Source organism: Bradyrhizobium sacchari, assembly GCF_002068095.1.
In the GTDB taxonomy this organism is placed as follows: Bacteria; Pseudomonadota; Alphaproteobacteria; order Rhizobiales; family Xanthobacteraceae; genus Bradyrhizobium; species Bradyrhizobium sacchari.
Window position 1 is genome coordinate 778,724 of sequence record NZ_LWIG01000007.1, and the last position, 56,493, is coordinate 835,216.

The following is a 56,493-nucleotide window of genomic DNA, read 5'->3' on the forward strand; positions in this document are numbered from 1 at the left end:
CCAGAAGACGAATGCTCACTCGATGAAAGTGGTGGGCCTGGGAAGACTTGAACTTCCGACCTCACGCTTATCAAGCGCGCGCTCTAACCAACTGAGCTACAAGCCCCTAACGCATATCCCGTTAAGGACCCCGGATCCTGCCGTTGCAGGCCCAGCGCGTGTTCGTCCGCGAAGAAAGAGAAACGAAGACGGCGAAATCCCGCCAATGCAGCTCAACGATCTGGCGATCTGTTGGCCACTGATGTTTCTAAAACGATCCGATAGTGAGCGTGAGCTCGCTGAAGGATCATCCTTAGAAAGGAGGTGATCCAGCCGCAGGTTCCCCTACGGCTACCTTGTTACGACTTCACCCCAGTCGCTGACCCTACCGTGGCCGGCTGCCTCCCTTGCGGGTTAGCGCACCGTCTTCAGGTAAAACCAACTCCCATGGTGTGACGGGCGGTGTGTACAAGGCCCGGGAACGTATTCACCGTGGCGTGCTGATCCACGATTACTAGCGATTCCAACTTCATGGGCTCGAGTTGCAGAGCCCAATCCGAACTGAGACGGCTTTTTGAGATTTGCTAGGACTTGCGTCTTCGCATCCCATTGTCACCGCCATTGTAGCACGTGTGTAGCCCAGCCCGTAAGGGCCATGAGGACTTGACGTCATCCCCACCTTCCTCGCGGCTTATCACCGGCAGTCTCCTTAGAGTGCTCAACTAAATGGTAGCAACTAAGGACGGGGGTTGCGCTCGTTGCGGGACTTAACCCAACATCTCACGACACGAGCTGACGACAGCCATGCAGCACCTGTGTTCCAGGCTCCGAAGAGAAGGTCACGTCTCTGCGACCGGTCCTGGACATGTCAAGGGCTGGTAAGGTTCTGCGCGTTGCGTCGAATTAAACCACATGCTCCACCGCTTGTGCGGGCCCCCGTCAATTCCTTTGAGTTTTAATCTTGCGACCGTACTCCCCAGGCGGAATGCTTAAAGCGTTAGCTGCGCCACTAGTGAGTAAACCCACTAACGGCTGGCATTCATCGTTTACGGCGTGGACTACCAGGGTATCTAATCCTGTTTGCTCCCCACGCTTTCGTGCCTCAGCGTCAGTATCGGGCCAGTGAGCCGCCTTCGCCACTGGTGTTCTTGCGAATATCTACGAATTTCACCTCTACACTCGCAGTTCCACTCACCTCTCCCGAACTCAAGATCTTCAGTATCAAAGGCAGTTCTGGAGTTGAGCTCCAGGATTTCACCCCTGACTTAAAGACCCGCCTACGCACCCTTTACGCCCAGTGATTCCGAGCAACGCTAGCCCCCTTCGTATTACCGCGGCTGCTGGCACGAAGTTAGCCGGGGCTTATTCTTGCGGTACCGTCATTATCTTCCCGCACAAAAGAGCTTTACAACCCTAGGGCCTTCATCACTCACGCGGCATGGCTGGATCAGGGTTGCCCCCATTGTCCAATATTCCCCACTGCTGCCTCCCGTAGGAGTTTGGGCCGTGTCTCAGTCCCAATGTGGCTGATCATCCTCTCAGACCAGCTACTGATCGTCGCCTTGGTAGGCCATTACCCTACCAACTAGCTAATCAGACGCGGGCCGATCTTTCGGCGATAAATCTTTCCCCGTAAGGGCTTATCCGGTATTAGCACAAGTTTCCCTGTGTTGTTCCGAACCAAAAGGTACGTTCCCACGCGTTACTCACCCGTCTGCCGCTGACGTATTGCTACGCCCGCTCGACTTGCATGTGTTAAGCCTGCCGCCAGCGTTCGCTCTGAGCCAGGATCAAACTCTCAAGTTGGACTTGAACTTTGAACCGGCTGATCACAACGTTTGACGAGGTCCCACCATTATCGACCGAAGTCGATGTGCTGCCTGCGATTCACATCGCTGGCAACGATGGTGTTTCCTTTGAAACGTGTACCGCCGAAGTCTTTCGTCCGGTCTCGATCAGAAAAGCCGAAGCTTTTCAGAAGCGAGACCCGCAAGGACTCCGCCGTCCACGTTTCTCTTTCTTCATCTTCACTTGTCAAACAGCCCGGAGCCGGAGAGGCTCCAACCTTCCTGAGAGGAAGGGTTCCGACACCCTTACCGACGATGGATGAACTCCAACCGACTGGTGTCGGCTGTTGTGTCACTCAACAAGGTGAGGAGCATCAGTGGCGCGTTCGCTCGCCTTGGTCAGTGACCCGGCGGCGCCGCGCTCAGTGGTTGGGGTTATAGGCCCCACCTTCCGGGCTGTCAACGCCAATCGTCAACAAATCGTCGCACAGTGGATTGGCAAAAAAATTCAAGTGATTCCAAGCCATTAGGAGGCCGCAGAACGCGCGGGATGGAGCCGCGCCGCAAAAAATCTGAAAAAAAGTTTGGGTCCCAGGGGGCTCGGGAGGGGCTCCTGAGGGGGGCTGGAGGCGGCCCCAGGCGCCCCGCCCCAAAGCCCCGGCGCCCGGCCGTTCAGGAAACTTTTTCGATATTAGGCGCCGTACTTGAGCCACAATCCCGCGGCGTTCTGATAAGAGACAAGCTTGAATCGCAGGGATGCCAGTGGGGGCTGCCTGCGATTTGCGTGGGGTCAGAGGAAGGCGATCATACCGATGAAGCGGCCTTCTTCAGACATTCGAGAGACATCGAGAGATCTTTTTCCGCTTAGCTGTTCGTAATTTCGGCCGGCCCGTCATCGGGGCCTTCTGACCGCGGACGCCTGTGCGGCTTGCCCGTTTCTGCGATGCCCCTCGAAGAGGGTGACCAGGAAGGGGCTCGAAACCTGGCTGGCATGGGCCTGCTGGTATAGGCCTCTTGGGTCGTTGATTGGGGGACTTGGGTTGAACCACAGGACGTCACGCGGCGCTTATGGGCGTGAGACCGGGATCATCGATCTCGGCCACGAGCCGCCGTTGTCCGTCGATGGTTCCGAAGCTGCCGTCATCGATCGCCGTCGCGTCTCGGTACAATGGTTCAGCGGTACAATTCTGACCGGACTTTGCGGCGCAGCCCTGATCGGCGGCGCCGTTTTCGCGTCTCTGGACGGCGAGATGACCTTCGCCAAGGTTCCGGAACGGGTCGAAGGCGCGCTGCGGGGTGCGTTCGGCGCAGCTGATCGCGCCGCGACGCTGCACAAGAGCGATCGTCTCCCGCCGCCCAGCGAATCCACCGCCTCGCGCAACATCGTGCGCGTCTCGACGGTCGCCCGCGTCGGCAACCGCGACGTGATGCGGGTGCGCCCCTTCGTGCGGATTGCCGGCAATCTGTCGATGACGACGAGCGACCTGTCGGCGAAGATTCCGCCTTTCAACGCCCAGCGTCTTCTCACCGACGTCGGTTCCGATCCGAAGACGGCGTCGGACGATCCGAACAATCCCGAAGCCGTCGAGCCCGACGCCGAGGTCTCCTTCGTGACCAAGGACCTGTCGCCGGTGCTGCCGAAGGCCAAGATTTCCGCGCTGGTGGCGCTCGACGACATCCTGATGCGGGTGCGCGATGCCGCCAACTGGCGCGGCAATGGCGGGGTGCGCTACGCCTCGCTCGCCAATGCCGCCGCCGACGTGTCCGGCGCGACCGGCCCGTCCGACATCAAGATGGCCTACGCCACCGAGGTGTCACCATCTGATCCCTATGCCGGCTTCGAGACGCGTGTGGTGCCGGAAAACGTCACGCTGCTGCCGAAGACCAAGGAACAGATCACCGGCGGCAATCCCAACGGTGAACGCGTCCATCTGGTCAAGAAGGGCGACAGCGTCGGCTCCGTGCTGCGCGATCTCGGCGCCACGGCCGACGAGATCAAGGCGATCACCGCGACGCTCGGCCCCCGCGGCCGCGACGGCGGCCTGAAGGAAGGCGAGAAGCTCCGCATCCTGATGGCGCCCGCAAGCCCCGGCGCCCGGCTCCAGCCCTATCGCGTCGTGGTTGCAAACGACACCATGGTCGAGGCTATCGCGGCCTTGTCCGATCTCGGCAAATACGTCGCGGTCGACGTCTCCAGCATGAACACCGTCGCGGACGCCACGACCAACGCCAACAGCGACGACGATGACGACGATGACGGCACCGGCGTCCGGCTGTACCAGAGCATCTACGAGACCGCGATGCGCAACAAGGTCCCGATGCCGGTCATCGAGGACATGATCAAGATCTACTCCTACGACGTCGATTTCCAGCGCAAGGTGCAGCCGGGCGATTCCTTCGACGTCTTCTATGCCGGCGAAGACGAGGGCGTGACGTCGAGCGAAAAGAACGACGTGCTGTTCGCTTCCCTCACGGTCGGCGGCGAGACCAAGAAATACTACCGCTACCAGAGTCCCGACGACGGCGTCGTCGACTACTATGACGAGACCGGCAAGAGCGCGAAGAAGTTCCTGGTCAGAAAGCCCGTCAACAACGCCATCATGCGCTCCGGCTTCGGCGGCCGCCGCCATCCGATCCTCGGTTATGTGAAGATGCACACCGGCGTCGACTGGGCCACCGCCTACGGCACGCCGATCTTCGCCTCCGGCAACGGCGTGATCGAAAAGATCGGCACCGAGGGCGGCTACGGCAAATATGTCCGCATCAAGCACAATAACGGTTACGAGACGGCCTACGGCCACATGTCGGCCTACGCCAAGGGAATGGAAGCCGGCAAGAAGGTCCGCCAGGGCCAGGTCATCGGCTTCGTCGGCTCGACCGGCGCGTCGACCGGCCCGCACGTGCACTACGAAATCCTGGTCAACGGCCGCTTCGTCGATCCGCTGCGCGTGAAACTGCCGCGCGGACGGTCGCTGGAAGGTCCGATGCTCGCAGGCTTCGAGAAGGAACGCGACCGGCTCGATGGCATGATGAGCGGCCGTGGCGGCGCCATCGCGCGGATATCGGATGCAACGGGTGGACCGTTGCAGGTGACGAACCGCTAAGTCGGTAACCGCCCGACACCGTCCGGACATCTTCAAACACGATCGAATCGGACGCTGCGAAGCGTGGCCGCTTCACGGCGCCACAATTTCAAGTTTCGTTTGCCAAAGCCGCATGACGGGCGAATACTTTCCAAAAAACGGGAGGTCTCGCCATGAAGAACAGGCTCGCCTGCGCGGCCCTGATTGCTGCGGTTTTCTCGATTCCGAGCGCATCCGCGGAAAACTGGGAGGTGACTAGGCTCGTTCCGGGCTCGGCATTCCACGGCGTGCACGGGCTCGGGATCGACAAGGCCGGCCATTTGTTTGCCGGCAGCGTCGCGGGCGCAATGCTCTACGAGGTCGATATCGCCAGCGGTACCGCCAAGGTTGCAATCCCCTCGCCCATCGGGATGGCCGACGACATCGCGTTCGCGCCCGACGGCACGATGGCCTGGACCGGCTTCCTGACCGGCGATCTCTATTCGCGCAGGGCGGACGGCCCAATCAAGAAGCTCGCTTCCGGGCTCCCGGGCATCAACTCACTCGCGTTCCGCAAGGACGGCAGGCTCTATGCCACGACCGTCTTCCTCGGCGACACCCTCTACGAGATCGACGTCGAGGGCGTCAAGCCGCCGCGCCAGATCATGGAGAAGATGGGCGGTCTCAACGGTTTCGAGTTCGGTCCCGACGACAAGCTCTACGGTCCGCTCTGGTTCAAGGGACAGGTCGCCAGGGTCGACGTCGACAAGGCCGAGCTGACCGTCGTCGCCGACGGCTTCAAGGTGCCGGCCGCCGTGAATTTCGACTCCAAGGGCAACCTTTTTGTGGTCGACACCGCGCTCGGCCAGCTCGTGCGGGTCGATCCCAAATCGGGCGCCAAGACCATGGTCGCGCAGCTGAAGCCGTCGCTGGACAATCTCGCCATCGACGACAAGGACCAAATCTACGTCTCCAACATGGCCGACAACGGCATTCAGCAGGTCGATCCGGCGACCGGACAGGCCAGACAGATCATCATCGGCAGGCTCGCTTTGCCTGGCGGCATCAGCGTCACCTCGGAGAATGGCAGGGACACCATCCACGTCGCCGACGTGTTTGCCTATCGCACGGTGGACGGTGCAACCGGCGAGGTCAGCGAGAAGGCGCGCATGCACGCCGCCGGCGTCACACTCGAATATCCGATGAGCGCCACGGCGAAGGGAAACGACGTGGTCCTGTCGAGCTGGTTCACGGGCACGGTGCAGGTGATCGACGGCAAGACCAGCACGACGCGCGACATGCTGCACGGCTTCAAGGCGCCGCATGACGCCATCGTGCTCGCGGACGGCAGCATCCTGGTGGCCGAGCTCGGCACCAAGTCGCTGGTCCGCGTCAGCGGCGAGCACGGCAAGGATCGCACCACGCTGATTGGCGGCCTTGAGGGACCGGTCGGGCTCGTTGGTGGGAAAGCCGACGAGGTCTATGTCACCGAGGCCTTTGCGGGCGCCGTCTCCCGAATCGACAGCAACGGCGAGAAAACCGTGCTCGCCAGGGAGTTGAAGATGCCCGAGGGTATCGCACGCGGCAGCGACGGCAAGCTGATCGTGGCGGAGGTGGGCGCGAAGCGATTGATCGAGATCGCGCCAGACACCGGCAAGGTCACCGAGATCGCGGCCAATCTTCCGATCGGCCTGACAGGCGCGCCGGGCGGCCTGCCGACGCATATTCCGACTGGCGTGGCGATCGGCGCGACGGGGGTTATCTACTTCAGCTCGGACGTCGAGAACGCGATCTACAAGGTAGTGAAGAAATAAGTCGCGGGCGCGTTAAAGCCCTGTCCGTGTCTCTTTCAAACACCCCCTTTCACGTGCAGCGCGTCAAAATTGTAGTCACGCGATTGATTCCGGTAAGGATGCACCGCCGGGACTGCGCGGTCTCCCACCGGCATCTGCCCCCCAGCGCAGGCCGGTCTGCCAGTCGCGGAACCGACACGATGGCCATTTGGTTGAGATGCACGGTGCAGCGGCAAAGGGATGAAGCCATGCAGCCTTTGACACGAGAGGACGTCATCAAGGCCGTCAGCGGAGCTGACGACCTGACCATCGCCAGCATCATTGGCACCGGTGCCACCATCGACGAGCTCGCCGAAGCCCAGGCCTGGCTCGCCAATGACGAACCCATGATCAACGATTTGCGGCCACTGGCGCAGGGACGGGTACGCGAGCTTGTCGATATCCTGTCGGAGCTCGAAGAGGACGACGACGAGGTTGGACCGGCTGAGCCCGACTCCGCCTCTGCAACAGGCTAGGATCTGACTAAAATGATCCGCCCCGGAGAGGCAGGCCTCTCCGGGGCGGTAGTCGTTTTCACGTCGCGATGACGCTCAGTTCAGCTTGCGCTTCGAGACCGGCGCCTCGAACGGGGCGATCTCCGCGGTCTGCGGGGCCTTGCCGTTGAAGGTCAGCACGTTGCCTTCGGAGGAAATGGCCACCGTATCGCCGTCCCTGACGTCGCCGGCCAGGATCATTTCGGCGAGCGGATCCTGCAGGTAGCGCTGGATCACCCGCTTCAGCGGCCGTGCGCCGTAGGCGGGATCCCACCCCTTGGACGCGAGCCAGTCGCGGCCGGCGGCATCGAGGCTCAGCACGATCTTGCGATCGGTCAGCAGCTTCTGCAGCCGGGCGAACTGGATCTCGACGATCCGGCCCATCTCGCTCTTTTGCAAGCGGTGGAACAGGATGATCTCGTCGACGCGGTTGAGGAATTCGGGGCGGAAATGCGCCCGCACCGTTCCCATCACCTGCTCGCGCACGGCAGACGTATCCTCGCCCTCCGGCTGGTTCACCAGGAATTCCGAACCGAGGTTCGAGGTCATGATGATCAGCGTGTTGCGGAAGTCGACCGTGCGGCCTTGGCCGTCGGTCAGGCGGCCGTCGTCGAGCACTTGCAGCAGAACGTTGAAGACGTCCGGATGCGCCTTCTCGATCTCGTCGAACAGCACGACCTGATAGGGTCGGCGTCTCACCGCTTCGGTGAGCGCACCACCCTCATCGTAGCCGACATAGCCCGGAGGCGCGCCGATCAGCCGCGAGACCGAGTGCTTTTCCATGAACTCGGACATGTCGAGGCGGACCATCGCGGTCTCGTCGTTGAACAGGTACTCGGCCAAGGCTTTGGTCAGCTCGGTCTTGCCGACGCCGGTGGGGCCCAAGAACATGAACGAGCCTGTGGGGCGGTTCGGGTCCTGCAGGCCCGCGCGCGAGCGGCGCACGGCGGTTGCGACCGCGCGCACGGCCTCCGCCTGGCCGACGACGCGAGTGCCGAGCTGCTCCTCCATCTTCAGGAGCTTCTCCTTCTCGCCCTCCAGCATCTTGTCCACGGGCACGCCGGTCCAGCGCGAGACCACCTGTGCGATATGGTTGGCGGTGACCGCCTCCTCCATCATCTCACTGGTGCCTTCACGCGCCTCGATGTCGGCGAGCTTCTTCTCGAGCTCCGGAATGCGGCCATAGGCCAGCTCGCCGGCCTTCTGGAATTCGCCGCGCCGCTGCGCATTGGCGAGCTCGACGCGAAGTGCGTCGAGCTCGGCCTTCAGCTTCTGGGCGTTGGAGAGCTTGTTCTTCTCCGCGCTCCAGCGCGACGTCAGCGCCGCCGACTTCTCTTCCAGCTCAGCCAGCTCCTTCTCGAGCGATTCGAGACGGGTCTTGGAACCGAGATCGCTTTCCTTCTTGAGCGCCTCCTGCTCGATCTTGAGCCGGATGATCTCACGGTCGAGCGTATCCAGTTCCTCCGGCTTGGAATCGACCTGCATCTTCAGCCGCGCCGCGGCTTCGTCCATAAGATCGATCGCCTTGTCGGGCAGGAAGCGGTCGGTAATGTAGCGGTTGGACAGCGTCGCGGACGCCACCAGCGCGGAATCGGTGATGCGCACGCCATGATGCTGCTCGTACTTGTCCTTCAGGCCGCGCAGGATCGAGATGGTGTCCTCGACCGAGGGCTCGCTGACGAAGATCGGCTGGAAGCGCCGCGCCAGCGCCGCATCCTTCTCGACGTGCTTCTGATACTCGTCGAGCGTGGTCGCGCCGATGCAGTGCAGCTCGCCGCGGGCGAGCGCCGGCTTGAGCAGGTTGGAGGCGTCCATCGCGCCGTCGCCCTTGCCGGCGCCGATCAGCGTGTGCATCTCGTCGATGAACAGGATGAAATTGCCCTCGCTCGCGGTCACCTCCTGGAGGACGGACTTCAGCCGCTCCTCGAACTCGCCACGGTATTTGGCCCCCGCGATTAATGCGCCAAGGTCGAGCGACAGCAGCTTCTTGTCCTTGAGGCTCTCCGGCACATCGCCGTTGACGATGCGCAGCGCGAGGCCCTCCGCGATGGCGGTCTTGCCGACGCCGGGCTCACCGATCAGGACGGGATTGTTCTTGGTCCGGCGCGACAGCACCTGGATGGTGCGACGAATCTCCTCGTCGCGGCCAATGACCGGGTCGAGCTTGCCGTCGCGCGCCGCCTGGGTCAGGTCGCGGGCATATTTCTTCAGCGCGTCATAGGCGTTCTCGGCGGTCGCCGAGTCGGCCGTGCGCCCCTTGCGCAGCGCCTCGATCGCCGCGTTGAGGTTTTGCGGGGTGACGCCGCCCTTATTGAGGATCGCGCCGGCCTCGCTGGTCTTCTCCAGCGTGAGGCCGAGCAGCAGCCGCTCGACGGTCACAAAGCTGTCGCCGGCCTTCTCGCCGGCCTTCTCAGCGGCGTCGAAGGTGCGCGCGAGCTCGGGCGCCAGATAGATCTGGCCGGCACCGCCGCCACTGACCTTCGGCACCTTGTTCAGGGCGTCCTCGGTCGCCTTCAGGATCGCACGGGAATTGCCGCCGGCGCGGTCGATCAGACCCGAAGCGAGCCCCTCATTGTCGTCCAGGAGGACCTTCAGCACGTGCAGGGTGGAAAACTGCTGGTGCCCCTCACGCACCGCGAGCGACTGCGCGGACTGGATGAAGCCCCTGGAGCGTTCAGTATATTTGTCGATATTCATCTTTTCTTTCCCTCGGCCTGCCCCTGGGGCCCTCTAAGGCACCCCAATTGGCATCTTCATTGGGTTTCCGATTACCGCATTGACGTTTCTCAACCGGTAACGGTCATCGTGAACCGGCGTGGCCGCCAGCCTGAGGGAGATGTGGGAAGCGGGTTGCGGATGCGAAAGAGGCGACTTCACAATTTCGTGCGGTGATCCGCCGACTTGGCACCAGCAGATCGAATCCCCTAAGTAGCGGCATGACAACCAGCCAAACTGCCGAGATTACCGGGCTCTACCGCTATCCGATCAAGGGCCTGACACCGGAGCCCCTCTCCCGCGTCCACTTGCGGCGAGGGGAAACCCTGCCCGCCGACCGCCGCTACGCCATCGAGAACGGCCCGAGCGGCTTCGACCCCGAGGCGCCCGAATGGAAGCCGAAAATCCAGTTCCTGATGCTGGCGCGCAATGAGCGCCTAGCCTCCCTCGACAGCCGCTTCGAGGACGCAACCAACCGCCTGACCATCCGCAAGGACGGCCAGATCGTCGCCAGCGGTGATCTCGAGACGGCCGCCGGGCGCGCCGCCATCGAGAGCTATTTCACCGAAAATTTCCAGCCGGAGCTGAAGGGCCCGCCAAAGGTCCTGTCCGGCCGCGGCCACAGCTTTTCCGACGTCGCCCGCAAGGTCGTGTCCATCATCAATCTGAACAGCGTCCGCGCCATCGAGGCCATGCTCGGCGGCACTGCCGTGCATCCGCTGCGCTTCCGCGCCAATCTTTACGTGAAAGGCTGGCCGGCCTGGTCGGAGCTCGACCTCGTCGGCCAGACGCTCGCGATCGGCGAGGCCCGGCTGAAGGTGGTCAAGCGGATCGTTCGCTGCCCGGCCACCAATGTCGATCCCGTGACCGCCAGGCGCGATCTCGAGATCCCGCCGACGCTCTCGCGCCATCTCGGTCATATGGACTGCGGCATCTATGCCGAGGTGATCGAGGGTGGTGAGATCGGCGTCGGCGATGCGGTTGCGGTCGAAGAGCCGAGATTGGTGTGAGCTTGCGCGGGCTCCACGCACTCCGTCATTGCGAGGAGCGAAGCGACGAAGCAATCCAGAACGATTTCCGCGGAGGGATTCTGGATTGCTTCGCTTCGCTCGCAATGACGACGGCGACGATCAGTTCGGCATCACATACGCATAGATCCGGCCGCGCGAGACCGGCGCTTCGCGAACGCGGTTGCCATTGTTGCCGGAGATCATGATCGGATTGCCCTGCGCATCGATGCCCGTGATGATGCCGACATGGCCGCCGCGCCGACCGCGCGACATCACCGCGATGGCGCCGACCTGCGGGCCGGACACGCGCGTGCCGTAGCGCGCGAACGAGCTCGCCATGTCGGAGCCGGTGCCATGATGGCCGGTGTGCTCAAGCACCATGTTCATGAAACGCGCGCACCACAGGCTGCCGCGCCCGGTCGGATTGCCACCGAGATAGCGGCGCGCCTCGGACACGAGGCCTGATCCTCCAGCGAAGCCGCCGCCCATGCCCGCGCCGCCGGCACTGGCATTCGGATTGTAGCTGGCCTGGGTGTCCGCAAAGCCACTCGCCTGCAACTGCGCCCCGCTGCGCTCGAAGCGCGAGCTGCGCGCATGATGGCGGTAATGATGATGTCTGGCATGGTGCACGTAAGCGTGCCGCTCTGCGCTATGACGATGATGCGGCCGCGCCGAGGCCGGAGAAACGAATGCGGCAACCGCCGCGAAGAAAACCGCCAGCGCGACGACACAACGCGACAGGCGGAACGCAAACAACTCAAACATTCTTCATCCTTCGTTGACACCCCTCTTCCCGTCGGCCCGTGCGGTGGCCGACATCCGCCGGGGCGTAAAGCTTCCGGATGTGGCGAGAAAAAGACGCCACGCAGGTGAATAGCTGCGATGATCTTGCGTCAATGCTGGTGCGATGCTGCCGCATTGCGGACACCAACATTAACTGCGATCCTGCAAAGCGGCTTGAAGAGAGGGAAACGGTTAATGCCCCACGCCACGACCAGGGATGACGTCCGCATCTATTTCGAAGAGGCGGGCCAGGGAACGCCGATTATTTTTCTGCACGAGTTCGCGGCCGACTACACCAATTGGGAGCCGCAGATGCGCTACTTCTCGCGCGGCCACCGCTGCATCACCTATTCGGCGCGCGGCTACACGCCGTCGGACGTACCTGATGGCGCGGTCTACACCTACACGCATTTCTACACCGATGCGCTTGCCGTGCTCGACCATCTCCGAATCGAGCGCGCGCATCTCGTCGGACTGTCGATGGGCGCCTATTCCTCACTGCAGATCGGCTTGAACGCGCCGCAGCGCGCGCTGTCGATGACGCTGGCCGGCGTCGGCTCCGGCTCGGAGCTCGAGAACCTCGATGTCTGGCGCAAGCAGTGCCGTGCCAACGCGGAGCAGTTCGAGACGCTGGGCTCAGCCGAAGTCGCCAAGATCACGCGTGAGGCGCCGAGCCGAATTCCCTTCCTGGTGAAAGATCCGCGCGGCCACGCCGATTTCTACGCCGCGCTGGCGCGCCACGATGCGAAGGGTTCGGCCAACACGATGCGCGGCTTCCAGGGCGGCCGGCCCTCGATCTACACGATGACGGATTCGGTCAAGAAGGTAACAACGCCCGCGCTGATCATCTGCGGCGACGAGGACGATCCGTGCATTGGAGCGAGCCTGTTCCTGAAGAAGCATCTGCCGGCCGCAGGGCTCGCGATGTTTCCGAAGTCGGGCCATGTGCTCAATCTCGAGGAGCCGGCGTTGTTCAACGAGAGCGTGGAGCGGTTCGTGACGCTGGTAGAGGCTGGACGATGGCCGGCGCGTGATCCGCGGTCGCTCGCGTCGCATTAAGGCGACGCCGTCACCACACACTCCGTCATTGCGAGCGTCGCGAAGCAATCCAGAATCCCTCCGCGGAAAGCTGGATTGCTTCGCTATGCTCGCAATGACGCCGACGGCGTCACTTTCCCCCGCCACGCGTCAGCAGAAACACGCCCTGCTCGCCGAACATGTTCCACACCCACCAGGGCAGGTTCAGCGGCACCGGGCGGCCATAGAGATCGAGCGCCACCGAGCGCTCCATCTTAACGTTGATCGCATCGCAGAGCTCGACGAAATCCTTGATGGTGCAGAAATGGATATTGGCGGTGTCGTACCAGGNNTGTGACCGCCGATCAGCAGCTGCAGCCGCATCTTCCAGAAGCCGAAATTCGGGAACGACACGATGGCGCGGCGGCCGATGCGCAGCAGGTTCTCCAGCACGACCTTCGGCTGCCGCGTCGCCTGGAGCGTCTGCGACAGGATCACGTAGTCGAAGGCATCATCGGGATAGTTGACGAGGTCGGTATCGGCGTCGCCCTGCACCACCGCGAGGCCCTTGGCGACGCAGCGGTTGACGCCCTCGCGCGACAGCTCGATGCCGCGGCCGTCGATGCCGCGGGCCTCGAGCAGCTGAAGCAGGTCGCCGTCGCCGCAGCCGACGTCGAGCACTTTCGAGCCCGGCTTGACCATCTCGGCCACCAGCAGATGATCGGCGCGAACCTGGCCGGGCTGCCCGGCCGCAACGCCGCCCAGCGGCAGCACTTCCTGCACTGACATCCTAGCCACCATTGCCATTCAGTCCGCGCGCCTTGCCGGCCGATTGCAGGAAGGCGCGGGAGATGTCGAAGAACTCGGGCACGTCGAGCAGGAAGGCGTCATGGCCGCGATCGGTCTCGATCTCGGCAAACGACACCCGCGCGCTCGAGGCGTTCAGCGCATGCACCAGCGCGCGCGATTCCGAGGTCGGAAACAGCCAGTCGCTGGTGAAGGACACGACGCAGAAGCGGGTCTGGATGCCAGCGAACGCCGTCGCCAGCACGCCGCCATGGTCGGCGGCGATGTCGAAATAGTCCATCGCGCGCGTCAAATAGAGATAGGAGTTGGCGTCGAAGCGCTCGACGAAGGACGAACCCTGGTAGCGCAGATAGGATTCGACCTGGAAGTCGGCGTCGAACGAGAAGGTCGGCAGCTCGCGATCCTGCATGCGCCGGCCGAACTTCCGATGCAGCGCGGCGTCGGAGAGATAGGTGATGTGGGCCGCCATCCGTGCCACCGCGAGGCCGCGATGCGGATGAATGCCGCGATCGGCGTAGCCGCCATTGTGCCAGTCGGGATCGGCCATCACGGCCTGACGGCCGAGCTCGTGAAACGCGATGTTCTGTGCCGAGTGCCGTGTCGAGCAGGCGATCGCCAGCGCGGAGAACACGCGGGCAGGATAGGCCGCGGTCCATTGCAGCACCTGCATGCCGCCCATGGAGCCGCCGACCACCGCGAACAGCGTTTCGATGCCGAGCCGGTCGATCAGCATCGCCTGCGCGCGCACCATGTCGGGAATCGTGATCACGGGGAATTCCAGACCCCACACCTTGCCGGTGGCGGGATTGATCGACGCCGGCCCGGTCGAACCCATGCAGCCGCCGATCACGTTGGAGCAGATGATGAAGTACCTGTCGGGATCGAGCGGCCGGCCCGGCCCGACCAGGGTCTCCCACCAGCCGGGCTTGCCGGTGACGGGATGCACATTGGCGACGTGCTGGTCACCGGTCAGCGCATGACAGATCAGGATTGCATTGGAGCGGTCGGCATTGAGCTCGCCATAGGTCTGGTAGGCGATTTGGAACGGCGAAAGGTCGACGCCGCAATCGAGCGGCAACGGCTGGTCGGCGGCGAAATACGCGACCTGCGAGCTCGGATGATCCACCTCATGCGAGCGATCGTCGGCACTGATCGCGGGACTCGGAATCGACTTGACGCCAACCATCTGACCATCGACCTCGTTTGCGATCAAACCTCGGACCGCATTGACATCAGGCCATGAAAAACCCGGCCTGAACGATAGGTTCGGCCGGGATCGGAAGCGTCCCCGGCCTGTTTAGCGAGTTTTTTAACGTGGCTGCAAGCCGGCCGGCTCAAATGACCACGGAACAGGCAAAAACCTACCGGCTTGGGCGGTTTTCGTCAAGTCGCGGTCCGGATCAGCCAAATTCGTCCCTGCCTCGCCGGCCCAACAGGCCGTCATTTCTCTTTGCTTTCGTCGCCCTGACTGCCTAATCAGGACGTCGATCGCAGCGGATCGGACCTTACCAGTCTCTTTGGCCGGCCCGCATTGGAACGCCTCTCAACAGTCCTGTCAGATATGTCCCAACGTCCGCCCGCGCCACCATCATTGCAGGAATTGCGCAAGGAGATCGACGCGATCGACGAGGGCATGCATCGCCTGCTGATGCAGCGCGGCGACATCATCGACCGCCTGATCCAGGTGAAGCAGACCCAGGAGGTCGGCTCGGCGTTCCGCCCGGCGCGCGAGGCCTCCATGATGCGCGAGATCGTGCAGCGTCATCGCGGCATCCTGCCGCTCGACACCGTCGAGAGCATCTGGCGCGTCATCATCTCGACCTTCACCTACGTGCAGGCCCCGTTCTCCGTGCACGCCGACATCTCGGTGAGCGAGCCTGCGATGCGCGATTCCGTGCGTTTCCATTTTGGTTTCACGGTACCCTACGTCGCGCATTTCAGCGCGCAGGCCGCGGTCGAAGCGGTGGCGAAATCCAAGGGCGATCTGGCCCTGGTCTCGGCAACGTCCAGCCGCACGCCGTGGTGGCTGGAGCTGGAAGCAGCAGGCGCACCGAAGATCATCGCGCGACTGCCCTTCGTCGAGCGTGCCGACCACCCGGCCGCGCTGCCCGTGTTCGCGATCTCGCGCGTCGCCGACAGCGCCCTGGTGACGGAGGTCGAGACCTTCAGCGTGCGCGTGTCAGGGTGGAATGCCGAGATCGCGCGGGCGCTGTCGCCGCTCGCCGACATCGTGGCGGTGCCCGATACCGCCTTCGACGGAGCCGCGCTGCTGATCTCGGTCACCAGCGCAAGCAGCATCGACAAAATCAAGGCTGCCCTGATCGAGGCGGGAGCCTCGGTGCGCTCCACGGCCCTCGTCGGCAGCCACGCAACGCGCTATACGGTGGCCCCGACCGGGCCAAAATCGTAAATCGCGTACCGCCTAAAGCCTATCCGGAGTTGAAGATGTCCCGCCCCGTGCCGAACCCCGGCATTCTCGATATTGCGCCCTACACGCCCGGCAAGAGCCCGGTGCCGGAGCCGGGCCGCAAGGTGTTCAAGCTCTCGGCCAACGAGACGCCGTTCGGGCCCTCGCCCAAGGCGATCGAGGCCTTCAAGCGCGTGGCGGATCATCTGGAAGACTATCCGGAAGGCACCTCGCGCGTGCTGCGCGAGGCGATCGGCCGCTCTTTCGGTCTCGACCCCAACCGCATCATCTGCGGCGCCGGCTCGGACGAGATCCTCAACCTGCTCGCCCACACCTATCTCGGCCAGGGCGACGAGGCGATCTCGACCACTCACGGCTTCCTGGTCTACCCGATCGCGACCATGGCGGTCGGCGCCAGGAATGTGATTGCGGAGGAGACCAACCTCACGTGCAACGTCGACGCCATCCTGAAGGCGGTGACGCCGAAGACAAAGCTGGTCTGGCTCGCCAATCCGAACAACCCGACCGGCACCTATATCCCGTTCGACGAGGTCAAGCGTCTGCGCGCCGGCCTGCCCTCGCACGTTCTGCTGGTGCTGGACGCCGCCTATTGCGACTACGTCTCGCGCAACGATTACGAGATGGGCATCGAGCTCGTCGCCACCACCGAGAACACGGTGGTGACGCACACTTTCTCCAAGATCCATGGCCTTGCCGCGCTGCGCATCGGCTGGATGTTCGGGCCCGAGCACATCATCGACGCGGTCAACCGCATCCGCGGTCCCTTCAACGTGTCGACGCCGGCGATGTACGCCGCGGTCGCCGCGATCGAGGACACTGCGCATCAGGCGATGTCGAAACAGTTCACCGAGACCTGGCGCAACTGGCTGACGGAGGAAATCGGCAAGCTCGGCCTGAAGGTGACGCCGAGCGTCGCCAATTTCGTGCTGATCCACTTTCCGACCGACAAGGGCAGGAGCTCGGACGACGCCGACGCCTTCCTCACCAAGCGCGGCCTCGTGCTGCGCGCGCTGAAGAACTACGGGCTGCCGCATTCCCTGCGCATGACCATCGGTACCGAGGAGGCCAACCGCCTCGTCGTCGATGCCTTGCGCGACTTCATGGCCGGCAAATGAGCACGAACCCGCACTTCCAGCGCGTCGCGCTGATCGGCTTCGGCCTGATCGGCGGCTCGATCGCGCGCGCTGCGAAGCTTCAGGGCTTAGCCTCCGAGATCGTCACCACCGCGCGCTCGGAGAAGACGCGCGCGCGGGTCATCGAGCTCGGCATCGTCGATAAGGTCGTCGCGACCAATGCGGAGGCCGTAAAGGACGCCGATCTCGTCATCCTCTGCATTCCCGTCGGCGCCTGCGGGCCCGTCGCGCAGGAAATTGCTGCGCACCTCAAGCCCGGCGCAATCATCTCGGACGTCGGCTCGGTCAAGGGCGCGGTGGTGAAGGACATGGCGCCTCATCTGCCGCAAGGCGTTCATTTCGTGCCGGCTCATCCGGTGGCGGGCACCGAGCATTCGGGCCCGGATTCCGGCTTCGCCGAGCTCTTCATCAACCGCTGGTGCATTCTCACGCCACCGGATGGGACCGACGCCGGGGCCGTCGCTCACTTGCGCGCCTTCTGGGCGGCGATGGGCGCCAAGGTCGAGGTGATGACGCCGGATCATCATGATCTCGTGCTCGCGATCACCAGCCATTTGCCGCATCTCATCGCTTACACCATCGTCGGCACTGCCGACGAGCTGGCGCAGGTGACGGAATCGGAGGTCATCAAGTTCTCCGCCGGCGGTTTTCGCGATTTCACCCGCATCGCGGCGTCCGATCCGACCATGTGGCGCGACGTCTTCCTCGCCAACAAGGAGGCCGTGCTGGAGATGCTCGGCACCTTCACCGAGGATCTCGCCAAGCTCACCCGCGCCATCCGGCGCGGCGACGGCGACGCGCTGTTCGATCACTTCACCCGCACCCGCGCCATCCGCCGCGGCATCGTCGAGATCGGCCAGGATTCGGCGGCAGCCGATTTCGGCCGCCAGCACGGGCAGCTCGAGAAGAAGCCGTAGCTCCTGTCATTCCGTCGTCATTGCGAGGAGCTCCTGCGACGAAGCAATCCAGACTGTTTCCGAGGTGAAAGTCTGGATTGCTTCGCTTCGCTCGCAATGACGGCGGCATCAATACAGCGGCGGGATCTGGCCGACCTTGATCGGGCCGAGCAGCACCGCGCCGTCGACGAACTTCAGCGGGAAGCTGCGCGCCTTCTTGCCCTCGAGCGTGCTCTCGGTGCCGATCGAATTGATGCCGGCGGCAACGCCGGCATTGGCGTTCTGCTTGATGACCTTGCCGAGGCCGGGAACGGCGCGGTCGAGCGCGCCGAACAGATTGTTGAGATCCTGCGACTTCACGCCGGGCGCGACGCGATCGAGCGTTGCCTGCGGCACGCCCTCTTCCAGCATCTTCTCGATGCCGAGCGCCGGGATCACGCGCTCGAGGCCGGTCACCGTCATCTGTAGCTCGCCGTCGAGTCGGCCATTGGCCGAGAGGCCAAGCGTGCCGGCCGCGACCGCGATCATCTCGCCCTGCTGGATCCGCGACTGCACGATCTCGATATGGCCGCCGGCGGCCTGGATCTCGCGGAAGCGCTGCGGCCAGGGCTTCGGCGTGAGGTCGGAGAGGCCGGTGACCTTGGCGCGCGTGTCGGCCTCGAACGGCTCGGCGAGCAGGGGATGAACGCCCTGGACGCTGCCCTGCGCGACGTGGAGCACGGTCTCGATGACGGGATGATCGGCCGGCGAGCCGTCCGCGAGGCGGCCATGCAGTTCGACCTGCTTGGCGCGCGCGAGCGGCACCTGCACGCTGCCGTCCAGCCGGTTGATATTGGGATCGTCGAACACGAGGGAGGCGCGCTCCGGCACGGCCGGCAGGCCGAAGACGCTGCTGCGGCCCTTGCTCCAGTTCACCACGAAGGTGCTTTGCGTGACGCCGTCGGTCAGCGTCGCCGGCGCTGAGAATTCGGCGATGACGCGCTTGGGATCGTAGACCTGCGCGACCACCAGGATGTTGTCGAGCTTGGCCGTGAACGGCGTCTTGCTGGCGTTCTGCGAGACCAGGGCGACGCTGGCGCCTGAGCACTGGACCTCGAAGCGGAACGGGAAGCCTGCGATCGAGCGTTTGGCGCAATCATAAATGCGGCCGGACTTGGCCTCCTGCGCGCGCCAGGCGTCTGCGGCGACTTCTGCCTGCGACGCGGCATAGAACCAGAAGCCAGTCCACGCGAGGGCAAGGATCAGCAGGAGGACGGGTGCGATGAAAAGGCCCCAACGGGAGCGGCGGCCTGTGGCAACGGTCGTATCGGACATGCGGCGACCCTTTGGCCCCAGATTTTGTCAAATGTAAGCGAGGTTCGGCCGCCCCGAAAGGCTGAGAATCCGCTTCGCTTGGGGCCCTCATTCTGGTAGCCGTGCCCGAAATGTCGGAAATCACCCTCCCCTCCGTCACCACAGCCAAGGGCGACCTCTGGGTGTTCGGCTACGGCTCGCTGATGTGGCGACCGGGCTTCGAATTCGAGGAACGCGTCCCGGCGCGGCTGGTCGGCGAGCACCGCGCGCTCTGCGTCTATTCCTTCGTGCATCGCGGCACGCCGGAAAAGCCGGGCCTGGTGCTCGGGCTCGACCGCGGCGGCGCCTGCCGGGGCATTGCCTTCCGTGTCGCTGAAAAGAACCGCGCCGACGTCGTCGCCTATTTGCGCGAACGCGAGCAGGTGACGTCGGTCTATCGCGAGGTGATGCGCTCGGTGTGGCTGGAGAACGATGCGCGCCAGCGCGTCTCCGCGCTTGCCTATGTGGTCGACCGCGGCCATGTGCAATATGCCGGCCGGCTGTCGCTCGCCGACCAGCACCGCCATGTCGTCCAGGGCCACGGCCAGTCCGGCGCCAACCGCGACTACGTGACGGCAACGGTGAAGGCGATCGAGGCCGAAGGCTTTCGCGACACGCAATTGCATCAACTCGCGACCATGCTGCATGGTGATGCCCATCCCCTGCACGCGCCGGCGCCTGAGGATCGAGAGAGCCGCTAAAGCGCGATGAGATTTCGATGAATCGTCATCGCGCTTTAGGTCGTTGTTTGCGCATGATCTTTCCGGAAAACCGCTTCGCACTTTTCCGGATCATGCTTTAGCTCTCCGACGGCGCGTAGCTCGGCGCGCTGCCGATCAACCGCTCCTGCTCCCTGCGGCCCGCCTCGACGAGGCAACCTGTCGCCTCTTCGATGACCGTCTGCACGCGGGAGAGAAACTCGTCCTTAGGCAGGCCGGGCGGCAACGGATCGAGGAACTCGACCACCAGCGTGCCGGGATAGCGCATGAAGGTCCGGCGCGGCCAGAACAGGCCGGAATTGAGCGCGACCGGCAGGCATTGCACGCCGCAGGACGAATAGATCTGGGCGAAGCCGGTCTTGTAGTCGGGCGGAGCGCCCGGCGCACGGCGCGTGCCTTCCGGAAAGATCACGAGCTGCTTTCCGCTGCGGACCGCCTCGCGCGCGCGCCGCGTCATGTCGAGCAGCGCCTTCACGCCGGCATTGCGATCGATCGCGATCATCCCGGTCTTGACCAGGAACTGGCCGAACACCGGAATCTGCAGGAGCTGGCGCTTGAGGATGAAGATCGGGCGGTGGAAGAAACCCGGCAGCACGAACGTTTCCCAGAACGACTGGTGCTTGGCGGCGATCACCAGCGGTCCCTGCGGAATCTTCTCGACACCGCGGAATTCCACCTTGATGTTGCAGATCACGCGCATCAGGACCAGCGTCGCCTTCGCCCACCATCCGGCGACCGTGAGCATGGCACGCGGCGGCAACGCGAAGGTCGGCAGCGCCACAAGCGCAAGGCACACCAAGACGGTGTAGAACAGCACGTTGAACACGAGCGAGCGCAGGAAAATCAGAAGCATCGACGATCCGATTAATTTGCCGATCAATTCGCCTGGGCGGTGGCGGGCCGCCTCGGCTGCTGACCTGCAGGCTGCTCCGACATCTCGGGCGAAAGGTCAATCCCGAAATCCTCCAGCCGCACCCTGAGTTCGGCCGCGATGTACTTGACGTATTCGGACAGGAGCAGCCGCAGGGTCGACGCCGAGGTCCACCACGGCTCCTCGCGCCATTTGTCGCCGACCACCGCGAATGGGATCAGCGTCGTTTCCGGCATCGCATGCGAGAATTCCACCAGCGCGCGCGGCATGTGATAATTCGAGGTGACCACGATCAGCGACTTGAACCGTCTTCCCTCGGCCCAGCGCCGCGCTTCCGCGGCGTTGCCGCGGGTCGTCAGCGCGGAGCGGTCGAGGTCGACGCAGCAGGTCATGAAGGACTGGTTCTCCGGCAAGGTCCGCGAGATGTCGCTCGCTGTCGAGGTCGGATGCACGCCGGAGATCAGCAGCCGCTTGCCATAGCCGGCGGCCAACAGCTCCATCGCGTCCGACACCCGCGAGGAGCCGCCGGTCAGGACCACGATGCCGTCGGCCTTGCGATCCGGCGCGATCTCGGCGCCGCGCATCTGCGACAGGAACCCGACGAAGCCCGCCGCCGCGCCGACGAAGGCGAGCGCGATCATCGATACCACGGCCGCGCGCAGCCAGCCGCGCGGCAGTTTCGGCGATCGATCGTCGGTCAGCGAGGTCATGCGATGTCGGTGATCCCTTCCCTGGACGATTTTAGGACGTTTTGAGGCGAAGTGGAATCCGGTGGCGCGCTCCCTCGCCCCGCTTGCGGGGAGAGGGCTGGGGTGAGGGGGGCTCTCCGCGGGGACGGTGGCAGTTGGACTCGCGGAGAGTCCCCCTCGCCCGGAATCCCCGCTTGCAGCGCGCATTCCGGCCTCACCCCGCAAGCGGGGAGAGGCGAAGAAAGCGCGGGCGAGCTCATCCCCCACACTCAATCAATATCATTCAACGTCGCGAACAGTGTCTGACGCGATGCGACCGCCGTGATGGCGCCGATCAGGACCGCCTGCACCGCGAGCACGACATAGCCGGACGGCCGCAGCGAGAAGGTGCCGAGCAGCGCCGCGAACTGATCCCCGACCGGGGTGCCGGAGAACCAGCCGGCGATCGACTCGGAGAAGCCGAACACCAGCATGGCGGCGCCGCCGCCGATTACGCCGCCTTCGAGGCCGAGCCTGAGGAAATGGCGCAGGAAGCGGTTGGCGATGTAGCGGTCGCCGGCGCCGACAAAGTGCAGCACTTCGACGATCGGGCGGTTCGCCGCCATGGCGCCGCGGGTCGCGAACGACACCGAGATGATGGTCGCGATGATGACGAGCGCGAGGATGCCGAGGCCGGCGAGCACGGTGGCATTGGTCATCGAGCGCATGCGCTCGATCCAGGCTCGGTGATCGTCGACGCTGGCGCTTGGCGCCACTTGCGTCACGCGGGCACGCAAGGCACCGAGATCGAGCGGCGTGCCGGGCTGCACGCGCGCGATGATCATGCGCGGCACCGGCAGATCGTCCATCGACAGTCCCGTGCCGAGCCAGGGCTCGAGCAGCTTGCCGCTCTCGTCCCTGCTGAACGGCCTGACCTCGACGATGCCGGGCTGCGCGCGCATCGCCTCGGTCACGGCCGCGGTGTCGCGGTCGAGATCGCGTCCGGTTTGCGGGCGGACCTGGATGGTGATTTCGCTCGCGACCTCCGACTGCCACTCCGCGGCGGAGGCGCTGACCAGGAGCACCGTGCCCGTGGTCATCGACGCCAGGAAGGTCATGATGGCGACGACGGCGACCAGCGCGCGGCCGTGGATCGAGGCGCGCGGCACGATCGGCGACATGTTGCGCGCCTTGGCCGGAAGCTGCGGACGCTCCTGTCCGAGATCGACCAGCACGCCGCGCTCGTCGGTCCTATTCATAGACGTGCAGCCGTCCCTGATGCAGCACCAGCCGCCGCGCCTCGTACTGGTCCATCAGGCCGATATCGTGGGTGGCGATGATGACGGCGGTGCCTGATTTGTTGAGCTCGATGAAAAGCCGCAGCAGGCGGCGGCCGAGCGTCGGATCGACGCTGCCGGTCGGCTCGTCCGCGAGCAGCAGTTGCGGCCGCGAGATCACGGCGCGCGCGATCGCCGCGCGCTGCTTCTCGCCGCCAGAGAGGATCGGCGGCAAAGCATCCATGCGCTCGCCGAGCCCGACCCAGCGCAGAAGGTCGATGACCTCCTTGCGATAGCTCGACTCGCTGCGGCCCATGACACGGAACGGCAGCGCGACGTTCTCGTAGGTCGTCATGTGGTCGAGCAGGCGAAAGTCCTGCAGCACGATGCCGATGCGTTTGCGCAGGTCCGCGATCTCGTCCTTGCCGAGCTGCGAGATGTCGTGGCCGAACAGATTGACGAGGCCGCGCGTCGGCCGATGCGACAGGAACAACAAGCGCAGCAGCGAGGTCTTGCCGGCGCCGGATGGGCCGGTGAGGAACTGGAAGGAATGCGCCGGGATCTGGAAGCTGAGGTCGCGCAGGATCTCCGGCCCCAGACCGTAACGCAATCCGACATTTTCGAACCGAACCAAGCTCAGCTCCGTTCGAGAGGGGGCGACAGGCGCGCCGCGGCGCGCTGCCTCACGCGATCAACGGTTTTTGCGACCGTTATGGTTTCCGATTCGTTAACGGTCGCCTTGTAGCATCCAGGGCAACCGGCTCTCCAAGACCAGTCCATGCATCAAGGCTCGTCCATGCATATCGTCTGCCCTCATTGTACGACATCCTACGCGATCAAGCCCGCGAGCCTGGGGGCGAACGGACGGACGGTCCGCTGCTCCCGCTGCAAGGAGACCTGGGTCGCCTATGCCGAGGACGCCGTCGAGGAGGCGTCCGTCCCGGCCCTGGCGGCAGCCAGCCGGGCCGACGACCAGTCCGACCTCGCCGAGCAGTGGAACTCCTATGCCAAGGACGATAACGCCGCCGACCCCCCGGTGGTCGACAGCCCGTCGATCGCCAGCGACTGGCCGGCCGACAACGCCCAGGAGATCGAGGATGAGTGGTCAGCAGCGGCCCGGGCGGCCGAGGAAGACGCCGCCGGCGCGCAGCATCAATCCTGGTTCCGCAGCCTGTTCAGCCGGCGCGGCGCGCGGGTCAAGCGTCCGGTCCCCACTGTGGCGCCGCGAAAATCATATTTCGGCCTGCCGACCGCCTGCGCCGCTATGGCCGCCCTGGTGCTGGCCCTGATCATGTGGCGCGGCGACGTGGTGCGCCTGCTGCCGCAGACGGCGGCCTTCTACAAGATGGTCGGGCTCGAGGTGAACCTGCGCGGGCTGGCCTTCAAGGACGTCAAGCTCTCCAGCGAGACCGTTGACGGTAAGCAGGTGCTGGTGATCGAGGGCGTGATCGTCGGCCAGGGCAAGAAGCCGCTCGATATCCCGCGGCTGCGGTTTGCCGTGCGCGACGCTCAGGGCGCGGAGATCTACGCCTGGAATACTGTGCTGGAACAGACCGTGCTGCAGCCCGGCGAGCGCGCCTTCTTCCGCTCGCGCCTGGCTTCGCCCCCGCCGGAGGGCCGCAACATCGACGTCCGCTTCTTCAACCGGCGCGACATCGCCGGCGGCAGCGTATAATCGGCCGAGCGGGCGATTGATCCCAAGGTTGGTCTCATGTCGAAAATCCTGATCGCCGACGACGAGGATTCGATGCGCACGCTGGTGGCGCGCGCCATCGCCATGGACGGACACGTGACCGTGACGGCGCAGGACGGTGCCGAGGCGCTGGAGATCCTGACCCGCGAGGACGGCGCCTTCGACCTGCTGCTCACCGACATCCAGATGCCGGTGATGGACGGCATCGCGCTGGCCCTGTCCGCCGCGCGCGACTTCCCCGACCTGACGATTTTGCTGATGACGGGCTTTGCCGATCAGCGCGAGCGCGCGTCAAACTTGAATGCGCTGGTACATGACGTCGTGACAAAGCCGTTCTCGGTGGCGGATATCCGCACGGCGGTGGCGGATGCACTGGCGGCGAAGAAGGGGTAGCGGTATCGCCACATCGTCTTTGCGAGCATAGCGAAGAAATCCAGAGCCCCTCGGCGGAAGATTCTGGATTGCTTCGCTGCGCTCGCAATGACGGACAGTGTGGCGCGGTCGTAGCCCGCATGAGCGCAACGACATGCGGGACCCCTGGCCCCGGATATCGCTTCGCTCATCCGGGCTACGAGAGCTGAGACGACCCTAAAAATCCTTCAGCAGCCGCTCGATATAATCGAGCTCGATCTGCGGGCGGGAGGGATCGCCTAAGCGGCGGCGAAGCTCTTCGAGAATGCGGCGGACGCGCTGGGCGTCGATCTCGCCGGGAATCTTGACCGTGTAATCGTCGCCGAACTCACGGCCATGAAGCGGCCGGCCGAGCGGGTCGGTCTGATTGCCGCCGCTCTGCTGGCGGCCGGCGCGGTTACCGGGGCCATCGCCCTGCCCGTCGCCGTCGCCCTGCTGCATCGCCTCGGCCATCTTCTGCGCACCCTTGCGCAGGGCATCGAGCGCCTTGCCCTGCGAGTCCACGGCACCATCCGCGTTGCCCTCGCCGAGCTTCGAGCCGGCATCGCCCATGGCGCCGTCGGCAGCGTCCAGGCTGCCGTCGTCATCGCCCTGGTCGCCGTCCTGATCGCCATCCTGGCCGGACTGTCCCGGGTCGCCCTGCTGGCCCTTCTGACCCTGCTGCCCTTTCTGGCTCTTTTGCCCCTTTTGCGTGAGGCCGCGCTTGGCGAGCTCGTCCTGCAGCTTCTTCAGGCGGTCGCGCAGCGCCTGCTGGTCCTGCTGGAGGTCCGACATCGACTGGTCGCCCTGCTTGCCGCGCGAGCGGTCACGCCGGGAATCCTGGCCCTGCTTGAAGGTCTTGTCGCGCAATTGCTGCTGCTTGCGGATCATGTCGCTGAGCTCGTTCAGCGCCTGCTCCATGTCGCTGTCGCCGGACTGCCCGGGCTGCGCCATCTGGAGATTTTCCATGATCTGCGCGAGCTGCTCGAGCATGCGCTGGGCCGCCTCGCGATTACCCTCGCGCGCCGCCTTCTCGATCTGCTTCAGCAGTTCATCGAGGTCGCGCTGCGTGATGACGTTGCGATCGCGATTGGAGGACTGACTTCGTTCCGTCGCGCGCTTGTATTCCTCGAGCTTCTGGATGGCGTCGGACTGGTTGCTCAGGCTCTTGCCGGATTCCTTCTGCCTGAGGCTGTCGCCGGAATCCTGCATCGCCTTTTCTGCGCTGTCGAGCAGCGCGTCGGGATCCTGATCCAGCTGGGCAGCGGCCGGCGAGACGCCGCCCAACAGCAGGGCGAGGCAGGCGATCGAGATCGCCTTGAAGACTGGCACGCGTGCTAGCTTCCGCATTTCCGGTCCCGCGTAAACTGGTTGGCCCCGTCGTTGCCCGCCTTAGTCCGATTGCTCGCCGATTTCCGATAGGCCTGAAGCTGCTCCCGCAACGCGTCCTGCTGCCTCGACAGTTCTTCGAGCTGATCCGGCGTCGCTTTCTGGGTCTTCTGCTTCAGCTCGACGGCCTTGTCGAGGATGAGCTGGACCTCGGCGGGGAATGGCTGGCGAGGACCGAGCGGATTCTGCTCGGCCCGGCGGGCGAGATCGCGCACCTTGCCGGCCATCGCCTCGCGCAGCTTCTGCGTCAGCACCTTGAGCTCGTCCTCGCTGGCGCCGCGTTCCAGCGCCCGCTTCAGCGCGTCCTGCGCCGAGCGCAGCGCGGCGTTGACGCTGCCGGCGACACCGTCGTCCTCGATGGTGACGGCGAAGGCCCACATGCTCGCCACCACCTCGCGCAGCGCGTCGTCGGTGCGGGCCGCCTCGAGCTGGAGCGCGAGGCTGCGCAGGCCGAGATAGCAGCCTGCATCCGGCGTGAACAATTCGGGCGCGATCATCAGCGCGTCGAGCGCGGCGTAGACGTCGGAATTCTTGTTGGCGTCGAGCGCGAGGATGCGACGCTGCTCGATCAGCGCGCGCGCGAGCGAGTTGGTGAAGAGACGCTCGGGCAGGCGCATGTTGAACGGCTCGCTCTTCGCCTCGTTGCCGGCCTCGTCCTTGGCAGTGAGCGTCAGCGTGACGTCGGCGCCGGCATAGGGATCCTCGCTGAGATCCTTCACGGTCTGGCCGACGCCGTTGCGGGTGCGCGCATTCGGCAGCACCAGCGGAAATTGCGGCGGCTGGAACAGCGGCCGCGCGGCGGCCCTGGCGTCGTCCTTGCTACCGTCCTTGGCATCGGCCGCGCGCAAGCCGATTTGCGCTTGGGCGCCGGTGACGCCGTAATCGTCCTCGATCTTGTAGGAGAGCTGGAGTCCGCCCCGCGCCTGGCGCTCCGGATCCTTGGCGAGTGCAATCGTCGGTGCGCGATCGGGCGTCGCCGCAAAGGCCCATTGCGGCTGGCCGGAAGGCGCACGGACATGCGCGGTGCCGTCGCCGGTGATGGCGAAATGCTTCTCGTTGGTGCCCTTTGGCGTGGCCTCGGTGGGAGCGACCTCCTTGAGGCCGCCGGAGACGACGACATCGAGGTTGCCGCCGGAAGAGCGCACGATCAGGGTCGAGCCGGCAGGAACGGCGAGCGGGCCGCTCGCCGGCAGCGCCGCGGCTTCCCTATTGGCGGCCGACAAGATGATTGGCGGCTTGCCGGTGTAGAGCGGCGGCGTGACCCAGGCATCGACGCGAATATTGGCCGGCGCCAGCACGCCGTTCCAGTCGAAAGCGGCCCCGAGGCGCATCGCACGCTCGTCGCCGGCGGCAAAGAAGGTGGCAACCAGCATCACCATGACGAGGGCGCGCAATGCCCAAGGATCATGCAGTGCAAGCCGCGGGCGTGGCAGACCGGCGCGGATGCGCTTGAGCGAGGCCAGCGTGCGCTCACGCTGCGCCCGCCACAACGCCTTCGCAATCGGGTCCTGCGAGGTCAGCGTGTCCGTGAGCGTGGTCGCCGGGCGATGGCGGATGCCGGAGCCGCGGTCGAGCCGGCTCAGCGCTTCCTCTCGGCTCGGCCAGCGGAAGCGAATCAGGGGCAACAGCGCGGCAATCGCAATGCCGGCAAAGATGATGAGACCGATGGCGCGCGCCAGGAACGGCAGCGCCAGCCAGAGCCCGGCCCAGGACACCACCAGGAACAGGCCGATGACGGTCAGCAGCCGCGCGAAATTTGGCCAGGCACGCTCCCACGCGATGGCATAGACGGCCCTGTCGAGGGCCTGCGCCAGCTTCAGCCGCGACAGAGCGTCGCCATCGCGGATCGGGTCTGACGGGTCGGGGGTGACGCCGTTCAATCAGCTCTCCAGGTTGCCCGGTAGAGAGAAACGTACCACAACGGCAGCACTGAGGCATCCGTTCCTGTACGGGAGAGACCCCTTTTCCCGCATAACACGAGGACGTGACTGGCCCGCCGCAACCCCGTAATTTCCGCGCCGCCCCCCGAGGGAAATGAAGGGAACGCCATGGACAAGAAGATGCACGACAAGGGCCTCGAAGTCCGCAAAGCGGTACTGGGAGAAGCCTATGTCAACAACGCCCTGAAGAATGTCGACGATTTCAACCGTCCGTTCCAGGAGATGCTCAACGAATATTGCTGGGGCACGGTTTGGGGCCGCGAGGAGCTGCCGCGCAAGACCCGCAGCATGCTCAACATCGCGATGATCGCGATCCTCAACCGCCAGCATGAATTTCGCGCGCATCTGAAGGGCGCGCTGACCAATGGCGTGACGCGCGAGGAGATCCGCGAGATCCTGATGCAGGTCGCAATCTATGGCGGCATGCCGGCCGCCGTCGACAGTTTTCGCATCGCCCGCGAGGTGTTCGCGGAGATCGATGGGAAGGCGTGAGGCAGGCCTCTCTCCGCTGTCGTCCCGGGGCGCGCGAAGCGCGAGCCCGGGATCCATATCGACGAGCCGATGTGGTTACGAGGACTCGGGGTAATCAGCTTCGCGCCACACTCCTCCTGGGGTTATGGGTCCCGGCCTTCGGCGGGACGACACTGAATTTCAGGGCTAACCGCTGCAATCACAACAACGAAAACGAAAAAAAGGAAACACCATGGACATCGGATTCATCGGGCTCGGAAACATGGGTTTCCCGATGGCGCGGCGGCTGATCGAGGCGGGACACAGGCTTGTCGTGTTCGACACGCGCAAGGAGGTCGTCGATAGGCTCGTGGCGCGCGGCGCCATTGCTGCGTCGTCACCGAAGGACGTCGCCGATCAGGTCGAGACCGTGATGGCGAGCCTGCCCTCGCTGCAGGCTTCGCTCGATGTCGCCACGGGCGCAAACGGCGTGATCGAAGGCACGCGCGTCAAGCGCTTCATCGATCTCTCCACCGTCGGCTCGGCGATGGCCGCGAAGATTCACGGCCTGCTGGCCAAGCGCGACATCGTGCAGATCGACTGCCCCGTCTCCGGCGGCGTCGGCGGCGCCGAGAAGGGCACGCTGGCGGTGATGGTGTCGGGGCCAAAGGCGGAGTTCGAACTTCTGAAGCCCGCGCTCGCCGTGATCGGAAAAGTGTTCTTCATCGGCGAGAAGCCCGGCGCGGCGCAGACCATGAAGCTCGCCAACAATTTCCTGTCGGCGACCGCGATCGTGGCGACGTCGGAAGCCGTGGTGATGGGGGTCAAGGCCGGCCTCGATCCCGCCGTGATGATCGACGTCATCAACGCGGGCTCGGGGATGAACACCGCAAGCCGCGACAAGTTTCCGCGCTCGGTGCTGCCGCGTACGTTCGATTTCGGCTTCGCGACGGGACTGATGGTGAAGGACGTGCGGCTGGCGCTGGAGGAGATGAAGCAGCTCGGCCTGTCGATGGAGGTCGCCGACGCCGTGGGGCGGCTGTGGGAGATCGTGATCAGCGCCGAAGGCGCGGAGTCGGATTTCACGGCGGCGATCAAGCCGATCGAGCAGAAGGCGGGCGTGGTGGTTGGGGGGAAAGGCGGATCGGCGGGGAAGTAGTTTCCGTGGTGGTCCCGGCGAAGGCCGGGACCATAACCACCGAGTTGGATTTGGCGAAGGCTGGTCATGACCACTTCGCACTACGATTTGTTTGCGGAGTATGGGTCCCGGCCTCCGCCGGAACGACAACGAGTTTGAGGCGCGTTCATACCGCCCCTTATCCTCTCCTCACAGCCACGGCGCCGGCGTATCCATCGCGATCAGCTGCTCGACCTCCACGCGCGGGCGCACCACGGCGTATTGGTCACCCTTCACCAGCACCTCGGGCACCAGCGGCCGCGTGTTGTAGGTGCCGGCCTGCACGGCGCCATAGGCGCCGGCGGTCATGATGGCGAGGAGATCGCCCGCCTTCGGCGTCGGCAGCGTGCGGTCGAGCGCGAGATAGTCGCCGGTCTCGCAGACCGGACCGACGACGTCAGCCGTGATCGTCGCGGCATCCTTTGCCGGCAGCGTCACCGGCAGGATATCGTGATGGGCTTCATACAGCGTCGGCCGGATCAGATCGTTCATCGCGGCGTCGATGATGACGAAGTTCTTGCCGTCGCCGTGCTTCACATAGATCACCTTGGCGACCAGGATGCCGGCATTGCCGACGATCATGCGACCCGGCTCGAACATCAGCGTGCAGCCGAGATTGTGGCTGACGCGCTTGACCATGGCGGCATAGGCGGCGGGCGCCGGCGGCGCCTCGCGGTCCATGTAGTAGGGAATGCCGAGGCCGCCGCCGAAATCGACGTGGCTGATGTCGTGGCCGTCGCTGCGCAGCGTCTGCACGAATTCGGAGAGGATGCGGAACGCGGTCTCCATGCCGGAGAGATCAGTGATCTGGCTGCCGATATGCACGTCGGTCCCGGTCACCTGGATTCCGGGCAGCTTCGCTGCGCGCGCATAGACCTCGCGGGCATGCACGATCGGGATGCCGAACTTGTTCTCGGACTTGCCGGTGGAGATTTTTGCATGCGTGCCGGCATCGACGTCGGGATTGACGCGCAACGAGATCCGCGCGGTCTTGCCCGTCTCGGTCGCAAGACGCGACAGCAGTTCGAGCTCAGGCTCGGATTCGACGTTGAGACAGAGGATGTCGGCGGCCAGCGCGGCGCGCAGCTCGTCTTCCGTCTTGCCGACGCCGGAGAACACGATCTTGCTCGCCGGGATGCCGGCGGCCAGCGCGCGCTTCAGCTCGCCGCCCGAGACCACGTCGGCGCCGGCGCCCAGCCTGGCCATCGTGCGCAGCACCGACTGATTGGAGTTCGCCTTCATGGCGTAGCAGACCAGCACCTTCTCGCCGGCGAAAGCCTCGGTGAAGACGCGGTAGTGCCGCTCCAGCGTCGCGGTCGAATAGCAATAGAACGGCGTGCCGACGGTTGCGGCCAGCTCGGACAGGTTCACCGCCTCGGCGTGCAGCACGCCGTTGCGGTAGTCGAAATGGTTCATGGCGTTGGCTCAGTTGTCCCAGCCTAGCGGCTGGGCTTTTCGTCCAGGAGCGGGTCGAGGATAAACGATTTTTTGCTGCCCTTGGACGCCACCGGCGCGTCCGCGCCGGTGGTGGGGTTGAACAGGCTCGGCGTCTTCTGGGCTGCGGTCTCGGTGTCGGTTGGAGCCGCGACGTTGGCCGTGGACGCGCCGGAGGCGGTCGGCGGCAGGTCGAGGGGACCTTTGCGGCCGCAGCCGGCAAGCGCGAGCGCCGTCAGGCTCAAGACAATGATGGCCCACCCCGAGCCGGCCGGGCGAAACTTTGACGTCACGACGAAATCCCCACTACGCGGGGCGCACCATACAGAGATTGGCGCGCTCTGGCGAGAGCCGGATGACCATGAAACATAAGCGAAATTTTGCTCCTCAGCCCAATTTTCGCTCTTTTTCCAGCCGCTTCGCCCAGCTCTTTGCCTGCGACGCCACGTTCTTCGGCGCGGTGCCGCCGAAACTGGTGCGGCTCTTCACCGACGATTCGACCGAGAGCACGCCGAGCACGTCCTTGGTGATCTTCGGCTCGATCGCCTGCATCTCCTTGAGCGGCAGCTCGTGCAGCGCCATGCCGTCCTCGGCCGCCTTGGCGACGATGCGGCCGGTGACGTGGTGGGCCTCGCGGAACGGCATCTTCAGGGTCCGCACCAGCCAGTCGGCGAGATCGGTCGCCGTGGCATATCCCTCACCGGCGGCGGCCTTCATCCTGGCTTCGTCAGGGACGAGATCGCGGACCATCCCGGTCATGGCACGGATCGCCAGCGACAGGGCGGCAAAGCCCTCCATGGCGCCCTGCTTGTCCTCCTGCATGTCCTTTTGATAGGCGAGCGGCAGGCCCTTCATCACGATCAGAAGGCCGTTGAGCGCGCCGATGACGCGGCCGGTCTTGGCCCGCACCAGCTCGGCTGCGTCCGGATTGCGCTTCTGCGGCATGATCGACGAGCCCGTGGTGAACTTGTCGCTGAGCCGGATCATCCCGACCAGCGGCGAGGTCCAGATCACGATCTCCTCGGCAAAGCGCGACATATGTACGGCGCAGATCGAGGCCGCCGACAGCGCCTCCAGCACGAAGTCGCGGTCGGAGACGGCGTCGAGCGAGTTCGCCATCGGGCGGTCGAAGCCAAGCGCCTTCGCGGTGGTGTGGCGGTCGATCGGGAACGAGGTGCCGGCGAGCGCGGCAGCGCCGAGCGGCGATTCATTGAGCCGCTTGCGCGCGTCCTGGAAACGGCCGCGATCGCGCGCGGCCATCTCGACATAGGCGAGCAGATGATGACCGAAGGTCACTGGCTGCGCGGTCTGCAGATGGGTGAAGCCGGGCATCACGGTGCCGGCATGCTCCAGCGCGCGTTCCACCAGAGCCTGCTGAAACGCGGCGAGCGCGGCATCGGTCTCGTCGAGCACGTCGCGGACGTAGAGACGGAAGTCGGTTGCGACCTGGTCGTTGCGCGAACGCGCGGTGTGCAGGCGGCCGGCGGCGGGGCCGATCAGTTCCGACAGGCGGCTCTCGACATTCATATGGATGTCCTCGAGCGCGCGCTTGAATTCAAAGCCGCCCTCGCCGATCTCTGACAAAATCGTGTCTAGACCCTTGCCGATATTTTTCGCATCAGAGGCCGTGATGATGCCCTGGCTGGCGAGCATCGCGGCGTGGGCCTTGGACGCGGCAATGTCCTGGGCAAAGAGGTGACGATCGACGTCGATGGAGACGTTGATCTCTTCCATGATCTCATCGGGACGTTCCGAGAACCGGCCGCCCCACATCTTGTTGCTCATGATCCCCTGCTCACGCCTTGCCTGTCGCTAGCCACGTTTGCTGGCCGCGGCCAGCCGTATTAAGAGGCCCCTGATAGCCATATCTGCGACCGGATGACAAACGATATGCTCGACAAGAAGCCCTCCGCCACGCGCCGGATCCCCCTCGTCATCGCCACCGTGGTGGTCGGCGGGCTGGCCGGTTTCGCCGCGCTGTATGGGCTGGGCTTGAGCCGGGCCCCCGGCGGGGATCCGACCTGCAAGCCGGCCGTTGCAATGGCGCAGAAAATAGCCCCGCTGGCCCATGGCGAGGTGGCGGCGCTGACCATGGCGAGCGCGCCTTTGAAGTTGCCCGACCTCACCTTCGAGGATGCCGACGGCAGGCCCAAGAAACTGTCCGATTTCCGCGGCAGGACGTTGCTGGTGAACCTCTGGGCCACCTGGTGCGTCCCCTGCCGCAAGGAAATGCCGGCGCTGGACGAGCTCCAGGGCAAGCTGTCGGGGCCGAATTTCGAGGTCGTGGCGATCAATATCGACACCCGCGACCCGCAGAAGCCGAAAACCTTCCTGAAAGAGGCCAATCTGACCCGGCTCGGTTACTTCAATGACCAGAAAGCCAAGGTTTTCCAGGACCTTAAGGCGATAGGCCGGGCGCTGGGCATGCCGACCTCGGTGCTGGTCGACCCGCAGGGCTGCGAGATCGCGACGATCGCGGGACCGGCGGAATGGGCGAGCGAGGATGCGCTCAAGCTGATCCGGGCGGCGACGGGCAAGGCCGCCGCGTCGCTTTAGTTTTAGTTATTGGCGCATGATCTGATCGGAAAACCGGTGCCCAGTTTTCCGGATCATGCGCCGAGGGTTAGGCGGTGACGTTGAGATTGCCGCCGACCCCGGGGCCGACATTGGCGAGCGAGGGCTGACCGGCACCCATCAGCGTCAGGACGGTGGATTTCTCCATGTCCATGTTCTGCTTGGTCAGCGTCGCCGCAATATTCGACTGCAGAGCGCCTTGCTGAGCGGCCAGCATGGTGCTGACCATTGCCATCATGTCCATTACGCGAACCCTCGTACCGGCTGTAACCTAGACGGGAGGGGTTAATGGGGCATGAATTGTCACGGTGGGGCCGTAGGGCGGGCAAAGGCGCACTTGCGCCGTGCCCACCATCTCACCATTGCAGCAAAAAATGCGTGGGCACGCTTCCGCCTTCGCCCTTCGAGCTACGGCGGACAAGTCGCTTTGCCCACCTTACGGCACTGCCGTCTCTAGCGCGTCGGAACCGGCTTGGCGCCGCGGTAGTCGTAGAAACCGCGCTGGGTCTTGCGGCCGAGCCAGCCGGCCTCGACGTATTTCACCAACAGCGGGCACGGGCGATACTTGGAATCGGCAAGGCCCTCGTGCAGCACCTGCATGATCGACAGACAGGTATCGAGACCGATGAAATCGGCGAGTTCCAGCGGGCCCATCGGATGATGTGCCCCGAGCTTCATCGCCGCGTCTATCGCCTCGACGTTGCCGACGCCTTCGTAAAGCGTGTAGATCGCCTCGTTGATCATCGGCAGCAGGATGCGGTTGACGATGAAGGCCGGGAAGTCCTCGGAAACCGCGACCTGCTTTCCGAGCCTGGCGACGAATTCCTTGGACGCCTCGAAAGTCGCATCGTCCGTTGCAATGCCGCGGATCAGCTCCACCAGCTCCATCAGCGGCACCGGATTCATGAAGTGAATGCCGATGAAGCGCTCGGGCCGGTCGGTGGCGGCGGCGAGGCGGGTGATCGAGATCGAGGACGTATCGGAGGCGACGATCGCCTCGGGCTTCAGCACCGCGCAAAGCTCGTGGAATATCTTGCGCTTGACCTCTTCCTTCTCGACCGCGGTCTCGATCACGAGATCGCAGTCGGCGAGGTCGTCGAGCTTCTCGGCGGCCACGATGCGCGACAGCGCCTGGGTCTTGGCCTCCTCGGTGACGACCTTCTTGGAGACCTGGCGCGCCAGATTGCCGTTGATGGTGGCCATGCCCGACTTGAGGCGGTCGGCCGAAACGTCGTTGAGCACCACGTCGAAGCCGGCGAGCGCCGCAACATGCGCGATGCCATTGCCCATCTGACCCGCGCCGATCACGCCGACCTTCTTGATCACTGCCGCCATAATGTCATCCACCGGAACGGCGCGCAGATCGCGCCCTGCCTATCCCCTGAGCCGGGAGGTCTGATTTGACCAGGAGCCTGATTTAATCAGAACCTTGGCTCGAAACCTAGATTGGATCGCTTCGAAGGCGTGCCCCACGCCAAAGAAAACGCCTCAAAAATGAAACACCGGCCGGAGTTTATACCTCCGGCCGGTGTTTTGAACGCGTTTTACTTGCCGAGCTTGCCGAGTTCGGCCGTCAGCTCCGGAACCGCCTGGTAGAGGTCGGCCACCAGGCCGTAGTCGGCGACCTGGAAGATCGGCGCGTCCTCGTCCTTGTTGATCGCGACAATCACCTTGGAGTCCTTCATGCCGGCCAGATGCTGGATTGCGCCGGAAATGCCCACGGCGACATAGAGCTCGGGGGCCACGACCTTGCCGGTCTGGCCGACCTGCCAGTCGTTCGGGGCATAGCCGGCGTCCACCGCCGCACGCGAGGCACCGACCCCGGCGCCGAGCTTGTCGGCCAGCGGCTCGATGTACTTGGCAAAATTCTCGCGGCTCTGCATGGCGCGGCCGCCCGAGACGATGATCTTGGCCGAGGTCAGCTCGGGACGGTCGCTCTTGGCGACTTCCTCGCCGACGAAGGACGACAGGCCGGGATCGGCAGCCGCCGCCACGGTCTCGACCGGCGCGCTGCCGCCTTCACCCGCCGCGGCGAAGGTGGAGGTACGGACCGTGATGACCTTCTTGGCGTCCTTCGACTTCACGGTCTGGATGGCGTTGCCGGCATAGATCGGACGCTCATAGGTGTCGGGGGCGACCACCTTGATGATCTCCGAGACCTGCATGACGTCGAGCAGGGCGGCGACACGCGGCATCACGTTCTTGAAGCGCGAGGTCGCGGGCGCGACGATCGCGTCATAAGACGCGGCCAGCGAGACGATCAACGCGGCCAGCGGCTCGGCGAGATCGTGTGCGTAGAGCTCGCCGTCGGCGAGCAGCACCTTCTTCACGCCGGCAAGCTTGGCGGCGGCATCCGCCGCGGCCTTGGCGTTCTGGCCGGCCACCAGCACCTCGACGTCCGCGCCGAGCGCAGCAGCCGCGGTGAGGGTCTTGTTGGTCGCATCCTTCAGCGACGCATTGTCGTGTTCGGCAATCAGAAGCGTCGTCATCAGAGCACCCCGGCTTCGTTCTTGAGTTTCGACACCAGCTCGGCGACGTCCTTGACCTTGACGCCAGCCTTGCGGCCCGCCGGTTCAGTGGTCTTGAGAACCTCGAGGCGCGCGGCGACATCGACGCCGTAATCGGCGACCGTCTTCTCCGCGATCGGCTTCTTCTTCGCCTTCATGATGTTCGGCAGCGAGGCGTAGCGCGGCTCGTTGAGACGGAGGTCGGTGGTGACGATCGCCGGTCCCTTCAGCTTGACCGTCTGCAGACCGCCGTCGACTTCGCGGGTAACCTTGAAGTCAGCGCCTTCGACCTCGAGCTTGGAGGCGAAGGTCGCCTGCGACCAGCCGAGCAGCGCGGCCAGCATCTGGCCGGTCTGGTTGCTGTCGTCGTCGATCGCCTGCTTGCCGAGGATGATGAGGCCAGGCTGCTCTTCGTCCGCAACCTTCTTCAGGATCTTGGCGACGGCGAGCGGCTCAACGGTGCCTTCGGCCTTCACCAGGATGCCGCGGTCGGCGCCCATGGCAAGACCGGTGCGGATCGTCTCCGACGCCTGCGCAGGTCCGATCGAGACCACCACGACTTCGGTTGCCTTGCCGGCTTCCTTCAGGCGCAGCGCTTCCTCGACCGCGATTTCGTCGAACGGGTTCATCGACATCTTGACGTTGGCGAGTTCAACGCCCGATCCATCGCCCTTGACGCGGACCTTGACGTTGTAATCGACCACCCGCTTTACCGGCACTAAGACCTTCATCGATCCTCTTTCACTCAATTTGGGAGGGGGGTTATCAACTGGCGCGGAACCTAAAGGCCTGATCCGGCCCGGTCAACGCGCGAAGGGGCCAATTTTTAGACCTTAGAAATGCGCCGCCCAAATGGGTCAGCGGTTCTGGCCCGGAACCCAGAGCACGTCCCCGGCGCCATTGTGGTTAGCGGCGCGGCTCGCCACGAACAGGAAGTCCGACAGGCGGTTCATATACTGGATGCCAGCCGCGCTGACCGGCTCGTCCGGCCGGGCCGCCAATTTCACGATGACGCGTTCCGCCCTGCGGCATATTGTGCGCGCGACATGGAGGTAGGCTGCCGCCGGCGTGCCGCCGGGGAGCACGAAGGAGGTGAGCGGCGCGAGCTTGTCGTTGAGCGCGTCGATGTCGCGCTCGAGGCGCTCCACCTGGCTCGCGACCACCCGCAGCCGCTCGGCCTTGCCATCCCGCTCGGGCACTGCGAGATCAGCGCCGAGGTCGAACAGGTCGTTCTGAATACGGCCGAGCATCGCGTCGAGCTCGGGCATGTCCTGGGCATGGAGCCGCACCACCCCGATTGCGGCATTGGTCTCGTCGACGGTGCCATAGGCCTCGACGCGCAGATCGTATTTCGGACGGCGCTCGCCGGAGCCGAGCGCCGTCGTGCCGTCGTCACCGGTCTTGGTATAGATGCGGTTCAATACCACCATGACGGATTCCTTAAATCTTAGGTCATGATCTTATCGGAAAACCGCTTCGCGTTTTGCGCGAACGCGGCCCTTCGGGTCCGGATCATGCCCTACCGCCCCATCGCCCAGACCGCGGCCATGGCGATGACGATTGCCACGAACTGCAGCAGCACGCGCCAGCGCATCAACTTCTGCGAGGTATTGGGCGAGCCGCCGCGCATCATGTTGACGAGACCGAGCAGCAGCACCAACGCCACCGCGCCGACCGCGATCGGCAGGATGAAAGTACTCAGGATAGATGCCATCTGAGGGTAGATAACACCGTGTGCGGCGGTTCGCCATGGCGTTCCCGATCTGGCTTTTGAGCCAATAATGTCAGAAGCTGGCTGGATGATTTCCGATTTGCGCGAGCGGCCCGTTCTCTTCGCCTCTCCCCGCTTGCGGGGAAAGGCCGAATTCGATCGCAGATCGAATTCGGATGAGGGGGGCTCTCCGCGAACCCAGCTCTCACCGTCCCCGCGGAGACTCCCCCTCACCCGCCGCGCTGCGCGCGTCGGCCTCTCCGCGCGAGCGGGGCGAGGCGAACCACGCCGCAAGCAGGGTCCGAAAGCGTCGGCCGCCAATACGGGTGCCACGTGAAAGCCGTCCGCTACATCTACTGCGTGCTGGAGGACGCGTTCTACACGTTCCTGGCCGACGACGGCTGGGCGATCGCGAGCCATATCGCGCTGTCGACGCTGATGGCGCTGTTCCCGTTCCTGATCGTGCTGACCTCGCTCGCCGGCTTCTTCGGCTCCAAGGAACTCGCCGACCAGGCTGCCAGCCTGATGCTCGAGGTCTGGCCCAAGCAGGTCGCCGATTCGATCTCGGGCGAAATCCACGACGTGCTGACCACCACCCGCACCGGCGTGCTGACGATCGGCGCGGCGCTGTCGGTCTACTTCGCCTCGAACGGCGTCGAGGCGCTCCGCGTCGCGCTCAACCGCGCCTATGCGGTGGTGGAGATGCGGCGCTGGTACTGGCTGCGGCTGGAATCGATCGGCTACACGCTGGTCGCGGCCTTCACAGCGCTTGCCATGGCGTTCCTGATCGTGCTCGGCCCCCTCTTCATCGAGGCGGCGCGGCGCCATATCCCGCTGTTCGTCGAATCCAATGAGAGCATCCTCACCTGGTTGCGCTACGGCATCACCATCGGCGCACTGGTGGTGGCACTGGTGATCTTGCATGCCCGGCTGCCGGCGGGCCGGAGGCGCTTCTTCCAGATCCTGCCCGGCATCGTCTTCACCATCGTGGCGTCGCTGATCTCGGGCATCGTCTTCGGACAATATCTGGCGCGCTTCGCCAACAATTACGTGACGATGTATGCGGGCCTGGCCTCGGTCATCATCGCGCTGGTGTTTCTGTATTTCATCGCTGCAATCTTCGTCTATGGCGGCGAGCTCAACGCCGCGATCATCAAGTCGCAGCTTCCTCACGGCGTGTCGCTTCAAGCAGCGCAGTCGCTAGGGCCCGCGGAGACACAGGCTTGACCAGGAAGGCATCGGCGCCGGCCTCTCGCGAGGCTGCCTCGTCCTCGCCGCGCCCGGAAACCCCGATGATGGGGATCTGAGCCAGCGGCGCCGGCATGGTGCGGATCCGCCTGATCGCCTCGACGCCGTCGATTCCCGGCAGCACCATGTCCATCAGCACCGCATCGAAGGCGCCCTGCTCCAGCCGGTTCACGGCGTCCTCGCCGCGCCCGATGAACTCGGCATGATGGCCAAGCTCGGTCAGGATGGTGTTGAGCACGACGCGGCCGAACGGGTTGTCCTCGACGCTGAGCACGCGGAGCGCAGGCACCGCGTCCATCTCGGACTTGCCCTTCGATTTGCGGGACCTGGCCGGCCCCGTCGCATCCAGCGACACCGTCAATGTGAACGTGGCGCCGCCGCCACCGCGTGGCGCGACCGAGATGTCGCCGCCCATGGCGCGCGCCAGCTGCTTCACCGAGGACAGGCCGAGGCCGGCGCCGCCGAAACGCGAGGCAATGGTGACATTGGCCTGAGTGAAAGGGCGGAACAGTCGTTTGATCTCGGCCATGGTCAAGCCGATGCCGCTGTCGGACACCGCGAAAGCGACGCCGACCCTGCCTTTGCCCTTTGCCTTGCCTTTCTTGACGGGGCGCCAAGGCGCCACCGCAAGCGCCACGCCGCCCTGCTCGGTGAACTTCACGGCATTGTCGATCAGGTTCTCGAGCGCGGCGCGCAGGCGGACGGGATCACCAACCACAAGCCCGGGCAGCTTGTCGGAGATCTCGACCTGGGCCTGGAGCCCCTTGGCCGCGGCACGCCCAGCAAGCGAATCGCCGGTGCTGCGCGCGAGCGCCCGCAGGTCGAACAGATCCTGCCGCAGCGTGCTGCCGCCCTTCCCCGCGCCCTTACCCGTTTTGGCAGCGTCCACGAACAGCGTGGCAAGGCTCGCCAGATGTTCGGCGCCGGCCTTGATGGTGTCGGCCCAGCGCCTCTCGCGTTCGCCGAGATCGGAGGTCGCGAGCAGATCGCTGATCGCGAGAATGCCGGTCAGGGGGGTGCGGACCTCATGGGCGAAGGCGGCGAGCGCCGCCTGGACCACGTCTGGCGCGGCAGCCTTGGCGGCGTGCTTGCGCGGCCGCCCGGCCGCCCCGGACCGCTTCCGAGGCGGTCGTCTGGACGTCCGCGTAGTGCGCACTGCGCGCGTTTTCGCCGCCATAACTCCCCTTCGAAGCATCCCCTTCGAAAACCGGGCTGTCAGGCAAGCATGGCACGACGGAACCCCCGGAGTCACGGCAGCGTTTGGCTAACCCCCAGAGAAACTTAACCTAATCCCAGCAGCTGGCGGACACTGGCAGGTGTGGCGCCCGCGCTGCGCAACTCCCGCAACCCCGTCGAGCGGCTGGATTTCGACAGCTTTCGCCCCTCGCCATCACGAATCAGGGCGTGGTGCCGGTAAGCGGGTTCCGGCAGGCCGAGCAGGACCTGGAGCAGGCGGTGGACCGACGTCGCGTGAAACAGATCCTGCCCCCGCACGATCTCGCTGACACCCTGGAGCGCGTCATCGACGACCACCGACAGATGGTAGCTGGTCGGCGTCTCCTTGCGGGCCAGGATCACGTCGCCCCAGGCCTCTGGCCTGGCCCGGACGGCGCCGCGCTCGCCCTCGGGTCCCTCGCCGAGATCTCTCCAGCTCAGGCTGCCGACGCGGCTGCTGGCAGCCGCCATGTCGAGCCGGAGCGCGTAGGGCGCGCCCGCGGCGATCAGCCGTATCCGCTCGTTGGCAGGAAGCGACTTGGCATCACCAGGATAAAGCGGTGCACCGTCGGGATCGCGCGGCCATGGCCCGTCGGCCTCGCGCGCGGCCACCAGCCTTGCGATCTCGGCCCGGCTTTCGAAGGCGGGATAGACGAGATCCAGCGACGAGAGCCTTTCCAGCGCAGCGCGATAGTCGGAAAGATGCTCCGACTGCCGCCGCACCGGCGTCTCCCAGGCGATCCCAAGCCAGCCTAGGTCCTCATAGATCGCCGTCTCATAGTCGGGCCGGCAGCGTGTCGCATCGATGTCCTCGATCCGCAGCAGCAGCCGCCCGCCGCTCTCTCGCGCGCGATCGAAGTTGAGCAGCGCCGAATAGGCGTGGCCGAGATGCAGCAGGCCGTTGGGACTGGGGGCAAATCGGAAAACGGGTGGCATCGCTTTCATGGTACTCGTCATTGCCGGGCTTGACCCGGCCATCCATCTTCCATGACTCTGTTACGATAGGAGATGGATGGCCGGGTCAAGCCCGGCCATGACGCCGGAGAGAGCTGACCGAGCCACATGACCATCCATCTCGAATCCCAGTCCGACCTCGAAGAAGCCGTCCACGCGCTGATCAAGCGCGATCCGCGCCTCAAGCCCGTGCTCGAGGTCGCGGGCATGCCGGCGTTGCGGCGGCGCGAGCCGGGCTTTACGGGGCTCGCGCACATCGTCTGTGGGCAGCAGCTCTCCACAGCCAGCGCGGCGGCGATCTGGGGACGACTGTCCGCCGCCTTCGATCCGTTCGACCATGACGCCGTGCGCCGCGCCCGCACCGACCGGCTGGGGCGGCTCGGCCTGTCCGCCGCCAAGATCAAGACGCTGAAGCATCTGGCGCGCGAGATCAATGCGCAGCGGCTGAACCTCGACGTGCTCGCGGAGGAAGATGCCGACGCCGCGCACCACACGCTGATCTCGCTGCCCGGCATCGGACCGTGGACGGCGGACGTCTATCTCTTGTTCTGCCTCGGCCATGGCGATGCCTGGCCGGCCGGCGATCTCGCCGTGCAGGAGGGCATCAAGATCGGGCTCGGCCTCAAGGAGCGGCCGACGGAGAAGCAGATGGCGCCGCTCGCCGAGCCGTGGCGCCCGCTGCGCGGCGCGGCCGCGCATCTGTGGTGGAGCTATTATCGCGCGGTGAAGAAGCGCGAGGGCGTGCTCGCGGGCCAGGGCTGATCATCACAAATTCATCGTGTCCCGGACGCGATGCGGCACGAAGTGACGCGTCGCCGCGCCGGGACCCATGAGCTTGCGAGATGAATGTATGGGCCCCGGTTCGGCAGCGCACCACCGCGTGCTGCGCTGCGTACGAGGCACAAGGCCTCTAGCCCCGCAGCCGCTCGCGATCAGCGCGGGCGCATTCGGCCACGAAGTCGACCACGGCCCGCACCGCGGACAGCTCGACCAGATCCGGGTGGGCGAGCAGCCAGAGGTCGGCGACGCTGACCAGCTTCTGCGGCGCGACGCGCACGAGATCCGGATAGCTTTCCGCGACGAAGCAGGACAGCGCCGAGATGCCGATCCCCGCGCGCACCGCCGCCAGCATGTCGCCTTGCGAGGAGCAGCGCATCACCACGGTGCCCTGGCGCGTGATCGCATCGCTCCAGCGCGCCAGCTGCGCGTTGGAATCCTGGTCGGCAAAGCCGACGACGCTATGTCCCTTCCACTCGCCGCTGCGCTCCGGGAGGGACCGGCCGGCGGCATAGTCGCGCGAGGCATAGAAGCCGGTGCCGAGCCGGCCGACCTTGCGACCGACCAGGTTTTCCTCGCCGCTGTCGACCGGCCGCAGCACAACGTCGGCCTCGCGGCGCCGCACGCTGGCCGGAAACGGATGGGTGATGATCTCGAGCCGGATGTGATCATGCGTGCCGAGAAAGGATCGCAACCGCGGCATCAGCCAGTGCGAGGCCAGCGTCGCGCCGATCGACAGCTTGACCGTACCGCGCGCCTTGCGTCCACCGGCGCCGACTGCGGCCTCGGCCCGGAGCGCGGCGGCGGCCATTGCCTCAGCGTGCTCGCGCAGCGTACGTCCGTCGGCGGTGAGCACGAATCCATCAGCGGCGCGCGCCAGCAGCTTGGTGCCGAGCTGCGCCTCCAGCGCGGCGATCTTGCGGCTGACAGTCGGATGGCTGGCACGCAGACGCTTTGCCGCCGCCGTGAAGCTGCCGGTGTCGGCGACTGCGACGAAAGTCTTGCAGAGATCCCAATCCACCGGCGGCTCCGTTCAAACATGAATACGCTTCTGTTCAATATTGAACGATCCCCGCCTGCCGTCCAACCCTATAGTGGGTCAAATCGCCAGGCGAGGACACTCCGCCGGCGCGACAAATCGACATGGAAGCGCTCACAATCGGCCGGCAGGCCGTTGACGCGCGTCGTCAGGAGGATCGGATGGCACTGCCTGCCCTGCTCAAGAACAATCTGGAGCTGCCCGTCGTCGGCTCGCCGCTCTTCATCGTCTCCGGACCCGAGCTGGTGATCGCCCAGTGCAAGGCGGGTATCGTCGGCTCGTTCCCGGCGCTCAATGCCCGTCCGGTCGAGAAGCTCGACGAGTGGCTGAGCCGCATCGAGGGCGAGCTCGGCGAATACAAGTCGCGCAATCCCGGCAAGAGGGTCGCCCCCTACGCCGTCAACCAGATCTGCCATGCCTCCAACGACCGCCTGATGAAGGACATGGACACCTGTGTGAAGCACAAGGCGCCCATCATCATCACGTCGCTGCGGCCACCCGCGGAGATCGTCGAGGCCGCGCATTCCTATGGCGGGCTGGTGTTCCACGACGTCATCAACGTCAAGCATGCGCGCAAGGCTGCCGAGCAGGGCGTCGACGGATTGATCCTGGTCTGCGCCGGCGCGGGCGGACATGCCGGCACGCTGTCGCCCTTCGCGCTGGTGCGCGAGGTCAAGCAATGGTTCGATGGCGCGATCCTGCTGTCGGGCGCGATCAGCGACGGCTTTGGCATTGCCTCCGCGCTGACGCTGGGCGCCGACCTCGCCTATATGGGCACGCGCTTCATCGCGACGCAGGAAGCCAATGCCGACGAAGCCTACAAGTCGGCGCTCACGCAGCACGCCGCGCACGACATCGTCTACACCAACCTGTTCACCGGCGTGCACGGCAATTATCTGGGCCCCTCGATCGCCGCCGCCGGGCTCGATCCGGACAATCTCCCGGCCGCCGACAAATCGAAGATGAATTTCGGCTCCGGTGGCAACATGAAAACCAAGGCGTGGCGCGACATCTGGGGATCGGGCCAGGGCATCGGCCAGATCACCGACGTCCCTCCGGTCTCAGAGCTCGTCGACCGGATGAAGGGTGAATTCGATCAGGCGCGGCAGGATTTCCTGATGCGCGCCAGCGCCTGACCACTCGCACTGCTGGAAAAGAGACTAGAAAAGAAAAACGGGAGGACATCATGAAGCTGGCAGCCGCACTGATCGGCCTGTCATTGCTGACGCTCGCGACCGGGACCGCCCGCGCCGAGGGCAGCAACGAAATCCGCATCGGCCAGACCCTGCCCTATAGCGGTCCGGCCTCCGGCTTCGGCGCGATCGGACGGACGCAGGAGGCGTTCTTCGAGAAGGTCAATGCCGAGGGCGGCATCAACGGCCGCAAGGTCAAGTTCATCACCCTGGACGACGCCTATTCGCCACCCAAGACCGTCGAGCAGACCCGCAAGCTGGTGGAGCAGGACGAGGTGCTGATGATGTTCGGCTCGCTCGGCACCGCCACCAACAGCGCCGTGCAGCGCTATCTCAACGGCAAGAAGGTGCCGCAGCTGTTCGTGCTCTCGGGCGCGACGAAATGGGCCGATCCACAGAAATATCCGTGGACCATGCCCGGCATGGCCGCCTACGAATCCGAGGGCGTGGTCTATGCCAAGCACGTGCTGCGGACCAAGCCCGGCGCCAAGATCGCCATCCTGTCCCAGAACGACGATTTCGGCCGCGACTATGTCGCCGGCTTCAAGCGCGCGCTCGGCGAGAAAGCCGCCAGCATGATCGTGGCGAAGCAAAGCTACGAGACCAGCGCGCCGACGATCAGCTCGCAGCTCTCGACGCTGAAAGCATCGGGCGCCGACGTGCTGTTCGGCGTCGTGCTCGGCAAATTCACCTCGCAGATGATCAAGGGCGTGGCCGAGATCGGCTGGAAGCCCGAGCTGTTCTTCGTGCCGACCTCGGCCTCGTCGATCTCGTTCCTGGAGCCGGCCGGGCTCGACAACGCGGTCGGCCTGATCTCGTCGAGCAACCAGAAGGACACGATGGATCCGCAATGGGCCGGCGATCCCGGCGTGAAGGACTATTTTGCCTTCATGAAGCAGTACATGCCGACTGCGGACCTCTCCAACTCCAACTACGCGGCCGGCTACCACTATGCGACGCTGCTGATGACGGTGCTGACGGCCTGCAAGGATGATTTCAGCCGCGACAACATCATGCGCCAGGCGGCCTCGCTGAAGGAGATCAAGTTACCGCTACTGCTGCCGGGCATGTCTGTTACGACCGGCCCCGACGATTATCTGCCGTTCCAGCAGCTTCAGCTCCGCCGCTTCAACGGCAAGAGCTGGGTCGGGTTCGGCGACGTGCTGGACGATCGCTAGACTCGCGCGCGAAAGGGAACACGCCATGATCATCAGCGGCGAACGCCGGGTCGGCTACGACGAGATCCAGGCCCGCATCAGGCGCGCGGCGAGCGGGCTTCGCGAACTCGGCCTTAGCGAGGGCGCTCCCGTCGCCTTGATGCTGCGCAACGACTTTGCGCTGTTCGAGGTGGTTGCCGCCTCTGCCGCGCTCGGCAGTCCTGTGGTGCCGATCAACTGGCACCTCAAGGCCGAGGAGGTCCGCTACATCCTGACCGACAGCGGCGCGAAGATCCTGGTCTGCCATGCCGACCTGCTGCCGCAGATTCGCGCCGGCCTGCCCGAGGATGTTCGCCTGCTCGTCGTCGCGACGCCGCCCGAACTCGCGGCGACCTTCGCCATTCCCCCCGAACTGACCGAGATCCCGGCAGGACTGACCGATTGGGATCGCTGGCGCGACGATCATCCGGAGAGGCAAGAGCCGCCGCGCCGGGCCGCGGCGATGATCTACACCTCGGGGACCACGGGCATGCCGAAGGGCGTACGGCGCAGGCCGATGCAGCCCGAGCAGGCAGCCGCCTCCGAACGGATGGGTGCAATCGCTTACGGCATCAAGACGGGCGAAGACCAGGTCGTGCTGATCAACGGCCCGATGTATCACTCGGCGCCGCATTCCTACGGCATGCTGGCGTTCCGCAGTTTCTGCACCATCGTTCTCCAGGCACGGTTCGACGCCGAGGAGCTGCTGGCACTGATCGAGCGCCACCGCGTCACACATATTCACATGGTCCCGACCATGTTCGTCCGGCTGCTGCGGCTGCCGGAGGACGTGAGACACCGCTACGACCTCTCCTCGCTGCGCTTCGTCGTCCACGGCGCCGCACCCTGCCCGCCCGAGGTCAAACGCGCCATGATCGAATGGTGGGGACCGGTCATCAACGAATATTTCGGCTCGACCGAGACTGGCATCCCCGTGTGGCACTCGGCCGAGGAGGCCTTGAGGAAGCCGGGCACAGTCGGCCGTGTCATCGAAGGCGGCATCGTCAAAATCTTCCGTGAAGACGGCAGCCTCTGCGACGTCAATGAGGTCGGCGAGATCTACATGCGCCAGACAGCGGTGCCGGACTTCGACTATCACGGCAAGGCGGAAGCACGCGCCGAAGCCGGCCGCGACGGCCTCGTCAGCGTCGGCGACGTCGGCTATCTCGACGAAGACGGCTATCTGTTCCTGTGCGACCGCAAGCGCGACATGGTGATCTCGGGCGGCGTCAACATCTATCCCGCTGAGATCGAGAACGTGCTGATCGCAATGCCCGGCGTGCGCGACTGTGCCGTGTTCGGCATTCCCGACGCCGAATTCGGCGAGCGGCTATGTGCCTGCATCGAGCCGGAGACGGGCGCGCGGCTCTCGGCCGTCGCAGTGCAGGCCTTTCTGCGCGAACGGCTTGCCAACTTCAAGGTGCCGAAGGAGGTCCAGTTCCTGGACGCGCTGCCCCGCGAGGCGACCGGGAAAATTTTCAAGCGTAAATTGCGCGATCCCTATTGGGCGGCATGATCAGGAGCCCGTCCCCGGCTCGGTGAGATGCCGCGATGAGGATGCCACCGGCGATCAGTGAGGATCGCAGGAAGGGCGCGCGAATGTGTGACGCGTGCCGAGTCGCGAAGAAGCGGCAACGGGAAACATCGGCAATGGTTCCTGCGGATCGTGATGTCACGCGGTGTTCGTGACAGCACTTATCGTCGCACCCACTGCGCACTGCTTACGCGCGCTTTGATCGCGATCGCGGAGCAACCAATCGGAATCTCATCTGTTGTCGCCCGGCACAATCAACTGTCGGAGGACAAGAATGTCACGTCTACCCATTCTCGCCGCAGCACTCCTGCTGCTCGGGTCAGCGCCTCTCAGCGCACAGTCACAGCCCGCGCAAAGCGGGCCGGGCAACAACGCGGTCAATAGTTCCGATCAGAACAATTCGAACGCTCCCGTCGCGGGCCGCAACAGCTTCACCGAAGGCCAGGCGAAGTCGAAGATCGAAGCAGCCGGCTACTCCAATGTATCCGGCCTGCAGAAAGACAACGACGGCGTGTGGCGCGGCAAGGCCGACAAGGCCGGGACGAAGTCGGACGTGAGCGTCGACTTCCAAGGCAACGTGAACCCCGCCAAGTAAGCCGGAGGATGAATCATGACGATCACGATCTCTCGACTCTATGACAACTATTCGGATGCAGAACGCGCAGTCACACGTCTCGAGGCGGCGGGAGTGCCGCACTCAGACATCAGCATCGTCGCCAACAATTCCGACAATTGGTACGGCACCTCGACCCGCAAGGTCGATCGCGACCGCGACGGCGTCGACGACCGCGCCGAAGGTGCCGGCACAGGTGCCGGCGTTGGCGCCGGCCTTGGAGGCGCCGCGGGCCTGCTGGCGGGACTGGGATTGCTGGCAATTCCGGGACTCGGACCTGTCGTCGCAGCCGGCTGGCTGGCGTCGACCGCGGCGGGTGCCGCAGCCGGCGCTGCAACGGGCGGGATCGTCGGTGCGCTGACCCAAGCCGGCGTGTCCAGGGACGACGCCTCTCGTTACGCCGAGGGCGTCCGCAGGGGCGGGACGCTGGTCTCGGCGAAGGTCCCCGATCAGGATCGTTCGCGCCTCGACGCCCTTCTGCACGAGAGGTCGGTGAACCTGGAGGATCGGAGCGCTGCCTGGCAAAAGGCCGGCTGGACCAGCTTCGATGCCGCCAGCCCGCCGCTATCCCCCGACGATGTTGGACGCGAACGCGAACTGTACGGCGCGGGCACCCGAAGATAGGTGGCTTGCCAACCGTAGGTGACAGGCAATTCAACTCGCGAGAAAGGCTCCACCAAGGTGGAGCCTTTCCATTGTGCGGACACTTCGCCGCAGCGAACGGCGCTTAAAACTATGTTGAAGTTGCCACCGGGGCGCGCATAGTCGATGAGATGCCGGTGCGGATCAGAGCCCGGATCGACATCATGACAGCCACCGATCTCATCGTTGCACGGGGCGATCTCGAAACCTGCACGACGATCGCGACCGCGCGTCCTGCAGCAGATGCGCTGCCGGCGGATGCGCTGCCGTGAAGGTCGAACGCTTTGTATTCACCGCCAATAACATTACCTATGCGGTGATGGGCGACGACCGCGGGCCCGAGGCGGTGCGGCGCATTTATCTCGATACGCATTCCTCCTGAGCAGGGCCACATGCTGTCGCTGCTCGGGTAAAGCGCTTTCGACGCCCGTCGAACCGGTATAGCGTTCGATCTCCGAGGATACGCCGCGAAGACGGCCATGAGGTCGCGCATGCTGGACAGGACGAAGGATATTTCCGTCGCCGCACAGGCCTGGCTCGATGATTTCGAACGCACGCTGGGTAAACCGGATCACGATGGGCTCGCCCGCCTGTTCGTTGCCGAGTGTTTCTGGCGCGACGTGCTGGCGCTGAGCTGGAACCTGCAAACCACCGGCGGCCGTGATACAGTCGTTCAGGCGCTGACAGCCCTCGCACCCAAGGTGACGCCGACCAACTTCAAGATCGCTCCGAACCGGGCGCCGCCGCGCTGGGTGACGCGTGCCGGCACCAACACCATCGAAGCCATCTTCGTTTTCGAGACCGCGATCGGCCGCGGCAGCGGCATCGTGCGGCTTATTCCCGATACGGCTGATGACGACCGGTTGAAGGCCTGGACACTGCTCACCGCACTGGAAGAGCTGAAAGGCTTCGAGGAGCAGCTCGGCACCTCGCGCCCGCGCGGCCAGGCCTATTCCCGCGATTTCCGGGGGCCGAACTGGCTCGACCAGCGCAACGCCTCGCGCGACTATTCCGATCGCGATCCGGCCGTGCTGGTGGTCGGCGGCGGCCAGGCCGGGCTCGCGACCGCGGCACGGCTGAAGCAACTGAAGGTCGACACGCTGATCGTCGATCGCGGGATGCGGATCGGCGACAATTGGCGCAAGCGCTATCACGCGCTCACCCTGCACAACCAGGTGCAGGTCAATCATCTTCCCTACATGCCGTTCCCGCCGAACTGGCCGGTCTATATCCCCAAGGACAAGCTCGCCAACTGGTTCGAAGCCTATGTCGATGCCATGGAGCTGAACTTCTGGACCGGCACCGAATTCGAGGGCGGCACCTATGACGAGGCCAAGGGCCACTGGACCGTCGCTTTGCGCCGCGCCGACGGGAGCAAACGCAGCATGCATCCGCGCCACGTGGTCATGGCGACCGGCGTCAGCGGCATCGCCAATATTCCGGAGATTCCGACCCTCGACAATTTCAAGGGGACGCTGATGCATTCCAGCCGCTACGAGGACGGCGAGAACTGGACGGGCAAGCGCGCCATCGTCATCGGCACCGGCAACAGCGGTCACGACATCGCGCAGGATCTTTATTCCAGCGGCGCCGAGGTGACGCTGGTGCAGCGCTCGCCGACGCTGGTCACCAATATCGAGCCGTCGGCGCAGCTCGCTTACGCCACCTACAATGAGGGCACGCTCGAGGACAACGACCTGATCGCGACCTCGATGCCGACGCCGCTCGCGAAGAAGACGCATGTGATGCTGACCGAGCAATCGAAGGCGCTCGACAAGGAGCTGCTCGACGGCCTCTCGCGCGTCGGCTTCAGGCTCGATTTCGGCGAGGCCGGCACCGGCTGGCAGTTCAAATATCTCACCCGCGGCGGCGGCTATTATTTCAACGTCGGCTGCTCCAACCTGATCGTCGAGGGCGCGATCAGGCTCAAGCAGTTTTCCGACATCGAGGGCTTTGTCCCCGAGGGCGCGCGGATGAAGGACGGCTCGATCATTGCGGCCGACCTGATCGTGCTTTCAACAGGCTACAAGCCGCAGGAATACCTCGTACGAAAGCTGTTCGGCGATGCCGTCGCCGATCGCGTCGGGCCGGTCTGGGGTTTTGGCGACGGCTTCGAGCTGCGCAACATGTATGCGCGCACGAAGCAGCCCGGTCTCTGGTTCATCGCCGGCAGTCTCGCGCAATGCCGCATCAACTCGAAATTCCTCGCGCTGCAGATCAAGGCGATCGAGGAAGGGATGTTGCCACGGGCTATCGCCATGCCGTTGAGCGCAGCTTGAGCAACACCGTCATTGCGAGCGCAGCGAAGCAATCCAGACTGTCTCCGCCGAGGGATTCTGGATTGCTTCGCTGCGCACGCAATGACGACGCGCATGCAGACGTACGCGATAGAGACAATTAAGAGGAAAGGACCACCCATGCCAGCCATTCTCGGCACCGGCGAGCATCGCTACCGCGTCGTCGAAAATTTCGCCAAGCTGCCCGACGGCTGGACGCTGACCGACGTCGCCTCGGTCGCGGTCGACAGCCGCGACCGCATTTACGTATTCAATCGCGGCGCCCATCCGATGGTGGTGCTGGACCGCGAGGGCAATTTCCTGCGCAGTTTTGGCGAGGGCCTGTTCTCCCGCGCGCACGGCCTGCATATCGACGCCGACGACAATCTCTACTGCACCGACGACGGCGACCACACGGTGCGCAAATGCACCACCGACGGCAAGGTGCTGCTGACGATCGGCATTCCCGCAAAGCCGGCGCCGTTCATGAGCGGCGAGCCGTTCCATCGCTGCACCCACACCGCGCTGTCGCCGAAGGGCGAGATCTACGTCTCAGACGGTTATGGCAATGCGCGCGTGCACAAGTTCACGCCCGACGGCAAGCTGATCAAAAGCTGGGGCGAGCCGGGCACCGATCCGGGCCAGTTCAACATCGTACACAATATCGCGACCGATGCCGACGGCTGGGTCTATGTCGCCGACCGAGAGAACCATCGCGTGCAGGTGTTCGACGGCGAAGGCAGATACGAGACGCAGTGGAACAACCTTCACCGACCCTGTGCGCTGTGCTGCTGCGGCGGGGCCAAGCGCCCGACCTTCGTCATCGGCGAGCTCGGCCCCGGTCTCGACATCAACCGCAATGTGCCCAATCTCGGCCCGCGGCTGTCGATCGTCGATGCGCAGGGCAAACGCATCGCGCGGCTCGGCGGCGAAGCAGGGCCAGGCGTCGCCAGCGGCAAATTCCTGGCGCCGCACGGCATCGCGCTGGATTCGAAGGGCGACATTTATGTCGGCGAGGTCGGCGTGACCAACTGGAAGACGAGCTTTCCGGATGAGGAGATGCCGGCCGTGGTGCGCGCGACGCGGTGCCTGCAGAAGCTGGAGCGGGTACTGGAATGAGGTATCGGCAACGCCCGGCGGTTCCGGGCCCGGCCTCGCCCACCCCTCCCCGAATCACGGCGTTTTTGGGCGTTTCGCCACCCCGCCGCCGCATTGGCTGCGGCTGAATAAGTCGCTCAACGGGCTTCACAATCCCGTCACGCTGCATGTAGTATGTCAATACATGCTGCTTCGCAGCGTATATTGGAGGCCGGGAGCGTTACTTGAACGCACATGTCTCGCAAGGCAGTTGGCCGGTGTTGGTGCTGAATGCGGACTTCCGGCCGCTGAGTTACTACCCACTGTCTCTGTGGTCGTGGCAGGACGCGATCAAGGCGGTGTTCCTCGACCGCGTCAATATCGTCGCCCATTACGATCAGGCGGTTCGAAGTCCCACCCTGGAAATGCAGTTACCGAGCGTCGTCTCGCTCAAGTCCTTCGTCAAGCCGACCACCCATCCCGCCTTCACCCGGTTCAACGTCTTCCTGCGCGATCGCTTCAACTGCCAATATTGCGGCTCGCCCGAAGACCTCACCTTCGATCACATCATCCCGCGCAGCAAAGGCGGCCAGACCACCTGGGAGAACGTGGTCGCGGCGTGCTCGCCGTGTAACCTCCGCAAGGGCAATCTCACCCCGGCGCAAGCAAAAATGTTTCCCCGCCAGGCCGCCTTCGCGCCGACCGTGCACCAGCTTCACCGCAACGGCCGCCTGTTCCCGCCGAACTATCTCCACGACAGTTGGCTGGACTACCTGTACTGGGATACGGAGCTGGATCCGTAAGGTCAGGTCTCACACCCCAATCGCATTCCGCGCCACCACGTCGCGATAGAATGCCGCGCTCAGCTTCGGCACCCTCGCCTGGGTCTCGAAGTCGACCCGGTACAGCCCGAACCGTTTCCCGTAGCCGAAGATCCATTCAAAATTGTCCATCAGGCTCCACAGAAAGTAGCCGCGGATCGGCACGCCTTCGCTGATTGCGCGCTGCATCTGGGTCAGGTAGTTGCGCAGGAACATGATGCGGTCGAGGTCGTAGACCTGGCCGTCGGCGGCGATCCTGTCCTCGGACGAGGTGCCGTTCTCGCTGATGTAGATCGTCTCGATGTTCCAGATTTTTGCGGCGAGGCGCGGCGCCCAGTAGATCACCTCAGGGCCGACCCGCAGCCATTCCGAATTCATGTGCGGGAACGAGGTCGGAAACGGCAGCACGTCGAAGCCCGGCGCGCGGTCGGAGGCGGTGACGTAGAACTGCGGCGCATAGATGTTGAGCCCGACGAAATCGTTCGGTGTGCCGATGATCTTCAATTCCTCGGCCGTGAACTTTGGCGCGGCCGCGCCGGCATAGGCGAGGAAGCCGTCGGTGTATTTGCCCTCCAGCACCACGCCGAGGAAGCCAGCATTGAGCTCGCGCGTCGCGATCTCAGCGGCACGGATATTCTCCGGCGTCGCGATCGCCGGCACGCACGCGGCGATGTTCTCGGCGGGACCGACGCGGGTGCCGGCGCGCCCGGAGGCGCGGATCGCCTGCACGGCAAGCCCGTGCGCCAGCGCGACGTGATGGCGGGCCTGGTTGAGTTGCGCGGTCGGCAGCTTGAGGCCCGGTGCGTCGATGCCCCAGCCATAGCCGAAATTCACGAAGCGCCCGACCTCGTTTACGGTGAAGACGGTCCTGACGCGATCGGTCAGGCGCGCGGCGACGTAAGCCGAGTAGTCGGCAAAGGCTTTCGCGGTATCGCTCGACTGCCAGCCGCCGACGCGGTCCTGGAGCGCCTGCGGCAGATCCCAGTGATATAGCGTGGCGTAGGGCTCGATGCCGTTTGCGAGCAGCTCGTCGACGAGGCGGTTGTAGAAATCGAGCCCCTTCGGATTGGGCTGGCCCGATCCGTCCGGAAACACCCGCGGCCAGGCGATCGAGAAGCGATAGGCCTTGACGCCGAGCGCCTTGATCAGCGCGACATCCTCCTTGTAGCGGTGGTAGTGCTCGTTGGCGCGGTCGCCGGTCGTGCCGTCCTCGATCTTGCCGGGCGTATGGCTGAAAATGTCCCAGATCGATTTGCCGCGCCCGTCCTCGTTGACGGCGCCTTCGATCTGATAGGACGAGGTCGCCGTGCCCCACAGAAAATCCCTCGGGAAGGGCGCGCGGCGATCGATCGATGCCGGCGCTTCGTTCTCCGCGGCCTTGGCGCCTGTCGCTGCGCCAAGCGCAGCCAGACCCGCTAGCCCTGCAAATTCGCGCCGCGAGACGTCAGCTGACATCGCTATCTCCGCGCCTGCCCAATATCGATCTGATAGGCTGAAATCCTGTCGATCTCGAACGCGACGCTCGGCGGCGATTCCGCATCGACCGGCCCGACGCCGAGAAAGAATTTCGATCCGATCGCCAGATTGACGATCATGTACATGGGATCGTCGAAGCCGATCGGCACCCTGATATCGGAGACCGGCTTACGGTCGATGAAATAGACCAGCCGGTCCTCCTCCCACAGCACACCGTAATTGTGAAATGCGCGCGACGCGTCGCCCACCGCGAAGTCGAAGCCGCAGGACTGGATCTTCTGGGTCGACGGAATCCGCCAATGCGTCGTCATCACGAGGTCGCCCGGCCGCTCGCCGCGGCCTTCCAGCACGTCGACCTCCGGCGGCCAGCCGCCGTCGTCCGCCAGCATCCAGAACGCCGGCCACACCGCATGGCCGACCGGCACTTTTGCGCGGATCTCGAAATAGCCGTGCTTCTGCGCGAACGTGCCCTGCGTCGTCAGGATCCCCGAGATGTAGTCGTTGTTGAACAACACCGGCTTCAATTCCGGCGGCGTGCGGCTGGCGACGATGGAGAGCACGCCGTCCTTGACCTTGAACGGATCGAGGCCGAGCGGCGTCGCAGCACGGCCCGTGTAGCGCGGATCGACATAGATCTGCTGCTCGCCATTGGCGCTGGTCTTGCGTTTGAAGTCCGAGCCGTCGCCGCCCCAATAGCGCGCCTCCGGCCAGGCCGCGCCGCCGGCATAATGCGGCACCCAGCGGCCGTGCGACAGCGGATGCTCGTTGAAATCATCGTTGAACGTCCGGCGCAGCGGCAGAAACGTGAGCGATGTGGGATCGACCGCCTCCAGCCTGCGGCACTCGATCGTGGACGGATCGGTCGTCACTTGCAACGACATGCTAGCCGGCGCGTCACCGAGATCGTCCTGCGCGACGACAGGCGCAGGCACGACAGAGAGGCCGATCGCAACCAGAGCGCCCTTTGTCCAACGGTCGATCATCACCGCACATCGAACATGCCAGGAAATGCGCCGAGGTTAGCTTGCCCGTCCCTGAACGGGCAAGCACACCCATCCGACGCCCGCGGGCGATTTCGCAAAGGCATCTCGCTCCTTCACGCCAATCGGCCGGGAAGCGGGTCGTCCGGCGCAAGACTTGTGGCGGACCGGACCAGATTCTCCGCGCCTTTCATTCCGTCAGGGACGGCTCCAGCCCCGAAATCCATCCCCGTTCGTTACCGTCCCTTGAACCTCCAATGGCAGCTTGGCAGGAATCTGCGGACCTGCCCGTCCAGCCGCCAAATCGGTCAGGTGCGAGGTTGCCGCCGCCAAGCTCGCCGAAACACTGGAACAGGTTCAGCTCTCGCCGTCGAAGCGGGTGAGCTACGTGCGTTTCGTGCTGATCGCGCTGGCGGCGGTCGTCGCTTTCAAGACCTTCTGGTTCGCCCGCTGGGGCAGCTGGAAGGGCCGCGAGCTCGCCGATTTCGACGCCTTCCACATCGTCGCGCAGCGCGTCTGGCGCGGCGACCTCTACCTAATCTATCACTTCGAGGCAACTTGGCGTTGGTCTGCCTCAACGTCCAACGGCGGCCGCATCTCGCAGGCCTTGCGCTCGGTACCATGGTGATCAAGCCGTTGCCATTGCCGTCGGCGTCTATCTGCTGGCAACGCGGCAAGCCGCGCAACCATTCTTCTAGGCGCGCTGCAATGCCAGCGTCACGCCGCCGAGCGTGAGCGCCATCGCCGCCCATTCGCGCAAGCCCAACGGCTCGCCCAGGATGATGGCGGCGGAGATCACGCCGATCACCGGGACGATCAGCATGCCAGTCGACGCCACGGTCGGCGGCAGGCGGCGCAGCGTCTCGAACCAGGTGACGTAGCAGAGGCCCATCGGCACCAGCGTCATGTAGACGAAGCAGCCGAGTCCCAGCGGGGTGATCGCCGAGACGTCCGGGTGTTCGAAGAGCACGCCGAGAAGCAGCATGATGGCGCAGCCGAGCCCGACCTGCCAGGCGACGACGACCAGCGGCGGCATCGGCAGTGGCTTGCGGTTGAGCACATTGCCGAGCGCGAACAGGATGGCGCAGAGCAACGCCAAAACGATGCCGAGCAGCTTGTCTGCGCCAAACGCAAAGCCGTTGCCGCTCAGCAGCAGTGCAACGCCCGCAACGCCGAGGACGAGCCCGCAAACATCCCGCAACACGGGCCGGGTGTGCAGCACCGGCCAGGCGAACAGCATGGCCCAGATCGGCATGGTGTAGGCGAGCAGAGCTCCCTCGCTCACGCTCACATATTTCATCGCGACCGTGCCGAGCCCCATCCAGGCAAAGACATTGGTGAGCGTCGCAAACAACAGCCGCGGGATCGCCTCGCGCG

At 64.8% G+C, this 56,493-nt stretch carries 51 protein-coding genes, 1 tRNA gene, 1 rRNA gene, 2 pseudogenes and 1 riboswitch (1 of these 56 running past the window's edge); of the genes and pseudogenes, 26 read left to right on the forward strand and 29 right to left on the reverse strand.

The genetic code is table 11. The annotated features are described in order from the left end of the window. Positions 1-29 precede the first annotated feature (29 nt). Together A5906_RS10140 and A5906_RS10145 are read right to left on the reverse strand one after the other, a co-directional pair. A tRNA-Ile gene (locus A5906_RS10140) sits at positions 30-106 on the reverse strand. Between the two features lie 190 nt (positions 107-296). Further along, positions 297-1,785: ribosomal RNA gene (locus tag A5906_RS10145) — 16S ribosomal RNA — on the reverse strand. Between the two features lie 1,021 nt (positions 1,786-2,806). Between A5906_RS10145 and A5906_RS10150 the strand changes: the two genes are divergently transcribed. The 3 genes from A5906_RS10150 (at position 2,807) to A5906_RS10160 (ending at position 7,136) form a co-directional block, all read left to right on the forward strand. Further along, positions 2,807-4,870 carry a M23 family metallopeptidase gene (locus tag A5906_RS10150; RefSeq protein WP_080135035.1) on the forward strand — a complete coding sequence of 688 codons (2,064 nt, stop codon included), beginning with the start codon at positions 2,807-2,809 and terminating at the stop codon, positions 4,868-4,870. Between the two features lie 152 nt (positions 4,871-5,022). Beyond that, positions 5,023-6,642, forward strand: a complete 1,620-nt coding sequence (locus A5906_RS10155; protein ID WP_080135036.1) for a Vgb family protein — start codon at positions 5,023-5,025, stop codon at positions 6,640-6,642. A 227-nt stretch (positions 6,643-6,869) separates the two neighbouring features. After that, positions 6,870-7,136, forward strand: a complete 267-nt coding sequence (locus A5906_RS10160) for a hypothetical protein (RefSeq protein WP_080135255.1) — start codon at positions 6,870-6,872, stop codon at positions 7,134-7,136. A 75-nt stretch (positions 7,137-7,211) separates the two neighbouring features. On the opposite strand, the gene clpB is transcribed toward A5906_RS10160, so the two are convergent. Continuing rightward, entirely contained in the window at positions 7,212-9,851 is a 2,640-nt protein-coding gene (gene clpB, locus A5906_RS10165) for an ATP-dependent chaperone ClpB (RefSeq protein ID WP_080135037.1), read from the reverse strand. 239 nt (positions 9,852-10,090) lie between these two features. Between clpB and A5906_RS10170 the strand changes: the two genes are divergently transcribed. Then, positions 10,091-10,879: an MOSC domain-containing protein gene (locus A5906_RS10170; protein WP_080135038.1), complete on the forward strand. Its 789-nt coding sequence runs from the start codon at positions 10,091-10,093 to the stop codon at positions 10,877-10,879. Positions 10,880-10,999: 120 nt separating this feature from the next. On the opposite strand, the gene A5906_RS10175 is transcribed toward A5906_RS10170, so the two are convergent. Beyond that, the gene (locus A5906_RS10175; protein WP_080135039.1) at positions 11,000-11,644 is read right to left on the reverse strand and encodes a TIGR02594 family protein; all 645 of its coding nucleotides are present in this window, start codon (positions 11,642-11,644) and stop codon (positions 11,000-11,002) included. A gap of 213 nt (positions 11,645-11,857) precedes the next feature. Here A5906_RS10175 and A5906_RS10180 point away from each other — a divergent pair, with 213 nt between their 5' ends. Continuing rightward, positions 11,858-12,721: an alpha/beta fold hydrolase gene (locus A5906_RS10180; RefSeq protein WP_080135040.1), complete on the forward strand. Its 864-nt coding sequence runs from the start codon at positions 11,858-11,860 to the stop codon at positions 12,719-12,721. Positions 12,722-12,830: 109 nt separating this feature from the next. Here A5906_RS10180 and A5906_RS44190 read toward each other — a convergent pair. From A5906_RS44190 to metX, 3 genes and pseudogenes are all read right to left on the reverse strand, one after another. Continuing rightward, positions 12,831-13,030: pseudogene (locus A5906_RS44190) on the reverse strand (methionine biosynthesis protein MetW); the annotation flags it as partial. Between the two features lie 2 nt (positions 13,031-13,032). Continuing rightward, a pseudogene (locus A5906_RS10185) lies at positions 13,033-13,486 on the reverse strand (methionine biosynthesis protein MetW); the annotation flags it as partial. Further along, positions 13,470-14,672, reverse strand: a complete 1,203-nt coding sequence (metX, locus tag A5906_RS10190; RefSeq protein WP_080135256.1) for a homoserine O-acetyltransferase MetX — start codon at positions 14,670-14,672, stop codon at positions 13,470-13,472. The pseudogene A5906_RS10185 and the gene metX, both read right to left, overlap by 17 nt. Before the next feature lie 90 nt (positions 14,673-14,762). After that, positions 14,763-14,842: riboswitch (SAM riboswitch) on the reverse strand. A 205-nt stretch (positions 14,843-15,047) separates the two neighbouring features. Here metX and A5906_RS10195 point away from each other — a divergent pair. The 3 genes from A5906_RS10195 to A5906_RS10205 are packed head-to-tail and all read left to right on the forward strand — an operon-like array spanning position 15,048 to position 17,964. Continuing rightward, positions 15,048-15,896 carry a chorismate mutase gene (locus tag A5906_RS10195; protein ID WP_080135041.1) on the forward strand — a complete coding sequence of 283 codons (849 nt, stop codon included), beginning with the start codon at positions 15,048-15,050 and terminating at the stop codon, positions 15,894-15,896. A gap of 35 nt (positions 15,897-15,931) precedes the next feature. After that, positions 15,932-17,029 carry a histidinol-phosphate transaminase gene (gene hisC / locus A5906_RS10200; RefSeq protein WP_080135257.1) on the forward strand — a complete coding sequence of 366 codons (1,098 nt, stop codon included), beginning with the start codon at positions 15,932-15,934 and terminating at the stop codon, positions 17,027-17,029. Next, positions 17,026-17,964 (forward strand): prephenate/arogenate dehydrogenase family protein, encoded by a 939-nt coding sequence (locus A5906_RS10205; RefSeq protein ID WP_080135042.1) that lies wholly within the window; start codon positions 17,026-17,028, stop codon positions 17,962-17,964. Before hisC ends, A5906_RS10205 begins: the two co-directional genes overlap by 4 nt. 108 nt (positions 17,965-18,072) lie before the next feature. On the opposite strand, the gene A5906_RS10210 is transcribed toward A5906_RS10205, so the two are convergent. After that, on the reverse strand, positions 18,073-19,257 hold the full coding sequence (locus A5906_RS10210) for a DUF2125 domain-containing protein (RefSeq protein WP_080135043.1): 1,185 nt from the start codon (positions 19,255-19,257) through the stop codon (positions 18,073-18,075). Positions 19,258-19,367: 110 nt separating this feature from the next. Between A5906_RS10210 and A5906_RS10215 the strand changes: the two genes are divergently transcribed. After that, a complete protein-coding gene (locus A5906_RS10215; RefSeq protein ID WP_080135044.1) occupies positions 19,368-19,976 on the forward strand; it encodes a gamma-glutamylcyclotransferase in 609 nt (202 codons plus the stop codon). Between the two features lie 97 nt (positions 19,977-20,073). Here A5906_RS10215 and A5906_RS10220 read toward each other — a convergent pair whose 3' ends face one another. The 4 genes from A5906_RS10220 to ftsE all read right to left on the reverse strand — a co-directional run bounded on the left by A5906_RS10220 (position 20,074) and on the right by ftsE (position 23,444). Further along, complete coding sequence (locus A5906_RS10220) at positions 20,074-20,847, reverse strand: lysophospholipid acyltransferase family protein (RefSeq protein ID WP_080135045.1); 774 nt, start codon at positions 20,845-20,847, stop codon at positions 20,074-20,076. A 23-nt stretch (positions 20,848-20,870) separates the two neighbouring features. Next, on the reverse strand, positions 20,871-21,575 hold the full coding sequence (locus A5906_RS10225) for a YdcF family protein (protein WP_080135046.1): 705 nt from the start codon (positions 21,573-21,575) through the stop codon (positions 20,871-20,873). Positions 21,576-21,823: 248 nt separating this feature from the next. Continuing rightward, positions 21,824-22,792 carry a cell division protein FtsX gene (locus tag A5906_RS10230; RefSeq protein WP_080135047.1) on the reverse strand — a complete coding sequence of 323 codons (969 nt, stop codon included), beginning with the start codon at positions 22,790-22,792 and terminating at the stop codon, positions 21,824-21,826. Further along, positions 22,785-23,444 (reverse strand): cell division ATP-binding protein FtsE, encoded by a 660-nt coding sequence (gene ftsE, locus A5906_RS10235; RefSeq protein ID WP_063694655.1) that lies wholly within the window; start codon positions 23,442-23,444, stop codon positions 22,785-22,787. Before ftsE ends, A5906_RS10230 begins: the two co-directional genes overlap by 8 nt. Positions 23,445-23,606: 162 nt before the next feature. Here ftsE and A5906_RS10240 point away from each other — a divergent pair, with 162 nt between their 5' ends. Both A5906_RS10240 and A5906_RS10245 read left to right on the forward strand, forming a co-directional pair. Continuing rightward, positions 23,607-24,485, forward strand: a complete 879-nt coding sequence (locus A5906_RS10240; RefSeq protein WP_080135258.1) for an MJ0042-type zinc finger domain-containing protein — start codon at positions 23,607-23,609, stop codon at positions 24,483-24,485. Positions 24,486-24,521: 36 nt separating this feature from the next. After that, on the forward strand, positions 24,522-24,896 hold the full coding sequence (locus tag A5906_RS10245) for a response regulator (RefSeq protein ID WP_080135048.1): 375 nt from the start codon (positions 24,522-24,524) through the stop codon (positions 24,894-24,896). Between the two features lie 195 nt (positions 24,897-25,091). Here A5906_RS10245 and A5906_RS10250 read toward each other — a convergent pair whose 3' ends face one another. Together A5906_RS10250 and A5906_RS10255 are read right to left on the reverse strand one after the other, a co-directional pair. Continuing rightward, positions 25,092-26,243 carry a DUF4175 family protein gene (locus A5906_RS10250; RefSeq protein WP_080135049.1) on the reverse strand — a complete coding sequence of 384 codons (1,152 nt, stop codon included), beginning with the start codon at positions 26,241-26,243 and terminating at the stop codon, positions 25,092-25,094. After that, positions 26,231-28,162 carry a TIGR02302 family protein gene (locus A5906_RS10255; RefSeq protein ID WP_080135050.1) on the reverse strand — a complete coding sequence of 644 codons (1,932 nt, stop codon included), beginning with the start codon at positions 28,160-28,162 and terminating at the stop codon, positions 26,231-26,233. Before A5906_RS10255 ends, A5906_RS10250 begins: the two co-directional genes overlap by 13 nt. Before the next feature lie 168 nt (positions 28,163-28,330). Here A5906_RS10255 and A5906_RS10260 point away from each other — a divergent pair, with 168 nt between their 5' ends. Both A5906_RS10260 and A5906_RS10265 read left to right on the forward strand, forming a co-directional pair. Further along, complete coding sequence (locus tag A5906_RS10260) at positions 28,331-28,714, forward strand: carboxymuconolactone decarboxylase family protein (protein ID WP_028134137.1); 384 nt, start codon at positions 28,331-28,333, stop codon at positions 28,712-28,714. A 211-nt stretch (positions 28,715-28,925) separates the two neighbouring features. After that, positions 28,926-29,831: an NAD(P)-dependent oxidoreductase gene (locus A5906_RS10265; protein ID WP_080135051.1), complete on the forward strand. Its 906-nt coding sequence runs from the start codon at positions 28,926-28,928 to the stop codon at positions 29,829-29,831. 168 nt (positions 29,832-29,999) lie between these two features. Here the strand turns inward: A5906_RS10265 and lysA are convergent, their stop codons facing one another. The 3 genes from lysA to argH form a co-directional block, all read right to left on the reverse strand. Further along, positions 30,000-31,265, reverse strand: coding sequence for a diaminopimelate decarboxylase (gene lysA / locus A5906_RS10270; protein WP_080135052.1), 1,266 nt, complete (start codon positions 31,263-31,265; stop codon positions 30,000-30,002). A 23-nt stretch (positions 31,266-31,288) separates the two neighbouring features. Then, a complete protein-coding gene (gene lptM, locus A5906_RS10275; protein WP_080135053.1) occupies positions 31,289-31,576 on the reverse strand; it encodes an LPS translocon maturation chaperone LptM in 288 nt (95 codons plus the stop codon). Positions 31,577-31,670: 94 nt separating this feature from the next. Beyond that, on the reverse strand, positions 31,671-33,068 hold the full coding sequence (argH, locus tag A5906_RS10280) for an argininosuccinate lyase (RefSeq protein ID WP_080135054.1): 1,398 nt from the start codon (positions 33,066-33,068) through the stop codon (positions 31,671-31,673). Between the two features lie 105 nt (positions 33,069-33,173). Between argH and tlpA the strand changes: the two genes are divergently transcribed. Continuing rightward, positions 33,174-33,839, forward strand: a complete 666-nt coding sequence (gene tlpA / locus A5906_RS10285) for a thiol:disulfide interchange protein TlpA (RefSeq protein WP_080135259.1) — start codon at positions 33,174-33,176, stop codon at positions 33,837-33,839. A 67-nt stretch (positions 33,840-33,906) separates the two neighbouring features. On the opposite strand, the gene A5906_RS10290 is transcribed toward tlpA, so the two are convergent. The 6 genes from A5906_RS10290 to A5906_RS10315 form a co-directional block, all read right to left on the reverse strand. Beyond that, a complete protein-coding gene (locus A5906_RS10290; RefSeq protein WP_028182113.1) occupies positions 33,907-34,101 on the reverse strand; it encodes a putative motility protein in 195 nt (64 codons plus the stop codon). Between the two features lie 209 nt (positions 34,102-34,310). Then, a complete protein-coding gene (locus tag A5906_RS10295; protein ID WP_080135055.1) occupies positions 34,311-35,192 on the reverse strand; it encodes a 3-hydroxybutyryl-CoA dehydrogenase in 882 nt (293 codons plus the stop codon). A 209-nt stretch (positions 35,193-35,401) separates the two neighbouring features. Beyond that, entirely contained in the window at positions 35,402-36,346 is a 945-nt protein-coding gene (locus tag A5906_RS10300; RefSeq protein ID WP_080135056.1) for an electron transfer flavoprotein subunit alpha/FixB family protein, read from the reverse strand. Next, the gene (locus A5906_RS10305) at positions 36,346-37,095 is read right to left on the reverse strand and encodes an electron transfer flavoprotein subunit beta/FixA family protein (protein ID WP_080135057.1); all 750 of its coding nucleotides are present in this window, start codon (positions 37,093-37,095) and stop codon (positions 36,346-36,348) included. Before A5906_RS10305 ends, A5906_RS10300 begins: the two co-directional genes overlap by 1 nt. 126 nt (positions 37,096-37,221) lie before the next feature. Then, positions 37,222-37,794 carry a cob(I)yrinic acid a,c-diamide adenosyltransferase gene (locus A5906_RS10310; protein ID WP_080135058.1) on the reverse strand — a complete coding sequence of 191 codons (573 nt, stop codon included), beginning with the start codon at positions 37,792-37,794 and terminating at the stop codon, positions 37,222-37,224. Between the two features lie 89 nt (positions 37,795-37,883). Further along, complete coding sequence (locus tag A5906_RS10315; RefSeq protein WP_018646527.1) at positions 37,884-38,078, reverse strand: twin transmembrane helix small protein; 195 nt, start codon at positions 38,076-38,078, stop codon at positions 37,884-37,886. 330 nt (positions 38,079-38,408) lie between these two features. Between A5906_RS10315 and A5906_RS10320 the strand changes: the two genes are divergently transcribed. Further along, positions 38,409-39,302 carry a YihY/virulence factor BrkB family protein gene (locus tag A5906_RS10320; protein ID WP_080135059.1) on the forward strand — a complete coding sequence of 298 codons (894 nt, stop codon included), beginning with the start codon at positions 38,409-38,411 and terminating at the stop codon, positions 39,300-39,302. Here A5906_RS10320 and A5906_RS10325 read toward each other — a convergent pair. Together A5906_RS10325 and gluQRS are read right to left on the reverse strand one after the other, a co-directional pair. Continuing rightward, positions 39,229-40,500: an ATP-binding protein gene (locus A5906_RS10325; RefSeq protein WP_080135060.1), complete on the reverse strand. Its 1,272-nt coding sequence runs from the start codon at positions 40,498-40,500 to the stop codon at positions 39,229-39,231. The two genes, A5906_RS10320 and A5906_RS10325, sit on opposite strands and share 74 nt — an antisense overlap. Before the next feature lie 104 nt (positions 40,501-40,604). Continuing rightward, positions 40,605-41,474: a tRNA glutamyl-Q(34) synthetase GluQRS gene (gene gluQRS, locus A5906_RS10330; protein ID WP_080135260.1), complete on the reverse strand. Its 870-nt coding sequence runs from the start codon at positions 41,472-41,474 to the stop codon at positions 40,605-40,607. 126 nt (positions 41,475-41,600) lie between these two features. Here gluQRS and A5906_RS10335 point away from each other — a divergent pair, with 126 nt between their 5' ends. After that, positions 41,601-42,254: a DNA-3-methyladenine glycosylase family protein gene (locus tag A5906_RS10335; RefSeq protein ID WP_080135061.1), complete on the forward strand. Its 654-nt coding sequence runs from the start codon at positions 41,601-41,603 to the stop codon at positions 42,252-42,254. Positions 42,255-42,402: 148 nt separating this feature from the next. On the opposite strand, the gene A5906_RS10340 is transcribed toward A5906_RS10335, so the two are convergent. Beyond that, the gene (locus tag A5906_RS10340; RefSeq protein WP_080135062.1) at positions 42,403-43,290 is read right to left on the reverse strand and encodes a LysR family transcriptional regulator; all 888 of its coding nucleotides are present in this window, start codon (positions 43,288-43,290) and stop codon (positions 42,403-42,405) included. A gap of 179 nt (positions 43,291-43,469) precedes the next feature. Here A5906_RS10340 and A5906_RS10345 point away from each other — a divergent pair, with 179 nt between their 5' ends. From A5906_RS10345 to A5906_RS10385, 9 genes are all read left to right on the forward strand, one after another. Further along, the gene (locus A5906_RS10345) at positions 43,470-44,444 is read left to right on the forward strand and encodes an NAD(P)H-dependent flavin oxidoreductase (protein ID WP_080135261.1); all 975 of its coding nucleotides are present in this window, start codon (positions 43,470-43,472) and stop codon (positions 44,442-44,444) included. Between the two features lie 50 nt (positions 44,445-44,494). Further along, positions 44,495-45,679, forward strand: a complete 1,185-nt coding sequence (locus A5906_RS10350; RefSeq protein WP_080135063.1) for an ABC transporter substrate-binding protein — start codon at positions 44,495-44,497, stop codon at positions 45,677-45,679. Then, entirely contained in the window at positions 45,672-47,213 is a 1,542-nt protein-coding gene (locus A5906_RS10355) for an acyl-CoA synthetase (RefSeq protein WP_283807681.1), read from the forward strand. Before A5906_RS10350 ends, A5906_RS10355 begins: the two co-directional genes overlap by 8 nt. Before the next feature lie 292 nt (positions 47,214-47,505). Then, complete coding sequence (locus tag A5906_RS10360; RefSeq protein ID WP_080135065.1) at positions 47,506-47,826, forward strand: hypothetical protein; 321 nt, start codon at positions 47,506-47,508, stop codon at positions 47,824-47,826. A gap of 15 nt (positions 47,827-47,841) precedes the next feature. Further along, positions 47,842-48,468 (forward strand): general stress protein, encoded by a 627-nt coding sequence (locus A5906_RS10365; protein WP_080135066.1) that lies wholly within the window; start codon positions 47,842-47,844, stop codon positions 48,466-48,468. A gap of 155 nt (positions 48,469-48,623) precedes the next feature. Beyond that, the gene (locus tag A5906_RS44195; protein WP_347337596.1) at positions 48,624-48,758 is read left to right on the forward strand and encodes a hypothetical protein; all 135 of its coding nucleotides are present in this window, start codon (positions 48,624-48,626) and stop codon (positions 48,756-48,758) included. A 219-nt stretch (positions 48,759-48,977) separates the two neighbouring features. Further along, positions 48,978-50,765, forward strand: a complete 1,788-nt coding sequence (locus A5906_RS10375; protein ID WP_080135262.1) for a flavin-containing monooxygenase — start codon at positions 48,978-48,980, stop codon at positions 50,763-50,765. 138 nt (positions 50,766-50,903) lie between these two features. Then, positions 50,904-51,881: a peptidyl-alpha-hydroxyglycine alpha-amidating lyase family protein gene (locus A5906_RS10380; protein WP_080135067.1), complete on the forward strand. Its 978-nt coding sequence runs from the start codon at positions 50,904-50,906 to the stop codon at positions 51,879-51,881. Between the two features lie 203 nt (positions 51,882-52,084). Beyond that, complete coding sequence (locus tag A5906_RS10385; RefSeq protein ID WP_080135068.1) at positions 52,085-52,642, forward strand: HNH endonuclease; 558 nt, start codon at positions 52,085-52,087, stop codon at positions 52,640-52,642. A gap of 9 nt (positions 52,643-52,651) precedes the next feature. Here the strand turns inward: A5906_RS10385 and A5906_RS10390 are convergent, their stop codons facing one another. Beyond that, a complete protein-coding gene (locus A5906_RS10390; protein WP_080135069.1) occupies positions 52,652-54,115 on the reverse strand; it encodes a GH1 family beta-glucosidase in 1,464 nt (487 codons plus the stop codon). Between the two features lie 2 nt (positions 54,116-54,117). Then, positions 54,118-55,119, reverse strand: a complete 1,002-nt coding sequence (locus A5906_RS10395; protein WP_080135070.1) for a glycoside hydrolase family 16 protein — start codon at positions 55,117-55,119, stop codon at positions 54,118-54,120. A gap of 262 nt (positions 55,120-55,381) precedes the next feature. On the opposite strand from A5906_RS10395, the gene A5906_RS10400 reads away from it, so the two are divergent. Beyond that, a complete protein-coding gene (locus tag A5906_RS10400) occupies positions 55,382-55,744 on the forward strand; it encodes a hypothetical protein (RefSeq protein WP_245326660.1) in 363 nt (120 codons plus the stop codon). Between the two features lie 66 nt (positions 55,745-55,810). On the opposite strand, the gene A5906_RS10405 is transcribed toward A5906_RS10400, so the two are convergent. Next, on the reverse strand, positions 55,811-56,493 hold the 3' portion of the coding sequence (locus tag A5906_RS10405) for a DMT family transporter (RefSeq protein WP_080135071.1). The gene runs 199 nt beyond the window's last position; only the last 683 of its 882 coding nucleotides appear in the window; its start codon lies beyond the right edge, outside the window; the stop codon is at positions 55,811-55,813.

What these genes read in the sequence shown, in the direction of transcription:
- A5906_RS10155 (WP_080135036.1), top strand. Translation starts at nt 5,023, where the DNA reads ATGAAGAACAGGCTCGCCTGCGCGGCCCTGATTGCTGCGGTTTTCTCG.
- A5906_RS10160 (WP_080135255.1), top strand. Translation starts at nt 6,870, where the DNA reads ATGCAGCCTTTGACACGAGAGGACGTCATCAAGGCCGTCAGCGGAGCT.
- clpB (WP_080135037.1), bottom strand. Translation starts at nt 9,851, where the DNA reads ATGAATATCGACAAATATACTGAACGCTCCAGGGGCTTCATCCAGTCC.
- A5906_RS10170 (WP_080135038.1), top strand. Translation starts at nt 10,091, where the DNA reads ATGACAACCAGCCAAACTGCCGAGATTACCGGGCTCTACCGCTATCCG.
- A5906_RS10175 (WP_080135039.1), bottom strand. Translation starts at nt 11,644, where the DNA reads ATGTTTGAGTTGTTTGCGTTCCGCCTGTCGCGTTGTGTCGTCGCGCTG.
- A5906_RS10180 (WP_080135040.1), top strand. Translation starts at nt 11,858, where the DNA reads ATGCCCCACGCCACGACCAGGGATGACGTCCGCATCTATTTCGAAGAG.
- metX (WP_080135256.1), bottom strand. Translation starts at nt 14,672, where the DNA reads ATGGTTGGCGTCAAGTCGATTCCGAGTCCCGCGATCAGTGCCGACGAT.
- A5906_RS10195 (WP_080135041.1), top strand. Translation starts at nt 15,048, where the DNA reads ATGTCCCAACGTCCGCCCGCGCCACCATCATTGCAGGAATTGCGCAAG.
- hisC (WP_080135257.1), top strand. Translation starts at nt 15,932, where the DNA reads ATGTCCCGCCCCGTGCCGAACCCCGGCATTCTCGATATTGCGCCCTAC.
- A5906_RS10205 (WP_080135042.1), top strand. Translation starts at nt 17,026, where the DNA reads ATGAGCACGAACCCGCACTTCCAGCGCGTCGCGCTGATCGGCTTCGGC.
- A5906_RS10210 (WP_080135043.1), bottom strand. Translation starts at nt 19,257, where the DNA reads ATGTCCGATACGACCGTTGCCACAGGCCGCCGCTCCCGTTGGGGCCTT.
- A5906_RS10215 (WP_080135044.1), top strand. Translation starts at nt 19,368, where the DNA reads ATGTCGGAAATCACCCTCCCCTCCGTCACCACAGCCAAGGGCGACCTC.
- A5906_RS10220 (WP_080135045.1), bottom strand. Translation starts at nt 20,847, where the DNA reads ATGCTTCTGATTTTCCTGCGCTCGCTCGTGTTCAACGTGCTGTTCTAC.
- A5906_RS10225 (WP_080135046.1), bottom strand. Translation starts at nt 21,575, where the DNA reads ATGACCTCGCTGACCGACGATCGATCGCCGAAACTGCCGCGCGGCTGG.
- A5906_RS10230 (WP_080135047.1), bottom strand. Translation starts at nt 22,792, where the DNA reads ATGAATAGGACCGACGAGCGCGGCGTGCTGGTCGATCTCGGACAGGAG.
- A5906_RS10240 (WP_080135258.1), top strand. Translation starts at nt 23,607, where the DNA reads ATGCATATCGTCTGCCCTCATTGTACGACATCCTACGCGATCAAGCCC.
- A5906_RS10245 (WP_080135048.1), top strand. Translation starts at nt 24,522, where the DNA reads ATGTCGAAAATCCTGATCGCCGACGACGAGGATTCGATGCGCACGCTG.
- A5906_RS10250 (WP_080135049.1), bottom strand. Translation starts at nt 26,243, where the DNA reads ATGCGGAAGCTAGCACGCGTGCCAGTCTTCAAGGCGATCTCGATCGCC.
- A5906_RS10260 (WP_028134137.1), top strand. Translation starts at nt 28,331, where the DNA reads ATGGACAAGAAGATGCACGACAAGGGCCTCGAAGTCCGCAAAGCGGTA.
- A5906_RS10265 (WP_080135051.1), top strand. Translation starts at nt 28,926, where the DNA reads ATGGACATCGGATTCATCGGGCTCGGAAACATGGGTTTCCCGATGGCG.
- lysA (WP_080135052.1), bottom strand. Translation starts at nt 31,265, where the DNA reads ATGAACCATTTCGACTACCGCAACGGCGTGCTGCACGCCGAGGCGGTG.
- argH (WP_080135054.1), bottom strand. Translation starts at nt 33,068, where the DNA reads ATGAGCAACAAGATGTGGGGCGGCCGGTTCTCGGAACGTCCCGATGAG.
- tlpA (WP_080135259.1), top strand. Translation starts at nt 33,174, where the DNA reads ATGCTCGACAAGAAGCCCTCCGCCACGCGCCGGATCCCCCTCGTCATC.
- A5906_RS10290 (WP_028182113.1), bottom strand. Translation starts at nt 34,101, where the DNA reads ATGGACATGATGGCAATGGTCAGCACCATGCTGGCCGCTCAGCAAGGC.
- A5906_RS10295 (WP_080135055.1), bottom strand. Translation starts at nt 35,192, where the DNA reads ATGGCGGCAGTGATCAAGAAGGTCGGCGTGATCGGCGCGGGTCAGATG.
- A5906_RS10300 (WP_080135056.1), bottom strand. Translation starts at nt 36,346, where the DNA reads ATGACGACGCTTCTGATTGCCGAACACGACAATGCGTCGCTGAAGGAT.
- A5906_RS10305 (WP_080135057.1), bottom strand. Translation starts at nt 37,095, where the DNA reads ATGAAGGTCTTAGTGCCGGTAAAGCGGGTGGTCGATTACAACGTCAAG.
- A5906_RS10310 (WP_080135058.1), bottom strand. Translation starts at nt 37,794, where the DNA reads ATGGTGGTATTGAACCGCATCTATACCAAGACCGGTGACGACGGCACG.
- A5906_RS10315 (WP_018646527.1), bottom strand. Translation starts at nt 38,078, where the DNA reads ATGGCATCTATCCTGAGTACTTTCATCCTGCCGATCGCGGTCGGCGCG.
- A5906_RS10325 (WP_080135060.1), bottom strand. Translation starts at nt 40,500, where the DNA reads ATGGCGGCGAAAACGCGCGCAGTGCGCACTACGCGGACGTCCAGACGA.
- gluQRS (WP_080135260.1), bottom strand. Translation starts at nt 41,474, where the DNA reads ATGCCACCCGTTTTCCGATTTGCCCCCAGTCCCAACGGCCTGCTGCAT.
- A5906_RS10335 (WP_080135061.1), top strand. Translation starts at nt 41,601, where the DNA reads ATGACCATCCATCTCGAATCCCAGTCCGACCTCGAAGAAGCCGTCCAC.
- A5906_RS10345 (WP_080135261.1), top strand. Translation starts at nt 43,470, where the DNA reads ATGGCACTGCCTGCCCTGCTCAAGAACAATCTGGAGCTGCCCGTCGTC.
- A5906_RS10350 (WP_080135063.1), top strand. Translation starts at nt 44,495, where the DNA reads ATGAAGCTGGCAGCCGCACTGATCGGCCTGTCATTGCTGACGCTCGCG.
- A5906_RS10360 (WP_080135065.1), top strand. Translation starts at nt 47,506, where the DNA reads ATGTCACGTCTACCCATTCTCGCCGCAGCACTCCTGCTGCTCGGGTCA.
- A5906_RS10365 (WP_080135066.1), top strand. Translation starts at nt 47,842, where the DNA reads ATGACGATCACGATCTCTCGACTCTATGACAACTATTCGGATGCAGAA.
- A5906_RS10375 (WP_080135262.1), top strand. Translation starts at nt 48,978, where the DNA reads ATGCTGGACAGGACGAAGGATATTTCCGTCGCCGCACAGGCCTGGCTC.
- A5906_RS10380 (WP_080135067.1), top strand. Translation starts at nt 50,904, where the DNA reads ATGCCAGCCATTCTCGGCACCGGCGAGCATCGCTACCGCGTCGTCGAA.
- A5906_RS10390 (WP_080135069.1), bottom strand. Translation starts at nt 54,115, where the DNA reads ATGTCAGCTGACGTCTCGCGGCGCGAATTTGCAGGGCTAGCGGGTCTG.
- A5906_RS10395 (WP_080135070.1), bottom strand. Translation starts at nt 55,119, where the DNA reads ATGATCGACCGTTGGACAAAGGGCGCTCTGGTTGCGATCGGCCTCTCT.